Source organism: Massilia paldalensis (assembly GCF_044901715.1).
Classification (GTDB): Bacteria; Pseudomonadota; Gammaproteobacteria; order Burkholderiales; family Burkholderiaceae_D; genus Telluria; species Telluria paldalensis.
The window spans coordinates 1,653,512-1,710,510 of sequence record NZ_JBJCIU010000001.1 but is presented as its reverse complement, the minus strand read 5'-3'; the positions used below and the strand labels follow the sequence as shown (position 1 = coordinate 1,710,510).

Here is a 56,999-nt window from a genome sequence, read left to right as displayed (position 1 = left end):
GGACTGCGCCTGGCCTACGTCGTCGAGACCCATGCGCACGCCGACCACGTCACGTCGGCCGGCCGCCTGCGCCAGCTCACCGGCGCCAAGGCCGCCGTGCCGAGCGGCTGCGGCATTCCGCCGGCCGAGGTCCAGTTCCACGACGGCGACGTGCTGCGCTTCGGCGCCGGTGAAACCATCGATGTGATCCATACGCCCGGCCACACGGCGGGCAGCATGTGCTACCTGTGGCGGGGCAACCTGTTTTCAGGCGACACGCTGCTGATCGGCGGCTGCGGCCGCACCGACTTCCAGGGCGGCAGCGCCGAAGCGCTGTACGACAGCGTCACGCGCAAGCTGTTCGCGCTGCCGGACGGTACGCGGGTGTGGCCGGGCCACGACTACAAGGGCCAGTCGGTGACGACGATCGGATGGGAAAGACAGCACAACGCCCGGCTGGCGGGCAAGTCGCGCGAGGAATTTGTCGCCCTGATGGCGGAATTGAAGCTGCCGCAGCCGAAGATGATCGACGTGGCGGTGCCGGCGAACCGTAACCTGGGGTTGACTTACATGGCATCGTAAGCTGGAAAGTACGCGTCGTCGCCCCTGCGCAGGCAGGGGCCCAATCTTGCGTGAAGGCGGCAACGCGTACACTTGGGTCCCTACCTGCGCAGGGACGACGAGTGTATGCGTCAGCGTACTTCAGAAGCCTGGGCCGCCACCTCCGCCCGGCCCGCCGAATCCTCCCGGCGGCGGCCCCATGCCGCCCGGCGGCGGACGGAATCCCTCGCCGTCCGGCCCTTCGCGGCGGCTCGACGGCGCCCCGCCGAAGCGCCAGTTCAGGCCCACGTACAGGATGCGGCCGTCGGAACGGCGCAGCGAACGCTCCTTCAGCGTCGCCGAATCCGTGATTGTCTCGATCTTCGACGAGTCGAAGATGTCGGACACGCGCAGCGTCAGCGACAGCGCCGGCGTGAGGTTGCGGCGGTAGTTGAAGTCGGCCGTGACGCTGGGCTCGCGGTAGCCAGTACCCACCAGCGTCTTGCCCTGCGCATTGACCATCAGCTGCAGCTGGTCGGCCGCCGTCAGCTGGTAGTTGAAGCGGCCGCGCACGTTCACCGACGTCGCGTCGCGCTTCGTCTCGATGCCCGCGATGTCGATCTGCTGCTGCTGGGCGTAGAACACGTTGCCGCTGGCATTGACCGACAGCTTCGGCGACACCTTGCCGCTGAGCGTGAACTCCAGGCCGCCGGAGCGGTTGCTGCCGCCGTTTTCCGGCGTCGTCAGGATCACCGTATCGTTCACGGCGTACTGGCGGTAGCGGATCGTGTCGCTGTCGTTGCGGTAGTAGGCGCGCACGTTGGCGTCCAGGCCCGCGGCCTTGGTCTCGTAGCCCACCTCGAAGGAGTCCGTCTTCACGGGCTTCAGGTAGGGGTTGCCGCTCGACTCGTTCAGTTCGTCCTTGTACACGACGAAGGGGTTCAGGTCGTTCGGCATCGGGCGCCGGATGCGGCGCGCGTACGAGAAGCGCAGATTGGTCTTCTCGTCCAGCTTGTAGGTGGCGAACGCGCTGGGCATCCAGTTCAGGTAGCTGTTCTCGGCGCTCGTCTTCGTCGTCGCCTGGTCGATGTCGAGGTGCGTGTGCTCGGCGCGCAGGCCCACGAGGGCGCCCCAGCGCTCGTTCACCTTCCACTGGTACGAGCCGTACAGGGCCGTGTCGCGCTCGTCCACGCCGAACGCGTTCGTGCGGCGGCCGTCGACGCTCTGGGCGCCGCTGGCCAGGTCGACGTCGTAGTAGCGCGTGTCGGCATCGCTCTTGTTGTCGAAGACCTTCCAGCCCATCTTGACGATGGCGCCGCTGTCGAGCGGGCGCTCGTAGTCGCCCGTGTAGTCGACGATGCGGTTCGAGCCCGACACCTGCTGCAGGTTGCGGCTGTCCGCGGCTGCCGGCGGCACCACCACGTAGGTGTTCGCGTAGCGGGTGTCGTTGTCGTTGTCGCTGTCCGAGACGCGCAAGTCCATCTTGAACAGTTCGCCGAGCTTCTCGCCCTTGTGGTCCCAGCGCGCGCCCCACACGGCGTTGGTATTGTCGCCGCTGCGCCGGGTGTCGCGGAAGTAGTCGCTGTACGGCGCGCCGGTGGCATCGAACACGCCGTAGCGCGCCAGCGACTGCTGGTCATTGGTGCGCTTCATGAAGGCGGCGTTCGCTTCGAGCGTGTCGTCCTGGGTCAGGTTGTAGCTGACCTGGCCGCGCGCGCCGGCGCTGTCGTTCAAGCCCGTGCTGGTGGACGCCTGCGTGCTCCGCTGCGACGCGCCCGTGACGGGATCGATGCGCTCGCGCTCGTCCTCGAGCGTCTGGTTGCGGCCGTCGTGGCGCACGTTGACGCCGCCCTGGAAGCCCCAGCGCCCCGTGTTGTACGAGCCGTTCAGCGCCGAGTTGTAGCGCCCCGCCGTGCCCACGTTGGCGTTGGCGAAGCCGAAGCCGCCCGGCTTGCGGTTGCGCTTCATGACGAGGTTCAGGATCGGCCCGCCGCCGCCCTCGTTGCCGAATTCCGCGCCGGGGTTGTTGATCACTTCGACGGAATCGATGTCGTCGCCCGACATCGCCTGCAGCGCCGGCCCGCGGTTATCGCCCTGCAGCATGGCGGACGGCTTGCCGTCGACCAGGATCTGCACGTTGCTGCTGCCGCGCAGGCTGACGTTGCCGTCCATGTCGACGGACACCGACGGCACGTTGCCCAGTGCATCGGCGGCGCTGCCGTTCTGCGCATTGATGTCCTGCTTGACGTCGTAGACCTGGCGGTCGATGCGGTTGCTCGTCAGGCGGTTGCCGACCACGTTGACTTCCTGGATCTTGTCCGTCGGCTTCCCGGTCCCGGCCTTGGCGGGAGCGGGCGGCGCCGCCGTCGTCGTGTCCTGGACGGGAGCGGCCAACGCGCTCGTTTGCGCGAGCACGGGCCGGACGGCCGCCAGTTCGCATACGGCCAGGCCGACGGCGACACAAAGGATGCGGTGACGCGGCGAGGCTGCGCTGCCGCCGCGGGGGAACGTCGTGTTGCGGGTGGAGTTGCTGGTATGGGCCATGTCGTGACTGAGGACGGCATACTGCCGCGTCGTTATAAAACTGTCGGATTGTAGAACCTGGCCAGCCCGGCTACCCGTTTCCGCTATGTAAAGATAAGTAAAACCCGCAGAAATACGCCGCGCTGCAACGTTTGCCTTACAATCCGATCTTTCCTGATAGACAAATCGAGACAACCCAGCATGGCGTCCCCCGAACACCAACTGCACCGCGGCCTGAAGAGCCGGCACATCCAACTGATCGCCCTGGGCGGCGCGATCGGCACGGGCCTGTTCCTCGGCGTGGCCGAGAGCGTGCGCATCGCCGGCCCGTCGGTCGTGCTGGGCTATGCCATCGCCGGCCTCGTCGCCTTCCTCATCATGCGCCAGCTCAGCGAGATGATGGTAGACGAGCCCGTGGCCGGCTCCTTCGGCCACTTCGCGGACAAGTACTGCGGCCGCTTCGCCGGCTTCGTCTCGGGCTGGAACTACTGGGTGCTGTACGTCCTCGTCAGCATGGCCGAACTGTCCGCCGTGGGCGTCTACGTGCAGTACTGGTTCCCAGAGGTGCCGACCTGGGTGTCGGCGCTGGGCTGCTTCCTGCTCGCCAACGGCATCAGCATGATCCACGTGCGCGCGTTCGGCGAAAGCGAATTCTGGTTCTCGGTCGTGAAGGTAGCGGCCGTCGTCGCCATGATCGTGTACGGCATCTTCCTGCTGGCGACGGGCGGCGCCGGTCCCCAGGCCACGGTGGCCAACCTGTGGCAGCACGGCGGCTTCTTCGCCCACGGCATCACGGGCCTCGTCATGTCGATGGCCATCATCATGTTCTCGTTCGGCGGCCTGGAAGTCCTCGGCATCACGGCGGCGGAAGCGGACGATCCGGCCCGCTCGATCCCGCGCGCCACCAACCAGGCGCTGTGGCGCATCCTCGTGTTCTACGTCGGCGCGCTGGCCGTGCTGCTGTCGCTGTACCCGTGGAACCAGATCGTGCCGGGCGCCTCGCCCTTCGTGCTGATCTTCAAGGCGCTCGACGCCGGCATCGTCGCCCACGTGCTGAACCTCGTCGTGCTGACGGCCGCCCTGTCCGTCTACAACAGCTGCGTGTACTCGAACAGCCGCATGCTGTACGGCCTGGCCGTGCAGGGCCACGCGCCGCGCGCGCTGCTGAAGGTGACGGAACGCGGGGTCCCGCTCGCGTCGCTGGGCGTGTCGGCCGTCGCCACCGTGCTGTGCGTGGGCGTCAACTATGCGCTGCCCGGCAAGGCCGTGGGCATCCTGATGGGTCTCGCCGTCGCCGGCATGCTGATCAACTGGGCCATGATCAGCTGGAGCCACCTGCGCTTCCGCGCCGCCAAGCGCGCCGCCGGCCAGGCGACCGCATTCCCGAGCCCCTGGTACCCGTTCACGAACTGGCTGTGCCTCGTCTACCTGGCTGGCATCGTGGCCGTGATGTATCTGACGCCGGACCTGCGGCTGTCCGTGTGGATGATTCCGGCGTGGCTGCTGGCGCTTGGGATTGGCTATGTCGTTGCCGAGCGCCGGCGTGCCACCAGCGCCGCGCTACCCGCGCAGGCGGGAATCCAGGTGGAGCGGCCGAAGTCGTAGCACGGGACGCGCCGCAACACGTCCGACCACGGAAGCTGCCGGACGTGGTCCGCCAAAGGCATGCCGCAGGCCCACATCCATACAGTCTTTGCGCCCGTACCTGGGGTAGCGCGGTCATCGAGATGGACTCGATCCGGCCAGGACGGCGCTGCGCTGCCGGCCAAGTCGGCTTAACGGTTGCTCGTGCGCACCCTGTCCGCGATCTCGGCGACGCGCCTCCCGTAGATGCGCGCGGTGTCGAGATCGCCGGAAGACATCTCTTCCGGTGCAGCATCGGCGGGCGTCTGCGCCATGGCGCCGAGGAACGAGCCCATGCGATTGATGTCGTCGCGCCGGGAAGCCTTGGTGTTCGACGATTTCATGCCCATGCCCACCCAGATCCCCCGGTGCTGGGCTGCCAGCAGCGCAAAATACTGGAGCGTCGCCAGCTTGTCGCCATTGATGCTGGCGCTGTTCGTGAATCCACCGAAGACCTTGTCCTTCCACGCATCTTCAAACCATGGCTTCGACGACGCATCGGCGAATTTTTTGAATTGCCAGCTGGGCCCGCCCATATAAGTCGGCGACCCGACGATGATGTAGTGCGCGGCGGCGATATCGGCCCAGGCCTGGTCCGACAGATTGCCGTCGGCATCGATCTGCAGCAGCGTGGCGCGGGCGCCCTCGGCGACGGCATCCGCCATCCGTTTGGTGTGGCCGTAGCCCGAGTGGAAGACAACGACGCCTTGTGATGTGTTCGAATGCATGCTCATGTTAAAACCTTCAGGGTTGAATAGTCGTGCGTGACACGATGAGGGCGAAAAAGACCGTCAACGGGAACGCCGCGTGGAGCCACTCGCGGTGGAACACCAGGGTAAGGAAAGCCGCCGCCATGACGGCCGCACCCAGCGCGGCGCCGACCTTGGCGGTCGTGCGTCGCGCCTGCAAGAGCGCACTCGACAGTTCGAGGGTTCCAGTGACGTAATGAAACCAGCCGGGATATCCCCACCGCCGGTATTCCGCAAGCAGCGCTGCCGTACCGAGCATGTTGAGCAACCCTGCAAGGGCGAAGAAGGCGACCAGCACCCACTGCAACAGTCCACGCCAGGTGATGGATTTCCAGAGCGGCTTCCCGTAAGCGGAGATGCTCATGCCGACTCCGTTCGATGCGTTGCGGACGCGTGCGCACCGGGATGCGCCTGCACGCCCGCTGGATTCCCTAATTGCGCAGTCCGTTCGCCCATCCAGCCGGGGCAATCCGGCACGAGTCGGCCAATACTGTCCAGTCTGGACAGGTCGTAAGCGCCCAGACCGAAGCTCGCCGTGCCGATGCACCGCCCGGGCGGGAACTGATCCGTAATACCTGATTGTGTGTAGCACATTGTCGCCTCCAAAAGTGTGCGGAGCCGGCGTTGCCAACGCCGGAGACGCTCACTATGCCCGCCGCTACTTTTGCTATAAAGTATTCCAATCGAAACTCATTGTTATCCCGATCAATGACAATGCAACACCTCGCAACGCTGGAAATCTTCGTTCGCATCGCGGAAATGCGCAGCTTCACGCACGCAGCGGAGAGTCTGGGGATCCAGAAAGGGCGGGCGTCGAACGTCGTTCGCCAGCTGGAGGCACAGCTCGGGGTGCGCTTGCTGAACCGCTCGACCCGGACGGTTCAATTGACCGAAGACGGGCGCAACTTCTACACCCGCGCCAGCGCCCTGCTCGCGCAGGCAGAGGATCTGGGTTCGATGTTCACAGGACGCGATGCGCCGCTGAAGGGGCGTCTGCGCGTCGACCTGCCTACCGAATTCGCCCGCATCGCCGTCATCCCCGCGTTGCCGACGTTCCTGCAAAGCTACCCGGACATCGAGCTGGAACTGTCCTGCACGGACCGCCGTGTCGACCTGCTGCAGGAGGGGATCGATTGCGTGCTGCGCGTCGGCGGCATCGTCGACGAGACGCTGGTGGCGCGCCATCTCGGCGACCTGCCGATGGTCAACGCGGCGAGTCCCGCCTACCTGGAGCGGCACGGAACCCCGCGTGTGCTGGGCGACCTGCTGGCGCAGGGACATCGGATGGTGCACTACACGCCGACCTTGGGCAGCCGGCCATTCGGCTGGGAATATCCGGACGGGGACGGATTCGCCGCGCTTGCGCTGCCTGGCGCCGTGAGCGTCAACAATGTCCAGGCCTATCACGGCGCTGGGCTGTCGGGCCTGGGATTGGTCCAGGCCGGACTGCCCAGCCTGCGACCCTACCTCGCTAGCGGCGAACTGATCGAAATCCTGCCGGACTTGCGGCCGGCGCCGCTGCCGGTATCGGTCGTGGTGGCGCATCGGCAGAACCTGTCGCGCCGGGTGAGAACTTTCATTGACTGGCTAGAGCAGATCCTGCAGCCGGACCTGGAACATTAGGCGACGGAGCGTACCGTCCTCATTCAGACGAAGACGTCCGTTTCATCTCGGAAGGGGACGTAACGTACGCCTGCCCGCCGTAAAGACCACGGCGAACCGGATGGTCTGTTACGCGCATCTCATTTGGCGACGTCGATCGCCTTCCCCGTCTCGAAGAAGTGGCCACCGGCAACGTAGTGGATGCTGCGCTTCCCGCCCTCCTCCATCGTCCAGTGATGCCCGTCGAACACCGCCGGATCGGCCCACGCGGCGACCACCTCGCCCAGGAACAGGTCGTAGGCCTGCTGGATGTGCGGCTCCGGGATCACGCGGCATTCCAGCCACGCCAGACAGCCGTCGATCAGCGGCGCGCCCACCTTCTGGGGCGGCAGCGTGGCGATGCCGTGGGCGGCAAACTTGTCCAGGTCGCGTCCGGATTCGGAGCCGACGGCCACCGTCAGCGCGGCCAGCGCCGTCGACGGCACGTTCAGCACGAATTCCCCCGATCCCTCGACCAGGCCGCGCGTGAGCGTGTTCTTGTCGATAACCACGGCGACCTTGGGCGGATCGAAGTCGAGCGGCATCGACCAGGCGGCCGACATGACGTTGGCCTTGCCGGCGTGGGCGCTGCTGACCATCACCGTCGGGCCATGGTTGAGCAGGCGGTAGCAGGTGGCCAGGGGGACGGGGATCGGTTGCGTCGGCATTGCGGTTCCTTCGAGGGACGGACGTGAAGGCGCCATTATCGCCGCTTCTTGCGGAGCCGGTCGCCGCCGGCGACCGCCAACGGTTTCCAGGGGGAACCGGAACGCGTAAAGATTGGCATTTTTGCTACGCTGGCAGGCATGACAGCACTGACCATCTTCCCTCGCATCGCCCTGCTTCCCATCCTGTCCGCCCTGCTGCTGGCCGGCGTCCCGGCCGCCGCGGCGCCCGCGAACGCCGCCGCGCCCGTCACCGCGACGCTGACCATGCGCACGCCGGACAGCCTCGAAATCGCCTACGCGCTGCCGCCGGCCTGCAAGGCGCTGGCCTTCGTCAACGACGGCGTCAAGGCCCAGGCCGCCGTGCACCTGCGCAGCGACTGGACCCCGGCCGACGATTGCACGGCCGTCGACTTCCAGAGCGTACGCCCGACCCGTGCCAGCTGCCGCACACTGCGCCTGCGCGTCCCCGCGACGACGCGCGCGGCCGACACCCGCGTGTACGGCCAGGCGGAGCCATGGGCCCAGCCCATCGGCGGCGGACTGTATGCCCACACGTCCGCCTATGCCGTGCACGGCTGCGGCGCCGTCGACTGGCGGTTCGCGGCGCCCGGCGGCACGGTGATGGTCGACGGCACCGTCGCTCCGGAATCCGTCACGCGCAGCAGCAGCGCCGCCCATGGCGGCGGCCTGGCCGCCGTGCTGCTGCACCAGCCCTACCGCTCGGATGCCCCGCCGTTCCACGCGGAGGACGCCGTGCCGCCGGCCACGCGCGCCATGCTGGCCGCCACGCTGGACGAGTCGCTGGGCGCCCTGCGCGCGCTGCTGCCCGGCGTGCACCTGACGCCGGCCTACGTGCTGGCCGTGCCGGACGACGCGCCGGGCCTGCGCGCCGGCGTCGCCAACGGCACCGTGCTGCGCCTGCTGGTGCCCACGCAGGAACCGGCCGACCTGCGCGAGCAGGCGCGCGAGCTGATCGCCCACGAGACGGCGCACCTGGCGCAGCCGCCGCACTGGCCCGCGCCGCCGGGCGAGGACGCCGGCGCCCTGCGCGAGGGCGGCGCCGAATTCCTGCGCCTGGCCATCGCGCTGCGCCAGGGCTGGCTCACGCCGGACGCCTTCCGCGACGCGCTGGAAGCCGCCGTCAACGGCTGCGCCGCCGCCGCGGGCCGCCAGCCCTGGCGTGCCATCGAGGGCCGCGGCAAGGATCCTCTGGCGCGCCGCTGCGGCCTCGCGCTGCACGTGCTGGCCCTGTCGCATCCGGGTCCCACGCCCCCGCTGCAACGCCTGCAGGCGCTGTACGGCAAGGGCGGCGCCCAGGATCCCGCCGGCGCCGCCCGCGCGCTCGAATGCGGCGACGCGGCCGGCTGCACGCCGCAGCTGGTAACGGCGCTGCGCGGCGTCGCGCCCCTGCGCACGGTGCTGGAGGACGAGATGCGCCGGTCCGGCGCCGTGCTCACCGCCACGCCGGCCTGGGGCCCGCAGCTGACGGAAGCGATGACGCTGCACCACCTCGAATTGCTCGTGCGCGCCGACTGCCACGGCCGGGCCGGCATCTACCCGAACCGCAAGGCGCCGCGCATCGGGCCCGGCCTGCGCTGCGGCGTGCTGCGCGACGGCATGGTGCCGGCGACGGCCGAGGGCTTGCCGCTGTTCGCCGGCCCCGACGCCATCGCCGCATCGCGTGCCGCCTGCCGCACGCGCGGCGCGACCACGATCGGCATGCGCGACGGCGCGTCCGTGACGGTGCGCTGCGGCCAGGCCGCAGGGCTGGAGGAACGCGTGTTCGGCATCGACGCGGAGCGTGCGACGCAGCTCGTGCGCTGAGCGCACAGTGACACCAAAGCAGCAAAGAACGCGGGCATGCGCACCTTGCGCCCGGCCCGACCCACCATCCACACGAAAGGAACAGGAATGACCCGCTTCAACGACAAGACCGTCCTCGTCACCGGTGCCGCGTCCGGCATCGGCCTGGCCGCCGCGCGCCGCTTCCTCGACGAGGGCGCCCGCGTCGTCATGCTCGACATCGAGGATGACAAGCTCAAGGAAGCCGCCGCCGGCCTGCCGCAGGACCGCGTGCTCCTGCACGTGGGCGACACGGCCGACAAGGCCACGGCAGCCGCGGCCGTCAAGGCGGCCGTCGAGCGCTTCGGCGCCCTCCACATCCTCGTCAACAACGCCGGCGTGGCGTCCGAGGGCGACATCATGCAGACGAGCGAAGAAGATTTCGACCGTGTGCTGGCGGTCAACGTCGCCGGCTACTTCCACATGGCGAAGGCGGCGATGCCGGAACTCGTCAAGACGCGCGGCGCGATCGTCATGACCTCGTCCGTGTCCGGCCTCGGCGGTGACTGGAACATGTTCGCCTACAACACGTCGAAGGGCGCCGTCAGCAATATGGTGCGCGCGATGGCAATGGACGCGGCCAAGGATGGCGTGCGCGTCAACGCCGTCAATCCCAGCTTCACGAAGACGGGCATGACCGAGGACATGGTGGCCGACCCGGAACTGGTCGCCAAGTTCCGCGAACGCATGCCGCTCGGCGCGCCCGAGGACCCCGCTGGCGTGGCGGCCGCGATGGCCTTCCTGGCCAGCGACGACGCCCGCCTCATCACAGGCGTCAACCTGCCGGTGGATGCCGGGCTGATGGCCTCGAACGGCCAGCCGCCGCAGTAAGGGGCCTTCACGCCGCCGCCGCAGAGCGGGCGGCCGGGCTCAGTCGGTCACCCGTCCGCGCAGCGCCTTGGTGCGACCGCTTTTGGCCTTCGACTCCAGGCGCCGGCGCTGCGAGCCGAGCGTGGGCCGCGTCGCCCGCCGCGGCGCCATCACGACGCTGGCGCGGTCGACCAGCTCCTGCAGGCGCCGCAGCGCGTCGAGCTTGTTCTGTTCCAGGCTGCGCGACTGCTGGGCCTTGAGCACCACGACGCCCTCGCGCGTGATGCGCGCGTCGTCCAGTGCGCGCAGCCGGGCCTTCACGTGCGGCGGCAGCGAGGATGCCTCGATGTCGAACCGTGCGTGCACGGCACAGGACACCTTGTTCACGTTCTGGCCGCCCGGGCCCTGGGCGCGGATTGCCGTGAAGGTCACCTCGACGGGATCGATCGTCACGGGCATGGCTGGATGAGGGGGATGATTTCGCACATAATGTGCATTTTAACCCCGCGCAGCTTGCTCCCAGCACGCACGCAAACGACCATGAGCTACGACCTGGTGGTGTTCTCCCCCGACGCCGCGCCCGCCAAGCGCCCCGCCTTCCTCGACTGGTACGAGGCGCAGACGGACTGGCCCGAAGACCACGACTACGCCGACCCGGCCGTCGCCACGCCCGCGCTGCAGGCGTTCTACGCCGAACTGGCGGCCGCATTCCCGCCGGCCTCGGACGAGACCCCGGAGACGGGCACGGACTACACGATCGGCAGCGCGCTGATCTACATGACCTTCAACGACTGGGACAAGATCGACGAGGCCCACGGCGCCGTGTTCGAGCTGGCGGCGAAACACGCGCTCGGATTTTTCGATGTCAGCTCGGACCTGGCGGAGGCATGGCTGCCGGACCGCAAGGGCGGATTGCGCCTTGCGCATTCGGACTGAGACCGGACGACGCGCCGGCCACTTTACCGCATCGACTCGACACCCTCGAATCCCGCCAATGCCATGGCGGCGAACAATTCCTTTGCGCGTCCTTCCCTGGGCCAGCCCACGATGTTCGCCACGATGCGTCCATCCTTGAAAAAATAGAAAACGGGCGTCTCCCACTGCCGTTCAATGGGCCAGGCGGAGATGTCGTAGATCTGGCCGATCTGGATGGACGCATGGCCGTCATTCCAGTCCCGGAAAGCCTGCATGTCGGGTTCGCGCTGCTGCACTGCCACCCACTTGATGTGCCCTTGCAGCGCGTTGCGCAACGCGGGATTGCGCTCGATGAAATCCTGCGCGTATTGCGAGAAATGGCATAGCGGGTGCGTGACCACCAGGACGAAAGGTCCCGGCGGGACGTCGAACGGCACCGCTTCCACTCCATGCTCCGTCAGCTTCAGTTCCACACTCCTGCGTTCGTCCACGCCGGTCCTGAGCTCGTAATCCGCCTCGCGAATGCCGGTCAGGCGGGTGCGCTCCCGCCATGCCTTGGCGGGAGCGTAGGCGCGGGAAGCAACCAGGGCCAGGTAAGTGTCCCGCTGTTGACGCGCCGTCAGCAGATTCCGTCGCTGGAGCTCCGTCGCCAGCGCCAGCATGTCGAGCGCGTAGCGGCGATCGGAGGTATAGAAACTGGCGACGTCGGCGGCGCGGTACAGCAGCGCCAGGTCGCCGTCATCCTGCTCCTTGGCCGCGTCGGGAAAGCGCAGGTCGCTTCTTACCGCCGCGTACGCGGCAGCGAGCAAGGCCACCTTGTCGTTCGCCGGCACATCCAGGCGAGTCACGCGCTTTTCCTCGGCCATGAACGTGCCGACACGCTCCTCGTTCGGACTCGCGCTCACCGCACCGGCATGCAAGACCAGCAATACCACGCACATCGCACGGAATGACAACATGCACCTCCCCGTTCACGGTCGCCCTGTTCGAACCGAGCTCAAGTGTAGCGCATCCTGGCGCCCGGGCGACTGCGCCGGCGGCCTGCGATGCCCCCGGGTGGCGGCGGCCAGCCTCCACTACGCGGCCGGTCCTATCCCTTGCAGACGAATCCGTACGACGTCATCAGGCAGCCACGCCGGTCGCACTGGCGCTGGTCATAGCCGTGGGCACGGCATTGCATCAGCGTTTCTTCGCGCCGCTGGCGCGGCGTAGGCTCCGCGGTAACGGGCGCCGATGCGGGACGCCGGGGCTTGTCGGCCTGCGCCACCTGGCGCCGTTGCGCGCTGCGGCGGGCGGCTGCCGCCGCGGACCTGCGCTCGGCGCGCGCGGCCGCTTGCTGGGCTGCTTTCGTCTCGGCCTCGCGTGTGGCGGGAGGGGCTGCGGGCGGATCGGCCTCGCGCTTCGCGCCGCCGGCGGCGGGCGCGAGCGCGCCGGCACCGCCCGCGATCGCAGGTAGCGCGGCCTCGGTAGGCGCCGTGGACGTGGATGGGGTCGGCGCAGCGGCTTGCGGCGGTTCGGGCGCAGCCTGGGCAGCCACCACGGGCGCCGGCGCGGGTGCCGGCGCCTGCACGGTCGGCGGCGCTTCGACGGGCGCCGGCGTCAACACGAGCGCGGAAGGTGCCGGCTTCTGGCCCGGACTCGTCTGCGCGACGACGCCCAGCGCCCCGTCGACGCGGTTGTCTTCGTAGACCCACAGGGCGCCGGCGGCCACGACGGCCAGCAGCCCGCCCGCCATGCTCCACGTGGCGAGCCGGCGCTTCCACGCACTGCTCCATTGCACCCTTTCCTCGCGCTGGGCATCTTCGCGCAGGCGTTCGTTCAGCCAGTCCGGGATCGCGGATTCGGGCGCCGGGTCGCGCGCCGGCGGGATTGGCGGAACGGGGGGAACCGGCGGGACCGGGGGTGCGGGCGGGATCGGTGGCGCGGCGTCCCGCGGGGCGAAGGACGGCTCGGGCACCGCATGGCGCGGCGGCGGCACACGCGCCTCTCCGTAGCGCGGATCGAAGGCGCGCTGCATCGATGCGCCGGCAATCCCTTCGTGGAGCGCTTGCGCGGCAGGGGTGGCTTGCGCGCGCCGCCACACGGCCGCCGGCGGACGGGGCGCGGGCGCCGGTGACGATGCAGCTGCAGGTGCGGCTTCCAGCCCGGGGGCCAGCTCGGCTGCCAGCTCAGGTGCCCGGTCGGGTGCTGCGTCGGGTACGGAGATCGCTGCGGACGTGGGCACCACCGCAGGCGCGGGCGCAGCGGCCCGCGGGGCCTGCGCCGCCCGTTCGATCAGGGACGCGCCCTCGTCCGGCCTGGCGGCCGGGAGCGTCGGTGGCGGCTGCGGCCCGGACTTGGAGCCGCTCTCGTCGATGTCTTGTAACAGTTGGGTCTTCATGGTGCGGTGCGCGCTTCTGCCTTGCCCATCCGGCAGTGTAGCGAATCCCGCACAAGCGGGGAGCGCGGCTGACGCGGCGCAGCAATATCGCCGTGCCGTTACGGCCCCACGTTGACCTGCATCGACGTACCCTGCAGCACGGGGAGTTTTACCTCGAGCAATTTCGATTTCTCGTCCCACACATGCGCCAGCGCCTTGCCGCCCGCCTCCACGGCACGCGGTTTCGCCGCGACATTGTGCACCTTCAGCACGAAGCTGCGGGCCACGGGCTGCATCGCGGCCCCGGCTTGCGGCGTAAACGTGATATCCAGGCGGCCAGCGCCGGCCCTGGCACCGAAACGCACCAGTTCGTACTTGCCCGTCTCGTAGGCGCGCGCCGTTTCGCCGTCGTCGTCGTACAGCTGGCCTTCGGCCGCGGTCACCGCCGGATCGTGCCAGTAGTGCAGTTCCAGCTGGCGCGTGTTGTAGTCGCGGGTCGTCAGCACGGGCGTGGCCAGCGGCACGAAGGCGCCGCCGCGCACGAACGTCGGAATGTGCTCGCGCACCGTCGGCACCACTTCGATGATGCCACCGCGGTGCGGTGCGCCCGTGTAGAAGTCGTACCAGGCCGCTTCCGGATGGCCGGCGATCTTCGGGAAGTACATCTCCTTGCGCGTCGCGCCCGGTTCCGTCACGGGGGCGACGAGGAAGTCCGGGCCCCACAGGTAGGTGCCGGAGACGGCCGTGGTCGGGGCCATGTCGTTCTCCGGTTCCTCGAACATCACGGGACGCATCAGCGGCATCCCCGTGCGGCTGTTCTCGAAGGCCGTGGTGTAGTTATACGGCAGCATCGCGTAGCGCAGGCGGATCGCCTCGCGCGCCAGCGCCTTCACCTCGGGCGTGCGGAACACGGGCTCCGCCGGCACTTGCTCCTGCGCGTGGGGACGGAACACGGGCTGGAACACGCCGTACTGCAGCCAGCGCACGAACAGCTCGTCGTCCAGCACGGGGCCGGCAAAGCCGCCCAGGTCCGAGTGCATATAGGCCTGTCCCTGCATGCCCATCTGCAGCGAGATCTCCATCTGCGACTGCAGGCCGCCCCAGCCGCGGCTGACGTCGCCGCTCCACGGAATCATGCCGAAGCGCTGCGAGCCGGAGTAGCCGGAGCGCATCAGGATGAACGGGCGCTCGGCCGGGTAGTCCCTTGCATAGCCGTCCGCAATCAGGTGCGCCCATTCGTGGCCGTAGATATTGTGGACCTGGTCGGCCGTGGCCGTGCCGCGCGGCGTGGCGTGGCGCGCCTCGGCCGGATGCACTTCCGGCTCGCCCAGGTCGCCCCACCAGCCGGACACGCCGCCCGCCTTGAGCTCCTTGTAGATGTTCCAGAACCAGTCGCGCGCCTGGGGCTTGAACACGTCGACGAGGCCCGTGTTCCCGAAATAGAAGTCGTAGGCGAGCGGCTCGCCGTCCTTGCCGGTGGCGAGCACGCCGGCCTGCGACGCCTCCTGCCAGCGCTTGGACGTCGTCAGGATGAACGGTTCCGTGATCAGCACGGTCTTGACGCCCTTCTTCGCGAAGTCCGCCATCATCGCTTCCGCATGGGGGAAGCTGTCGCGGTCCCAGGCCAGGTTGCCCATCGTGCCCTTGACCGTCTTGCCGAACCAGTACAGGTCCAGGACGACGGCGTCCAGCGGGATCCCGTCCGCGGCGAAGCGGTCGACGACGGCGCGCGTCTCGGCTTCCGTGTGGTAGCCGAAGCGGCTGGCGAAGTTGCCGAACGCCCAGCGCGGCGGCAAGGGCTGGCGGCCCGTCAGGCGCGTGTAGCCGTCCATTACCTCGGCCCAGTCGTCGCCGGCCACCACCTGGTAGGTCTTCGGTCCGCCCATCACTTCGTAGCGCAGCGTGCCGTCGTGGCGGCTGTCCATGTCCAGCCAGCCCGCCTGCGGATTGTCGAAGTGGATCGCGTACTTGCGCGAGGACAGCGCCACCGGGATGCCGTAACCCATCTGCTCGGCGCGCGCGCCGAAGCCGTACGAGGCCTTGTTGTACAGGCGGAAGCGGTTGCCGCGGCGGTTCATGCCCACGGCGCGCGAACCGGCGCCGTACAGTACCTCGTCGTCGTTCAGCGCGAATTCCAGCGCTTCCAGCTTCTCCCCCTGCATCTCCGCCCGGCCATAGCCGCGTTTCTCGGCGACGAGCGGGCGGCCCTTGTACGCATAGGCGATGCGGAACGGCGCCTTGTCGATCGTGACCGTCATGCCGCCGGCCGCGAGTTCGACGCGGCGCGCATCGGCTTTCACCTGGACCGGCGCCGTGGCGGGCGCCAGCACGACGGCGTGCGAACCCGGCTGCGGCTGCTGCCCCTTCGGCACGAACGTCGTCTCGACGATGTTCGGCGCATACGAGGTGATCAGGTAGCGGCCGTCGCTGGCCGTCACCTCGATGCCGCCGGCGATCGGTTTCATCGAAACGAAGCGCCGGTCGGCGTTCTGGGCGTGGGCGAGCGGCGCGAAGGCGGCGGTGACGGCCAGGCACAGGGCCAGGCGGGCGTGGTGGGTTTTGGTCATGGTCTCGTCGTTGTCATTGTCGGCGGCGGCGCCGTCGGCGCGCCGTCGGATTATAAACGCATGAGGTAGTTAATTTACAAACAGCGTACCTCAACAGCCTGTCCAGGGCATCGGGTATTGTGTGAAGCTTGTAGTTTGACTACGTTGTCGATGGGGCCAAGGGCTTGGCACACTGGCGTCCGTGTGTTTCATTCCAGGCACTAAACACGCGAACGAACCGTTAGCGTGTCATCAACATTTAACGAAGGCTGCCTACTCTGGACTGCGCTGGCGGCTCCCGCGCCAGTCCCCACCAACGACATGGACCCCATCACATGCAACTGTTCGGTACCGCGTTTTTCCGCACGGAGGTGCAGGCATGAGCCGCCGCGACTTCCTCCGCACATTCGCCCAGGCAGGCGGCGCCAGCGCCGTCCTTGCTTCGTTCCCGCCCGCGATCCAACGCGCGCTCGCACTGCCGGCCAACCAGCGCACCCGCAGTCTCCAGGACGTCGAGCACATCGTCGTGCTGACGCAGGAGAACCGCAGCTTCGACCATTACTTCGGCACCCTGGAGGGCGTGCGCGGCTTCGGCGATCCGTTCCCCATTCCCGTGATGGACCGCCAGAACCTGTTCAGCCGCAAGACGGTCTTCGTGCAGCAGACCGTGGGCGGCGCCCCCGTGCCGGGCCGTCCGACCTGGCCGCAAAGCCGCGCCATTGCGCCGTTCCGCCTCAATACCGTGCAGGACTTCCCCGTCATGCGCGTGGCGGGCACGCCGCACGCCTGGCTGGACGCCCAGATGGCCTGGGACCACGGCCGCATGAACGACTGGTGCAACGTCAAGCAGAACCACGCGCTGGGCTACTACGCGGAAGGCGACGTGCCGTTCCAGTTCGCGCTCGCCCGCGCATTCACGATCTGCGACCACTACCACTGCGCCACGCAGACGGGCACCAACACGAACCGCCTGTTCCTGTTCAGCGGCCACAACGATCCGCTGGGCGCGGCCGGCGGCCCGTCGACCGACAACAGCCACGACGACTTCAACCCGGATCCGTCCACCGACTACCTGTGGACCACGTATCCGGAGCGGCTGCAGGCCGCGGGCGTCAGCTGGCAGGTCTACCAGAACATGGCGGACAACTTCACGGACAATTCCCTGGCCGGCTTCCGCCCCTTCCGCAACGCCTGGTACGGGCGCCCGGGTTATTCCCAGGCCCTGCGCGAGCGCGGCGTGAGCACGCGCGACCTCGACCTGCTCAAGGCCGACGTGCTGGCCAACCGCCTGCCGCAGGTGAGCTGGGTGGTGGCGACGGCCGAAGGGTCCGAGCACCCCGGGCCATCCAGCCCCGCCTCGGGCGCCGACTACATCGCCCGCGTGCTCGACGCCCTCACGGCTAATCCGGACAGCTGGAGCAAGACGGTCCTGCTCATCAACTTCGACGAGAACGACGGCTTCTTCGACCACATGCCGCCGCCGGCCGTCCCCTCGTACACGAGCTACAGCAGCGACCCGGCGCAGGCCAGGCTGGCCGGTGCCTCGACCGTCGACACGACGGGCGAATACCACCACATCCAGAACGGCGCCGATGCGCGCACGCTGCACCGGCCCTACGGCCTCGGTCCGCGCGTGCCGATGTACGTGATCTCGCCGTGGAGCCGCGGCGGCTGGGTCAATTCGCAGGTGTTCGACCACACGTCCGTCGTGCGCTTCATCGAGGCCCGCTTCGGCGTGAAGGAACCCCTGATCAGCCCGTGGCGGCGCGCCGTCAGCGGCAACCTGCTGTCGTGCTTCGACTTCGTCAATCCGCAGAACGGCGCCCTGCCGCCGCTGCCCGACACGGCGGCACGGCGCCAGCTCGCCCTCAGCCTGGGCAGCACCAAGGTGCCCGCGATCCCCTCGACGCTGGCCGCGCCCGTGCAGGCGGCCGGCGTGCGCCCGGCACGGGCCCTGCCCTATGAATTGCAGGTACAGGCGCAGGCGGCGGCCGGCCAGGTCGACCTCGTGTTCCAGAACGCGGGCGAGGCCGGTGCCGTGTTCCACGTGTACGACCGCCTCGCGCTCGACCAGATCCCGCGCCGCTACACGGTCGAAGCGGGCAAGCAGCTCGCTGGACGCTGGACCACGACGGCCGCCTACGATTTGTGGGTGCTGGGGCCGAACGGCTTCCATCGCCATATCGTGGGCGACGTGCGCCGCGCGGCCGACGCCCCGTGGCCGGAAATGAACCTGCAGGCAGACCGGCGCGCCGGCGAGCTGGTGGTCGAGCTGGTCAACAACGGCAACCAAGCCTGCGTGTTCCAGCTGACGTCGAACAAGTACACGAGCACCCGGATCCCCGACGTGCGCGTGCTGCCCCGCTCGCGCAGCACCGTGCGCCTGCCGCTGGCGGCGAGTTCCAACTGGTACGACGTCAGCCTGCGCGTGAGCGGCCTGCCGGGCTGGCTGCGGCGCTTCGCGGGCCACCTGGAAAACGGCCTGCCCTCGATCAGCGACCCGGCGATGCAGGGCCCGGCCCAGCTCGACCAGTACCGCGTCAATTAACCACGAAGGAAACGACCATGACACTACGATGCATCCTCGGCGCGGCGCTGCTTGCCGCCGCCTGCGGCAGCCAGGCGGCCGTCCTCTATGGCAGCAACCTCGTCGTCAACGGCGACGCCGAAGCCGGCACCGCCGGGTGGAACGGCTACGACGGCTACGGCATGATCCAGGCCGTCGACTACGGCAGCAACTGGGTGCTGCCGACGCAGCCGGGTCCGGCCGACCGCGGCCACGGCCTGTTCGCCGGTACGGGCCAGTACGCCGCGGCCTGGCAGACGTTCGATTTCGGCACCACGACGACGCAGGCGACGGCATTCTCCCTCAGCGGCTGGCTGGGCGGCTGGGCCGACCAAGGCGACAACGCCCTGTTCTACGTGCAGTTCCTCGACGAATCCGGCGTCGAGATCGGCGGCGCGGCACTGGGTCCCGTGACGCCGGAAGACCGCGACGGCCAGACGGGCCTCCTGTACCGGGCGTCGGAAGGCCTGATGCCGACGGGTACCCACGCCGTGTCGTTCTGGCTGTCGATGGAGCGGCTCGCCTCAACGGACAACGACGGCTACGCCGACAACCTGTCCTTCGTGCTGCAGGCGCCCGAGGGCGAAGTGCCGGAACCCGGCATCGCCGCCACGTTCGCGCTGGGCCTGGGCATGCTGGGCTGGGCGCGCCGGCGCGGAAAGGCGGCGGGTCGGGGACGCTGACGGCCGACGGGAGCCTCTGCGTGCGTGCGCCACCGGCGCCTGGTTAGCGATCGGGTATCATCGCTCGCACCAAGGCGCCGCCGGGCCACCGGCTGGCGGCGCTGCACCGCAGCCCACGAACCCCGGATGACACCATGCGAATCGCCACTTTCAACGTCAACAGCATCAATACCCGTCTCGGCGCCCTGCTCCAGTGGCTCGAGGAGACGCAACCGGACGTCGCCTGCCTGCAGGAGCTCAAGGCGCCGCAAGACAAATTCCCGGAAGCGGAGATCCGCGCCGCCGGCTACCACCCGATCTGGCACGGCCAGAAAAGCTGGAACGGCGTGGCGATCCTGGCGCGCGGCGTGGAGCCGAAGGAGCTGCAGCGCGGCCTGCCGGGCGACCCGAGCGACGAGCAAAGCCGCTACATCGAGGCGGAAGTGAACGGCGTGATCGTGGCCGGCCTGTATCTCCCGAACGGCAACCCGGCGCCCGGTCCCAAGTACGACTACAAGCTGGCCTGGATGGAGCGCCTGCGCCTGCGCGCCCAGGACTTCATCGACAGCGGCAAGCCCGTCGTCATCGCCGGCGACTTCAACGTGATTCCGACGCCGGACGACGTCTACAAGCCGGAACGCTGGGTCGACGACGCGCTGTTCCGGGTCGAGACGCGCGCGGCATGGGAACGCCTGCTCGAACAGGGCTGGACGGATTCGCTGCGCGCCACCCACCCGGGCGAGACCATCTACACCTTCTGGGATTACTTCCGCGACGCCTACGGGCGCAACGCCGGCCTGCGCATCGACCACCTGCTGCTCAGCCCCTCGCTCGCGCCGCACCTGAAGGCGGCCGGGGTCGACCGCGACGTACGCGGGCGCGAGAAGCCCAGCGACCACGCGCCGACCTGGGTCGAATTCGACTGGAAGAAGTGATCAGGCCGTAACCGGCGGCTGCAGGACGATGCCGACCATGCGCAGCGCGCTGTCGGTCACGCGTTCGATGTCCGGCTCGTAGCCATCCCCGATCCAGCGCAGCGCGATGTGGATCACGCCGCCCACGATGCCGGCCCGCAGCAGCGGGTCGGTGGGCATGTCCGGCGGCGCCACCTGGCCCGCCACCGCATCCGCGATCTGGCGCAGCGCATCGTCGAACGCCTTGTCCACGGCGCGGCTCACGCCGCGGATCTCCACCAGGAACACGCGCGCCGACTGCGGTTCGCGCTGCAGCGCCGCCAGGTAGGTATGCAGCATGGCGCGGGCCCGGACGATGCGGTCGTCGCCGGCCAAATCGGCCGCCTCCATGATCTGCGCCATCACGGAGTCCGTCACGTGATGGAAGCAGGCGATCAGCAGCTCCTCGCTGTTGGCGAAGGATTCGTAGAAATAGCGTTCCGTGAGGCCGGCGGCCTCGCAGACCGCCTTGACGGTCGCATGACGATAGCCGCGCTCGCCGTACACGGCGACGCCGGCGGCGATGAGCTGGCTGCGCCGCTGCGCGCGGCGCTCGTCCTGGGGTACGCCCCGGTAGGTCCGGGAAGGGGTTGATACAGAAGCCATATAGTATTTTCGCACAGAATCTTGTCATTCAATTTGTGACAATATACAGTGTCAAGTTCCAACAACGACAAGATTCCGAGACGCCATGCATTCCTCCCTTCCAGCCACGGAGGACGGCGGCACCGCCGCCGGCCTCCTCGACGTGCTGATCGTCGGCGCCGGCCTGTCCGGCATCGGCGCCGCCTGGCACCTGCAGCACCGTTGTCCCGGCAAGCGCTATGCGATCCTGGAGGCGCGCGCCGCGATGGGCGGCACCTGGGACCTGTTCCGCTATCCCGGCGTGCGCTCCGATTCCGACATGTACACGCTGGGCTACGCGTTCGCTCCCTGGACCGCCGGCAAGGCGATCGCCGACGGCCCCGCCATCCGTACGTACATCGAGGACACGGCGCGCCGCCACGGCATCGACCGGCAAATCCGCTACGGTCACAAGGTCGTCGCTGCGGCGTGGAGCAGTGCCGATGCCTGCTGGACCGTGCAGGTGGAGCATGCGGGCGCCACGGAGGAACTGCGCACGCGCTTCCTGTACCTGTGCAGCGGCTACTACAGCTACGACGAGGCCTACCGCCCGCGTTTTCCCGGCGAGGACGCCTTCCGCGGCCGCATCGTCCAGCCGCAGTTCTGGCCGGCGGACCTCGACTGGACGGGCCAGCGGGTCGTCGTGGTCGGCAGCGGTGCGACGGCCGTCACGCTGGTGCCGTCGATGGCGCCCCGCGCGGCCCACGTGACGATGCTGCAGCGCTCGCCGACCTACATCGTCAGCCGTCCCTCCGAATACGGCTTCGCCACCAGGCTGCGGCGCCGGCTGCCGGAGCGTGCCGCCTACGCGCTGACGCGCTGGCGCGTGATCGTCGAGAGCATGCTGATGTACCGCGTCGTGCGCGCCCGGCCGGAACTGGCGAAGCAGAAGATCGTCGCGATGGCGCGGCGCCAGCTGGGCCGCGGCTACGACGTCGGCACGCACTTCACGCCTGCATACAAGCCCTGGGACCAGCGCATCTGCGTGGCGCCGGACGGGGACCTGTTCCAGGCGATCCGCAGCGGCCGCGCCTCGGTCGCCACCGACCACATCGAACGCTTCGAGGCCGACGGCCTCGTGCTGCGCTCGGGCCGCAAGCTGCCCGCCGACCTCGTCGTGATGGCCACCGGCCTGCAGATCCGGCTGCTGGGCGGCATCGCCATCAGCGTCGACGGCGTCCCGTTCGATGCCAACCGGGCCATGTCGTACAAGGGGATGATGCTGAGCGGCCTGCCGAATTGCATCGTCACCTTCGGCTACACGAACGCGTCGTGGACGCTGAAGGCGGACTTGACGGCGGGCTGGGCCTGCCGCCTGCTGCGCCACATGGACAGCAAGGGCGCCGCCATCGCCGTCGTCCGGCGCGACCCAGCGGCGGAACCGGCGCCCTTCCTCGATTTCACGTCCGGCTACGTGCAGCGCGCCGCGCACCTGCTGCCGCAACAGGGCAAGCGCCGGCCCTGGCGCGTGCACCAGAACTTCCTGATGGACATGCTCACCATCCGCTTCGGCCGCCTCGCCGACGGCACCCTGCGCCTGGGCGCGAAAGGAACACTGCCTTGAACCTCACCAACCGCGTCGCCGTCGTCACCGGCGCCGGCGGCGGCATCGGCCGCGCCACGGCGCTCGCCCTGGCCCGCCGCGGCTGCCACCTGGCGCTGGCCGACATCGACGGCCAGGCCGCCGCCGCCACGGCGCACGAAGTGCACGCGCACGGCGTGCGCGCCAGCGTGCACCGGCTCGACGTCACCGACCGCGCCGCCGGCGCCGCTTTACCCACGAATGTACTGGACAGCCACGGACGCGTCGACCTGCTCGTCAACAATGCCGGCGTCGCGCTGGGCGGCACCTTCGAGCAGGTGGCCGAGCGCGACTTCGACTGGCTCATGGACGTCAATTTCGCCGCCCCCGTGCGCCTCGTGCGCGCGTTCCTGCCGCTGCTGCGCGCCAGCGACGACGCGCGCATCGTGAACGTCTCCAGCATCTTCGGCATCATCGCCCCGCCCGGCCAGGCGGCCTACGCGGCCAGCAAGTTCGCGCTGCGCGGCTTCTCGCACGCGCTGCGCCACGAGCTGGCCGGCAGCACGGTGGGCGTGACCGTCGTCCACCCGGGCGGCGTCGCCACGTCGATCGCCCGCAACGCGCGCGTGCCGGACGGCGCCCCGGCCGACGAAGTCGCGCGCGGCCGCAAGGCGATGCAGGCCATGCTGCGCATGCCGCCGGAGGAAGCAGGCGAACGCATCGTGCGCGGCATCGAACGGCGCCATGCGCGTATCCTGGTGGGCGGCGACGCGCGCGCCGCGGCCTGGCTCGAGCGCCTGGCGCCCGTCGGCTACTGGAACCTGTTGAAGAAAGCGATGAAGAGATGACCCTGGCTTCCCTCCTGGCGACCGCCGCCGCCGCGGTCCTGGCCTGTATCCTCGGGCTGTTCCTGTTCACCGTGGCCGTGCGCGCGAAGGTGATGGCCGTGCTGCCGCCGAAGGGGCGCTTCGTCGACGTGCCGGGGGCGCGCATCCACCTGCACGAAAGCGGACAGGGCGCGCCGATCCTGATGATCCACGGCCTGGCCGGCCAGCTCTCGCACTACACCTATGGCATCGCGGGGCGGCTCGACCGGGACTTCCGGGTGATCGCCGTCGACCGTCCCGGCTCCGGCCACTCCGCGCGCACGGCGGATGCCTGCGCCGGCCTGTCGGATCAAGCGGCGGCGCTGGCCGCGCTGATCGAGCGCCTCGGCCTGCGCCAGCCGCTCGTGGTCGGCCATTCGCTCGGCGGCGCCGTCGCGCTGACGCTGGCGCTGGAATACCCGCAGCACGTGGGCGGCCTCGCGCTGATCGCGCCGCTCACGCGCATGCAGGACGAGGTGCCGCCCGCGTTCGAGGGACTGACCGTACGCTCGCCGGCCGTGCGCCGCCTGCTCGCCTGGACCCTCGCCGTACCGTCCTCGATCCGCCGCGGCCGGGCGACGCTGGACCAGGTGTTCGGACCGGAAGCGCCGCCCGCCGACTTCGCCACCCGCGGCGGCGCTCTGCTGGGCCTGCGCCCGGAAGCCTTCCTGTCCGCCTCGCTCGACCTGCAGGCCTTGCCCGACTGCCTGCCGGCCCTGCAGGAGCGCTGGCGCGACCTGCGCCTGCCCGTCAGCGTGCTGTACGGGCGCGACGACCGCATCCTGTCGTGGCAGGCCAATGGACGCGACCTCGTCGCCCAGGTCCCGGGCGCGCGCCTGGACCTCGTCGACGGTGGCCACATGCTGCCGGTGACGAAGCCCGAGGCCTGCGCCGCCTTCATCCGGCGCGCGTACGCCGACCTCGTGGCCGCACGCACGGCGCAGGCGACGGGGACGGGCGACACGGGCAGCAGCACGGGGAGCGGCGCGCCCCGCTGATCGGCTATCATGGCGCCATGGACCATCTTTCCCTCGACCGCCTCCTGATCGCCGCCGGCGCCGTCTCCGCCTTCATCGGCGTGGCCCTGGGCGCCTTCGGGGCACACGGCCTGCGCAAGCGCCTGGGCACCGACATGCTGGCCGTATTCGAGGTCGGGGTGCGCTACCAGCTCTATCACGCGCTGGCACTGGTCGGCGGGGGCGCGGCCGCCGGCCGCCTGGCGCCCGGCGCGCTGCACGCGGCGGGCGTCCTGTTCGTCGTCGGCACCCTCGTGTTTTCCGGCTCGCTGTACATCCTCGCGATGACCGGCCGCAAATGGCTGGGCGCCGTCACGCCGCTGGGCGGGCTGGCGCTGCTGGCCGGCTGGGCGAGTCTGGCCTGGGCCGCCCTCGGCGCCTGATTTCCCGGCGCCTGTCCCTATCCTGCCGCCGCAGAAGCATTTTGCTGCGCCCCGCGCATCGCCTCCCCATCCCCCGCAGAAACGTTTTGACGCTCATCCGCGATCCCGCTACCATCGTGACGACAAAATGGAAACGTTGCCAAACACGATTCATACGAGGAGACTGGATGAGACACCTACTGCCCCGGCTGGCCCTGCCCGCCATATTGATGCTCGCCGCCATGGCAGCCCATGCAGGGGCGCATGCCCAGGCGCGACCCGGCGATGTCCAGCTAGCCGGCACGCCGGCCGCGGCGGCGGCTGCCAGCAGGATCGCGCCGCCGATCCAGAATATCCAGGGCCGCTCCCACGTGAGCCTGAACGGCCGCTGGAGCTACATCATCGACCCGTACGAGACGGGCTACTACGACTACCGGCGCATGCCGTTCGACGCTTCCGCCAGCGGCAAGGGCGGCTTCTACGACGACCGCAAGCCGAAGGACAAGACGGAATGGGCCGAGTACAGCTTCGACCTGGCGCCGACGCTGAAGATCCCGGGCGACTGGAACTCCCAGGCGGAACGCCTGCAGCTGTACGAAGGCACCGTCTGGATGCGCCAGGTGTTCGACGCCGAGCCCAAGGAGGGCAAGCACTACATGCTGTACTTCGGCGCCGTCAACTACGAAGCCCACGTCTACCTGAACGGCAAGAAGCTGGGCGTGCACCGCGGGGGCTTCACGCCGTTCCAGTTCGACGTGACGGGCCTGCTCGCCAAGGGCCGCAACGTGGTCGTCGTCAAGGCCGACAACACGCGCCACCAGGAAGCCATTCCCACGTTGAACACGGACTGGTGGAACTACGGCGGCATCACACGCGACGTGCTGCTGGCCGAGCTGCCGTCGACCTACATCGCCGACTACAAGGTGCAGCTGGCCAAGGGCGACCCGGGCCGCATCGCCGGCTACGTGCAGCTGGCCGGCGCGGCCCCGGCGCAGCAGGTCACCGTGACCATTCCCGAAGCGGGCATCCGCGCCACCGTCAGGACAGGCGCCGACGGCCGCGCCGCCATCGACCTCCCCGCGGGCAAGCTGCAGCGCTGGACACCGCAGCAGCCGAAGCTGTACGCCGTCGAGCTGTCCAGCGGCGGCGACACGGTGCGCGACCGCATCGGCTTTCGCACCATCGCCACGCGCGGCCACGAGATCCTCCTGAACGGCAAGCCCGTGTTCCTGCGCGGCGTCGCGCTGCACGACGAGAATCCCCTGATCCCGGGGCGGCTGCGCGGCGCCGGCGACATGCGCATGCTGCTGCAGTGGGCCAAGGAACTGAACTGCAACTACGTGCGCCTGGCCCACTACCCGCACAGCGAGGAGATGCTGCGCCTGGCCGACGAGATGGGGCTGATGGTGTGGGCCGAGGTGCCCGTCTACTGGACCATCTCGTGGGACAATCCGGACACGTATGCCAACGCCAGCGCCCAGTTGACGGACCTGATCGTGCGCGACAAGAACCGCGCCAGCGTCGTCATCTGGTCGGTGGGGAACGAGACGCCCATCGGCGCGCCGCGCAACGCCTTCATGGGCAAGCTGGCGCGCACGGCCCGCGCCCTGGACGACACCCGCCTCGTCGCGGCCGCGCTGGAAATCCACCGCAGCGGCGCCGACATCACCGTCGACGATCCGCTCGCGCAGGAACTGGACCTGATCAGCTTCAACGAGTACGCGGGCTGGTACTGGTCGAGCAACGCCGACATGCTGAACTACCGCTTCGACATCAAGGCCGACAAGCCCGTCGTGATCACGGAATTCGGCGCGGACGCGCTGGCCGGCTACCACGCCGATGCCGACACCCGCTTCAGCGAGGAGTACCAGGACGCGCTGTACCGCAACCAGTTCAGGATGTTCGCCGCGATCCCCTCGCTGCGCGGCATCACGCCGTGGGTACTGGCCGACTTCCGCTCGCCGCGGCGCCCGCACCCCTATTTCCAGGACTTCTGGAACCGCAAGGGGCTGGTGTCGGAGACGGGGAAGAAGAAAATGGCGTACTGGACGCTGAAGGAGTACTACGACGGGATCCAGAAGAAATACGAAAAGTAAGCCTCCGCCACACCGTCGCCCCTGCGAAGGCAGGGGCCCAATCCCAGCAAGCGAGCCGGCTGCGCAAAAAACTTGGATCCCCGCCTGCGCGGGGACGACGCACTAACTCATGCACTTGCAACGGCGGGAGTCACGCAGCGCTGGCCAGCACCTCCATCAACGCCCTCAGGTTGTACGGCTTGCGCAGCACCACCGCGTCCGGCCAGTTGTTCACTTCGCCCTTCCCCGTCGCGAACACGATGCGGATCCCCGGCGCCATCGACCGGGCCTGGGCCGCCAGCAGGTCGCCCGACATGCCGGGCAGCTGGACGTCCGTGATCAGGACGTCGGCCCGGTCCGAGATCAGCCCGACGGCCTGCTCGGCGTCCACCGCCTCCAGCACGTCGTGGCCCAGGTGGCGCAGCAGCATCGCCGTGCTGTCGCGGATCTCGTCCTCGTCCTCGACCAGGACGATGCGCAGCCGGCCCTTGGCGCCGTCCGGCGGGACGGGCGGCGGCGACTCCGCACGGCTGCGCTGGCGCTGCTGGGAAAGCACCTGGCGGATGCGGCGCGCCAGGCTTTCGCGCGTGTACGGCTTGCCGAGCAGTTCCACGCCCGGATCGAGGCGGCCGCCGTGCACGATGGCGTTTTCCGTGTAGCCCGAGGTGAACAGCACGGCCAGGTTGGGCAGGCGCTCGCGCGCCATGCGCGCCAGTTCGGGACTGCGCAGCAGGCCCGGCATGACGACGTCCGTGAACAGCACGTCGATCTGCACGCCCGATTCCACGACGGCGAGCGCGCTGGCCGCGTCGGACGCCTTCAGCACCCGGTAGCCCAGCTCCGTCAGCATCTCCACGACGGTGGTGCGCACCGCCTCGTCGTCCTCGGCCACCAGGATCGTCTCGGTGCCGCCGACGGCCGGCTGCTGGGGCTCGACCGGGCCCAGGGCATCCTCGGCCGCCGTCGTGCGCGGCAGGTAGATCTTGACCGTCGTCCCCTGTCCCGGCTCGCTGTAGATCTTGACGTGGCCGCCGGACTGCTTGACGAAGCCGTACACCATCGACAGGCCCAGGCCCGTGCCCTTGCCTTCTTCCTTGGTCGAGAAGAAGGGCTCGAACGCCTGGCGCAGCACGTCCGGCTCCATGCCCGTGCCCGTGTCCGTCACGGCCAGCAGCACGTACTGTCCCGGCGCCACGTCCGCATGGTTGCGGCAATACATATCGTCGAGCAGCGCATTGCTCGCCTCGATGGTGAGCTTGCCGGCGCCGCCCATCGCGTCGCGCGCGTTGACGGCGAGGTTCAGCACCGCGTTCTCGACCTGGGCCACGTCGATCGCCGTGTTCCACAGGCCGCCGGAGATCACCAGCTCCACCTCGATCTCCTCGCCCAGCGCGCGCCGCAGCATGTCTTCCATGCCCGTGACGACGCGGCTGACCTTGACCACCTTGGGCTCCAGCGGCTGGCGCCGGCCGAACGCGAGCAGGTAGCTGGCGAGCTTGGCGCCCTTCTCGACGGCCAGGCGGGCGTTGGCGATCCAGCGCGGCACCTCCGCGCCGGCCGGGTCCATCTCGAGCAGCTGCAGGTTGCCGGAAATGATCTGCAGCAGGTTGTTGAAGTCGTGGGCGACGCCGCCCGTGAGCTTGCCGATGGTCTCCATCTTCTGCGACTGCTGCAGCGCCAGCTCGGTGCGGCGGATCTGCTCGGCCTGTTCGCGGTCGGCCGTGATGTCCCTTCCGATCGCGTGGATGAAGCCGCTGTCCGGCGACGCGCTCCACGACAGCAGGCACCAGCTGCCGTCCTTGCGCCGGTAGCGGTTCTCGAACTTGTAGACGTAGTGCCCGGCGCGCAGCGACGCGAGCTGGGCGGCCGTGGCGGCCTGGTCGTCCGGATGCACGAGGCCCAGCATGCCCTTGCCGACGATGTCGTGCTCGGCCCAGCCCAGGATCGAGGCGAAGGCCGGGCTCACGGCCTCGACGACGCCGTCGAAGTCGGCCACCAGCATCACGTCGCGCGACAGCTTCCACATGCGGTCGCGCTCCGCCGTGCGCCGCGCCACCTGGGCTTCGAGGTCGGCGTTGAGCAGCGCCAGCGTTTCGCTGGCCACCTTGTGGTCCTCGATGTCCGTGTGCGTGCCGACCCAGCGCAGCGTGACGCCATCCTCGCCGCGCAGCGGCACGGCGCGTGCCAGGTGCCAGCGGTAGCGCCCGTCCTTGGCGCGCAGGCGCAATTCGTTCTCGTAGTGGCCGCCGCCCGCGATCGCCGTGGCCCAGCGCGTCTGCGTGGCGTGGCGGTCGTCCGGGTGCACGATGGCGGTCCAGCCGATCCCGCGCAGCGCCCCGTGATCGAGGCCGCTGTACGTGACCGCGTGCTCGTTGAACCAGTCGAGGTTGCCGTCCGGGTCCGCCGTCCAGACCTGGTGCGGCATCGCCTGGGCGAAGATGCGGAACTTCTCCTCGCTCTCGCGCAGGTCCGCCTGCGCGCGCACGCGCTCGGTGACGTCCTGGCCCTGCACGAACACGCCGAACACGGCGCCGTCCTCGCCCCGCAGCGGCTGGTTGACGAAGTCCAGGTAGGCCTGGCGGCGCACGCCGTCCGCGCCGGCCAGCCAGACCTCGCGTCCCGCCGCCGCCACGCTGGCGCCGCTCAGGTAGGCCTGGTCCAGCAGCGCCACCAGGCCCTGCGGCACGGCCTCGGGCACCGCCTGGCGCACCGGCTTGCCGATCACGTCGCGCCCGCCCATTAGTTCCAGGTAGGCGGGATTGGCGCCATCGAACACGTGGTCCGGGCCCGTCAGGATGGCCATGAAGCCGGGCGCCTGCTCGAACAGCGCCTGCAGCCGCGCGCGCTCGCCCGCCAGCCGGCGTTCGGCCCGGACCTTGCCCGTCGTCTCGATGACGACGGCCAGCACGCCGGCGACGCGGCCCGCCTCGTCGACGACGGGCGAGTAGCCGAGGTCGAACCAGGCCTGTTCCGGCCGGCCGTTGCGCTGCAGCGTGAATTCCTCGTCGTGGTAGTCGAGCGCGCCGCCGGCCAGCACGGTGCGCAGCACGCGGTCGTTGAAGTCGGCGATCTCCGGCCATTCCTCGCGCACCTTACCGCCCAGGCTGCCCGGATGGCGGCCGCCGGCAAGCAGCGCGTAGCCGGCGTTGTAGATCATGACGCCGTCCTCGCCCCACATCGTCACCATCGGCAACGGGGAGCGCAGGATCAGCTCGACGGTCGTGCGCACGATCGCCGGCCAGCCCGCGATGGGTCCGAGGCTGGTCTTGCTCCAATCGAAGTCGTCGATGATCTGTCCGACCGCACCGCCACCGGTGCCGAATGCCCTGACCGGAGCTGCCTGTGTCAACATCTTGTCAATCTGCCCATTTTCTTGTGAGGTGGAAATTGTAATCCTGTTTGGCGCAAACGCGCATACGATTCATCTAGCGTACATACGCCCGCCGATCCTCTTGCCCGAATCGACCATGTCGCGCTGCGCTGCGTGCTACCGTCGTCGCCTGCACCGGCGCGCCGGGCGGCCTCACGAAGGCATGCCCATGCTGCACGGCAGCAGAAAAATAGTTGGGCAGGGCTGCCGTGCGCTCACTTGCCGCAACTAATATGTTCTCTCCCGCACATTTCTTACAAAGGAAGCGCGCCATGAGCCAGAGCACCCCTCTGTCGCTGCACGTCCCGGAGCCCACCGGCCGCCCCGGTTGCAAGACCGATTTTTCGTATCTCGACATCACCCCCGCCGGCGCCGTCCCGCGTCCCGCCGTCGACGTCCGCTACCAGGACACGGCGGCGCTGGCCGCGAGCCTGATCCGGGTGCTGGACGACGACGGCAACGCCGTCGGTCCCTGGAACCCGCAACTGGACCGCGACACGCTGCGCTTCGGCCTGCGCACGATGATGAAGACACGCATCTTCGACGCCCGCATGGTCATCGCCCAGCGCCAGAAGAAGCTGTCCTTCTACATGACCTGCCTGGGCGAGGAAGCGATCGGCACGGCGCACGCGCTCGCGCTCAAGCAGGGCGATATGTGTTTCCCCACCTACCGCCAGCAAAGCCTGCTGATGGCGCGCGACTACCCGCTCGTCGACATGGTCTGCCAGTTGCTGTCCAACGAAGCGGATCCGCTCAAGGGCCGCCAGCTGCCCGTCATGTACTCGGTCAAGAAGGACGGCTTCTTCACGATCTCCGGCAACCTGGCGACGCAGATCCCGCAGGCGGTCGGCTGGGCCATGGCGTCCGCCATCAAGGGCGACACGAAAATCGCCTCCGGCTGGATCGGCGACGGCGCCACCGCCGAAAGCGACTTCCACACGGGCCTCACGTTCGCCCACGTGTACCGCGCGCCCGTGATCCTGAACGTCGTCAACAACCAGTGGGCGATCTCCACTTTCCAGGCCATCGCCGGCGGCGAGAGCGTCAGCTTCGCGGCACGGGGCGTCGGCGCCGGCATTGCCTCGCTGCGCGTGGACGGCAACGACTTCCTGGCCGTCTACGCCGCCTCCTGCTGGGCCGCCGAACGGGCGCGCGGCAACCTCGGTCCCACGCTCATCGAGTGGGTGACCTACCGCGCCGGCCCGCACTCCACCTCGGACGATCCCTCGCGCTACCGCCCGGCCGACGAATGGAGCCAGTTCCCGCTGGGCGACCCGATCGGCCGGCTGCGGCGCCACCTGACCCTGCTGGGCTGGTGGTCGGACGCCGAGCACGAGGCCGTGCAGGCGGAACTGGAAGCGGAAGTGCTGGCGGCGCAGAAGGAAGCCGAGCGCCACGGCACCCTGATCGACGGCCGCGTGCCGAGCGCCGCATCGATGTTCGAGGACGTCTACAAGGACATGCCCGAACACCTGCGCCGGCAGCGCCAGCAACTGGGAGTATGACGTGATGCGAGACATCGACAATCCGGCAAAGAACGGCGCCGCGCACGACGAGGCGGCGGCGGAAACGCGCGACAAGGCCACGCCCATGACCATGATCCAGGCCCTGCGCTCGGCCATGGACGTCATGCTGGGCCGCGACGGCGACGTCGTGGTGTACGGCCAGGACGTGGGCTATTTCGGCGGCGTGTTCCGCGTCACCGACGGCCTGCAGGCCAAGTACGGCAAGCAGCGCGTGTTCGACGCGCCGATCTCGGAAGGCGGCATCGTGGGCACGGCGGTCGGCATGGCCGCCTATGGCCTGCGCCCCGTCGTCGAGATCCAGTTCGCCGACTACTTCTACCCGGCTACCGACCAGATCGTGTCGGAGGCGGCGCGCCTGCGCTACCGCTCGGCCGGCGACTTCACGGCGCCGCTGACGATCCGCATGCCCTGCGGCGGCGGCATCTATGGCGGACAGACCCACAGCCAGAGCCCGGAAGCCTTCTTCACCCACGTGTGCGGCCTGCGCACGGTGATGCCGTCCAATCCCTACGACGCCAAGGGCCTGCTGATCGCGTCGATCGAGAACGACGACCCCGTGATCTTCCTGGAGCCCAAGCGCCTGTACAACGGCCCGTTCGACGGCCACCACGACCGCCCCGTCGTCTCCTGGGCCAAGCACCCGCTCGGCGCCGTCCCCGAAGGCCACTACACGGTCCCCCTCGACAAGGCCGCCGTGTTCCGTCCCGGCGCCGACCTGACGGTGCTCGCCTACGGCACCATGGTGTGGGTGTCGGAAGCGGCCGCGAAGGAAACGGGCATCGACGCCGAGATCATCGACCTGCGCACGCTGTGGCCCCTCGACCTGGACACCATCGTCGCGTCCGTTAAAAAGACGGGCCGCTGCGTGATCGTGCACGAGGCCACCCGCACGAGCGGCTTCGGCGCCGAACTCGCGGCGCTCGTGCAGGAACACTGCTTCTACCAGCTGGAAGCGCCCATCGAGCGCGTCACCGGCTGGGACACCCCGTATCCGCACGCCCAGGAGTGGGCGTATTTCCCCGGTCCGGACCGGGTCGGTGCGGCGTTCAAGCGTGCGATGGAAGGATAGATAATGGGCGATTACGTGATCAAGATGCCGGACCTGGGCGAAGGCATCGCCGAAGTGGAAGTGGTGGCCTGGCGCGTGCAGCCGGGCGACACCGTCAAGGAAGACCAGGTGCTGGCGGACGTCATGACGGACAAGGCGACCGTCGAGATTCCCTCTCCCGTGCACGGCACCGTGCTGGGCCTGGGCGGCCAGGTCGGGCAGGCGCTGGCCGTGGGCGCGGAACTGATCCGCCTGCAGGTGGAAGGCGCCGGGAACGCGGGCAGCGCCGCGCCGGCCGCCGCGCCCGTGGCGCAGCCGCCAGCAGGAGCGGCGGCCGACGAGCCGGCGGACCTGCCGCACGGCTTCGTGCCGGAGCCGGCGCGCGTGGCCGAGGCGGCCGCCAGCGTGGCGCAGCGCCAGCCCGTCGCGGCGGCACCGTCCCAAGCTGCACCGTCCCAAGCTGCACCGTCCCAAGCAGCGCCGGCCCGCGCGCCAGCCGCCGCGCCGGGTCGGCCGCAGGCGCGCGCCGCCGGCGACAAGCCGCAGGCCGCGCCCGCCGTGCGCAAGCGCGCATGGGACCTGGGCATCGAACTGCAGTACGTGGCCGGCAGCGGCCCGGCCGGCCGCATCACGCATGCCGACCTCGATGCGCACCTGGCCGGCCGCGGCGCCCACGCCGGCGGCGCCGACAGCCGCTACGTGCAGCGGGATGGCGAGGAAGCCGTCCCCGTGATCGGCCTGCGCCGCAAGATCGCCGAGAAGATGCAGCTGGCCAAGCGCCAGATCCCGCACTTCACCTACGTCGAGGAAGTCGACGTCACGGAGCTGGAGGCGCTGCGCAAGCAGCTCAATGACCGCTACGGCGAGGAACGGGGCCGCATCACGCTGCTGCCCCTGCTGATGCGCGCCGTCGTGCTGGCCGTGCGCCGCTACCCGGAGGTGAATGCCCGCTATGACGACGGCAGCGAGGCTGGGGGCGCCGGTGCGGGCTCAGGTGCGGGCGCAGGTGCGGGCATCGTCACCCGCTACGAAGCCGTCCACATCGGCGTGGCGACGCAGACCGGCGCCGGGCTGATGGTGCCCGTGGTGCGCAACAGCGAGGCGCGCGATCCGTGGTCGAACGCCGCGGAAATCGCCCGGCTGGCCCAGGCCGCCCGCGACGGCAAGTGCGCCCGCGACGAGCTGTCCGGCTCCACGATCACCATCACGAGCCTGGGCGCGCTGGGCGGCATCGTCAGCACGCCCGTCATCAACCGTCCGGAAGTGGCCATCGTGGGCGTCAACCGCATCGTCGAGCGGCCCGTCGTGCGCGACGGCGGCATGGTGGCGCGCAAGATGATGAACCTGTCGTCCTCGTTCGACCACCGCGTCATCGACGGCATGGTGGCGGCCGAATTCATCCAGACGATCCGCGGCTACCTCGAAGCCCCGACCCTGCTGTTCGTGGAGTGAGCCGATGACGACCACAAGCGAAACGACCACCCTGCTCATCATCGGCGGCGGCCCCGGCGGCTACGTGGCCGCCATCCGCGCCGGCCAGGTGGGCATCCCGACCGTGCTCGTGGAAGGGGCAAGGCCGGGCGGCACCTGCCTGAACATCGGCTGCATCCCGTCCAAGGCCCTGATCCACGCGGCGGATGAATTCCACGCGGCCCGCAGCCATGCGGGTGATGCCTCGCCGCTGGGCATCCGGGCGGGCGAACCGACGATCGACATCGGCCGCACCGTGCAGTGGAAGGATGGCATCGTGGGCAAGCTCACGGGCGGCGTCGCCACGCTGCTGAAGAAGAACGGCGCGAAGCTGGTCCATGGCCACGCGCGGATCGTCGACGGCAAGACGGTCGACGTCGACACGGGCGACGGTGTGCTGCGCATCCGCTGCGAGCACCTACTGCTGGCCACGGGATCGCGCGCCGTCGAGCTGCCGTTCATGCCGTTCGGCGGCAACGTGATCTCGTCGACGGAAGCCCTGTCGCCCGACGGCATTCCGCAGCACCTGGTCGTCGTCGGCGCCGGCTACATCGGCCTGGAACTCGGCACGGCCTACCGCAAGCTGGGTGCGCGCGTCTCCATCGTCGAAGCGGCCGGAAGGGTCCTGCCCGCCTACGACGAGGAGCTGGCGCGGCCCGTCGCGGCCAGCCTGAAGCGCCTGGGCGTCGACATTCACCTGGAGGCGAGCGTGCTGGGACTGGCGGAGGACGGGCGCGGCGTCCGCCTGCGCGACGGCGGCGGGAAGGAAGCCGTGCTGGAAGCGGACCGCGTGCTGGTGGCCGTGGGACGCCGTCCGCACACGGAAGGCTACGGGCTGGAGAGCCTGCTGCTGGACATGAACGGCCGCGCCGTGCGCATCGACAACCAGTGCCGCACGTCGATGCGCAACGTCTGGGCCATCGGGGACCTGACGGGGGAGCCGATGCTGGCGCACCGCGCGATGGCCCAGGGCGAGATGGTGGCCGAGATCATCGCCGGCAAGCGCCGCCACTTCGCGCCCGCGGCGATCCCCGCCGTCTGCTTCACGGATCCGGAAGTGGTCGTCGTCGGGCACACGCCGGCCGACGCGGCGCGGCTGGGCCTGGACGTCGTCACGGCCAGCTTCCCGTTCGCCGCCAACGGGCGCGCGATGACGATCGAGGGGACGGACGGCTTCGTCCGCGTGGTGGCGCGGGAGGACAACCACGTCGTCGTCGGCTGGCAGGCCGTCGGCAAGGGCGTCTCGGAGCTATCGACGGCCTTCGTGCAATCGATCGAGATGGGCGCCCAGCTGGAAGACATCGGCGGGACGATCCACGCCCACCCCACGCTGGGCGAGGCCGTCCAGGAGGCGGCGCTCAAGGCACTGGGCCACGCCCTGCATATCTGACGGCGCCGGCGAGCGTGCAAAGACACGGGCGAGAATGCGTCACCCCGACGCATCCCCGCCCGTGCTGCGCGCCAGTCCGCTGGCGCGCCCCCGATCCCCGCGAGGGGCGTAGTACTAGCCGCTCCGGCTCACGCCATCATGGCTTGTCGTCGGACTGGCGGCTGCCGGCATTGCCCGTGCTCAGGCTGCCGATGCCGCCCATGCCCGTCTGGATCTCGCCCGCTTCCTCGCCGACGTAGCCGTCGCCGCGGTCCGCGTCGCTGCCGTCCGACAGCAGGTCGTCCGTACGGCCGCCCTGCGCATTGCCGCCCGGGTCCGATTGCGTATTGACGCCGCCGCCGGCAGCGCCGTCGCGCGCGGCCGCGCGTTCGCCGGACATGCTGCCGACGTCGTTCACGCCACCGGTCCCGCCGGCGCCCAGCGTGCCGATCGATGTGCTGCCGTCCTTGGTCACCTGGTCGTAGTTGCGGCCCTTGGCATCCTGGCCTTCGCTTTGCATGGACATCGTGTTCTCCTCGTCAATCTTGATGGTTTCATCATACGCCCCTGGGGCCGCGCGACCATCGGCACGCGCCCGGCTGGCTTGTAGGAGTTGTCGGGCGCAAGATGTCTTGGAGAAAGCTGGTTCTCCGGCAGAAGCGTGGCAGGCGTCGATATGCTATAAGTGCAAGAACGCAACACTGCAATATTGGAAACCCGCATGACGACTGCCCCCATCCTCGTGATCTATGCCCACCCCGCGCCCCAGCGCTCGCCCGCCAACCGGCGCCTCGCCGCCGCCGCGCGCGCCACGCCCGGCGTGCAGGTTCAGGACCTGTACGAGCTGTATCCCGACTTCGACATCGACGGCGAGCGTGAACGCGCCCTGCTGTCCGCCGCCCACCTCGTCGTCTTCCTCCACCCGTTCCGCTGGTACGGCATGCCGTCGCTGATGAAGGAGTGGATGGAACAGGTGCTGCAGCCCGGCTGGGCCTACGGCAAGGGCGAATGCGCGCTGCGCGGCAAGGGCTACTGGCTGGTGACGACCACGGGCAGCGGCCCGGACGCCTACCGGCCCGGCGGCCTGCACGGCCGCCCGTTCGCGGATTTCCTGGCCCCGTTCGAGCAGACGGCCGCGCTGTGCGGCATGGACTGGATCGAGCCACTGGTGCTGCACGGCGCCGCCAGGGCGGACGAAGCGACCATCGAGGCGCACGCGGCCGAGTTCCGGCGCCGCCTGGCCGGCTACGCGGGCCTGGCGCTGGCCGCGTCCACGCCCTACACCGGGGAGGCGTGAACATGGAACATAACCTGCTGTTCAACGCGATGGTCTACCTGGCCGCAGCCGTGCTCGTGGTGCCGCTGGCCAAGCGCCTGGCGCTGGGCGCCGTGCTGGGCTACCTGCTGGCCGGCATCCTGATCGGCCCCTACGGCTTCCGCCTTATCGGCGAGGTCGAGGACGCGCTGCACTTCGCCGAGTTCGGCGTCGTGCTGCTGCTGTTCCTGATCGGCCTGGAGCTGGAGCCCAGCAAGCTGTGGTCGCTGCGCCGCCCGATCTTCGGCTGGGGCGGCGCGCAGGTGCTGGGCGTGGCGGCCGCCCTGTGCGGCGCCGCCATCCTGGCTGGCATCGACTGGAAGGTCGCGCTGATCGCCGGCCTGGGCCTGTCGCTGTCGTCCACCGCGATCGCCCTCGCCTCGCTGGAGGAACGCAACCTCATGCCCACGCCGGCCGGCCAGGCCGGCTTTTCGATCCTGCTGTTCCAGGACATCGCCGCCATCCCGATGATCGCCATCGTGCCCCTGCTCGGCGTTCCCGAGGAAGCGGGCGGCGGCGGCAACGCCTGGCAGGCCGTGCTGAAAGTGGTCGTGGTGCTGGCGGGCCTGATCGTGGCCGGCCGCTTCCTTGTGCGTCCGCTGCTGCGCGTGATCGCCAAGACGGACACGCGCGAGATCTTCACGGCGTTCGCCCTCCTGATGGTGATCGCGATCTCGCTGCTGATGCAATGGATCGGCGTGTCGATGGCCCTGGGCGCCTTCATGGCCGGCGTGCTGCTGGCCGACTCCGAATACCGGCACGCGCTGGAATCGGACGTGGAACCGTTCAAGGGCCTGCTGCTCGGGCTGTTCTTCATCGCCGTCGGCATGTCCGTCGACTTCGCCGTGTTCCTGGCGCAGCCGCTGCTGATCCTGGGCCTCGTGGCCGCCTTCCAGGTGATCAAGATCGCCATCCTGTACGCGCTCAGCCGGATACTGGGCATGGCGCGCGGCCAGCACCTGCAGTTCGCGCTGCTGCTGTCGCAGGGCGGCGAATTCGCGTTCGTCGTGTTCGGCGCGGCCGCGACCGCGCGCGTGTTTTCCAGCGACGTCGCCTCGATCCTCGTCGTCGTGGTGGCGCTGTCGATGGTCGTCACGCCGCTGACGCTGATGCTGTACGACCGCATCCAGGCCTGGCGCCAGGGCGGCGCCGGCGGACGCAAGGCCAGCAAGAAGAAGGCGGACGCCATCGAGCCGAACGAGGACCATGTGATCATCGCCGGCTTCGGCCGCTTCGGCCAGATCGTCGGCCGCTTCCTGCACGCGAACGACGTGCGCCTGACCGTGCTGGACCACGACCCCGACCAGATCGAGGTGCTGCGCCACTTCGGCTTCAAGGTGTTCTACGGCGACGCCACCCGCGCCGACCTGCTGCGCGCGGCGGGCGCCGCCAAGGCCCGCGCCGTCGTCGTCGCCATCGACGACATCGACGACAGCCTGGCCCTCGTCGACACGGTGAAGCGCGACTACCCGGATCTGCCGATCTTCGCGCGCGCCCGCAACGTCACGCATTACTACCAGTTGATGGACCTGGGCGTCACGATGATCGAGCGCGAGACCTACGAGTCGGCGCTCAAGCTGGGCCGCACGGTGATGACGGAAGGCCTGGGCCAGAGCGCCTACCGCACGCGCAACGCGGCCAACCGCTTCCGCCGCCACAACAAGCAGAGCCTGGAAGCCGTGTATCCGTACTACAAGGACCGCGAGACCTTCGTCTCCCTGAGCAAGCAGGCGCGCGAGGAGCTGGAAGAAATGATCGCGCGCGACCGGCGCGCGGCCGAGGAGGAAAAGACGCACTACTGGGACTGACGGAAGGCCATGTCACGTCGTCCCTGCGCAGGCAGGGACCCAAGTTCATCGGCTGCCGCGATGCATGCAAGATTGGGTCCCCGCCTGCGCGGGGACGACGTCAGGTGGCGGGCGCCTGCTGCTCCGTCCACGTCGGCCCCTGCGTCACGGGCCTGCCGTCGACCCAGTCCAGCCGGTCGATGCACATGCGCCGCGCCGTCTGCGCCGGGTCCCAGGCGTGGTACACGATCCAGGTCTCGCTGCCGTCCGGCGACACGGTGAAAGAATTGTGGCCGGGACCGAGCAGCTGGCCGCCATGCGGCGTGCGCATCAACAGCGCCTGCTCGCCGCCTTCCGGCCGGCGCCATGGCCCCATCGGATGGTCGGCGACGACCCAGCTGACGCCGTAGTTGTCGCGCTCCCAGGCGCCGCCGCTGTAGAAGCAGTAGTACTTGCCGTCGTGGACCTGCACGGCCGGCCCCTCCACCGTGTGCCAGTGGAAGACCTTGCCGTACATCTCCCGTCCCTTCCGGAACACGTGCCAGTCGTGGTGCGGTCGCACGACGGTGGCGGCCTCGCCGGCCAGCGTCGTCATGTCCGTCAGGCGGTCGACGACAATCCCCGTGCCCACGCGCTGGTCGCCGTCCGGCTCCACGAAGTCCACGCAATAGAACAGGTACCACTGGCCGTCGGCGTCGCGGAACGGGTGCGCGTCGATGGAGAACGGGTGGTAGGGCACCAGCAGCTTGCCGGCGTCGACGAAGGGGCCGGCCGGATGGCCGGCCACGGCCACGCGCAGGCGATGGTCCGTGCCTTCCGACGCCGCGCCGCCGGACGAGTAGTACAGGTAGAACCTGCCGTCGTGGGCGGCCACTTCCGGCGCCCAGAACTGCGGTGCCGGGAACTGCGTAGGGCCTGTAGGCGCGAGCGCATGGCCGATCGCTTCCCAGTGCACGAGGTCGATCGACCGCAGCACGGGAATCTCCCCGCCCTGCGGGTTGCCCGGCGCCGTGCCGTAGGCATAGTAGACGCCCTCGTGGCGCAGCACGAAGGGGTCGGCGAATACCTCGGGGTACACCGGGTTCGCGTACATGGCCATGCGGCGCTCCTTACAGCGAGAACCGCAGGCCGAGGCCGTAGGTCGTCGGGTTGTAGCGGATGTCGCGCGGGCGGATCTCGCTGCCCAGGTAGCTCTCGTACTTCTCCTTCGTGATGTTGATGGCGTCGAACTGGATCGACATGTGCTTGTTGATCTCGTACGACAGGCTCAGGTCGACGAAGGTCGCCGGCTTGACGATGCGGTCCTGGCCGAAGCGCGGCTCCGCGATCTGCTCGACGTACTCGCCCCGGTGGTTCGCCGTCAGGCGGCCCGTGATGCCGTTACCCTCGTACAGCAGCGCCACGTTGTAGTTCTGCTTGGCGACGCCCGTCAGCGCCGTCTTGCGGTACTCGCTGCGCGTGGGCGACAGCAGCGTCTCGTTCTCGCCATCGATCCACGTGTAGTTGGCCTGGATGCCGAAGTTGCTCCAGACGCCCGGCAGGAAATCGAAGAACTTCTGCGCGCCCAGTTCCACGCCCTTCAGCTTGCCCTTGCCCGAGTTCTGCGGCCGCGTCACGCGGTAGGTCTGGCCATCGATGACTTCCTGGCTTTCCATGTTCTGCAGATAGCCGTCGATGTCGCGGTGGAACAGGGCCACCTGCGCGTAACCGTTCTTCTGGAAGTAGTACTCCAGCGTGGCGTCGCTGTTCACGGACTTGGTCGGGCGCAGGTCCGGGTTGCCGGACGAACCCGTGCCGGGCGCGTTGACGGTCGACGGCACGAGCGACAGCGCCGGATTCAGCGAAGCGAAATCGGGACGGTTGATGGTCTTGCCGACCGACAGGTGCGACTGCAGGTTCTCGCGCCAGCCGATGACGGCGGCGGCGCTGGGCAGCACGTTGTTCTCGCTGGTGCTGCGGTCGATCGGGCTGATGACGTCGCCGATGCGGCTGCTGCCCTTCAGGTCGCGGCTCGTATGCACGATGCGGGCGCCGGCCGTGCCGGACAGGTCGACGTCGCCCGCCTTGGTCTTCCAGCGCGCGGCCGCGTACAGCGTGCTCGTGGTCTCCTTCTGGTCGAAGCTGCGCAGCGGGTCCTCCGCCACGCGGCCGGGAGCGGCGCCATACACGCTGCGCACGCTGTCGGCCTGGTCGATCAGGTAGTCGCGCGAGGGCGTGAGCCACTGGCCGCCGAGACGGTCGACGCCGGGCACCAGCGACTCGAAGCCGGCGCCGAAGGCGGCGACGGGGTTCGGCCGCACGGCGCCAGTGAAATCGCTGTGCCCTTCGGCGCCGTGGTAGCTGGCGTTACGCTGGGACAGGCGCAGCCCCGCGTCGATGCCGCTGAAGAAGCCGTCGCCCAGGCGGTACGAGGCGTCGCCGCGCCACTGCGTCTGCTCGCCCTTCTGCACGCCCCAGTTCTGCACCATCCCGCGCAGCACGAACTGGCTCGGGTCGCGCAGCGGATTGGCGCTGCCCGGCGTGGTGATCGCGTTGTAGCCGCCGTGGCCGTCGGCGCCGTAGGTATAGCCGTTGACGCTGGCGCCGGGCACCTGCTGGTCGACGATCATCGTGTCGTTGATGAAGGTGGACTTGGTCCAGGCCACGTTCGACGACAGTTTCCACGGCCCCTCGCGGTATTGCAGGCCCAGGTTGAAGAAGTGCGAGACCGTGTGTTCCTTCACGCCCCAGCTGCTGGTGGCGACGTAGGGATCGTAGCTGTACGCGCCCGGATCGTACTGCGCGGCCGGCGCATAGGCCGACGTGATCGGGCAGATCCGGCCCTCCGGCGTGTTGCAATAGTCGCCGTCCGGCGCCAGCACGGCGTTGGTCAGGCGCGGCGCCCACGTCGTGTTGGCGATCATGTAGTCGACTTCGCTGCGGCCGCGGTAGCCCGTGCCCAGGTATTGCGCCGTCAGTTCCAGGTTCGGCTTCACCTTCCACTGGAAAGCGCCGTGGATGCTGCCGCGGTCGCGGTCGCCGGCGTTGTAGATGCCGCCGATGTTCGGGAACTCGCCCAGGCGGTCGCCCGCGCGCAGCGGCGCCACCGGATCGCCGTCGTTCAGGCGCACGGCCGTGCCGTCCGGGCTCACGGAGAAGATGCGGTCGGGCCGGTCGACCCACTGCACCGGATAGCCCCAGTGCTCGCGGTTGAACGCCACGTCGACCAGGGCGCCCATCTCGCCCATGCCCGTGTTCCAGCGGTTGCTCAGCGAGAAGCCGCCGCCGGGATTGTTCTTGGTATCCGTATTGTCCGAGCCGTTGACCTTCTGGCGCCGGTTTTCCACGTAGCCGGTGGCGTTGAAGCCCTTCAGGTCGAACGGCGCGCGCAGGCGCACGTCGATGCCGCCGGCGATGCCGCCTTCCTGCTGGTTCGGCGTCGCCGTCTTGTAGACGTCGAAGCCCCCGATCGCCTGCACGGGCAGGTCCTGGTACGCGAGACGGCGCCCGGTGCCCGTGAAGATCTCCATGCCGTTCACGGTGGTGACGACGTCCGGCAGGCCGCGGATGATGACGGAACTCGTCTCGCCGCGGTCGCGCCCCACCTGCACGCCGGCGATGCGCTGCAGCGCGTCGCCCGCGGCGCGGTCGGGGAACTTGCCGATGTCCTCCGCGTTGATCGAGTCCACGACCTGGATCGAATCGCGCTTGATCGCTTCTGCCGTGCGGATGCTGCTGCGCAGGCCCGTCACCGTCACCTGCTGCAGCTGCTGCGGCTGGGTCGGGGCGGCGGGCGTGGCCGGCGCGGGCGCGCCCGCGGTTTGTGCCGGCGCCTGGGCAGGCGCGGCAGTCGCAGGGTTGTCGGGATTCTGGGCCTGGGCCGGCGCGGCGTCCTGCGCGCTTGCGGCGCCCGCCTGGGCGCACAGGAGGATGGCGGCCACGTGCAGTGGCCGGAGCTGGAAAGCGGTCATGAGGGGTCTCTCCCGATTCTCGGCGGCCTGGACGTCGGCCGCATCTGTTAAATTGCTTATCAGGAAATTAACAGAAAGCAGAATACGGCGTCGTACGCTTGCGACAGTTGCGGCATGCACGCAACATGAAGCCGCAGCGCACCCTCAGGCCGCCGTGCCGACCGTGGCGGCAGCGGACGGGCAGGCGCGCCCGTCGGCGTCGAACAGGTAGGCACGCGCCGCGTCGAAGCGCAGCAGCACGCGCGCGCCGACGGCCGGCAGCGCGGTGCCGGCGGCCAGCTTGGCGGCCACCATGTCCTCGGCACCCGGCACCTGCACGTAGGCGAGCGTGACGTCGCCCAGGTACTCGACGAGGTTCAGCGTGCCGGCGATCGCCCCCTCCTCGCCCGCATCGTCCGCCTGCGCGGCGGGGATCAGGTGTTCGGGCCGCACGCCCAACGTGAAGGCGCCGCCGGCGCCGGGCGGCACGGCCGCGTCGACGCGCAGCACGGCGCCGCCGGGCAGGCGCACGCGCGCGCCCGTGCCGTCGCGGCTGGGTTCAGCCGACACCAGTTCCACCGGCAGGAAGTTCATCTTCGGCGTCCCCAGGAAGCCCGCCACGAACAGGTTCGCGGGCCGCTCGTACAGGTCCAGCGGCGTGCCGACCTGCTCGATCCTGCCGCCGTTGAACACGACGATGCGCTGGCCCAGCGTCATGGCCTCGACCTGGTCGTGCGTCACGTAGATCATCGTCGCATTCAGTTCGCGATGCAGGCGCGCGAGCTCGACGCGGGTCTGGGCGCGCAGCGCGGCGTCCAGGTTCGACAAGGGCTCGTCGAACAGGAACACGGCGGGCTTCCTGACGATGGCGCGGCCGATCGCCACGCGCTGGCGCTGGCCGCCCGACAGGTCCTTGGGACGGCGCGCCAGCAGGTGGCCGATCTGCAGGATGTCGGCGGCGCGCTGCACGCGCTCGGCGATGTCCGCCTTGGGCACCTTGGCCAGCTTCAGCGCGAAGCCCATGTTCTCCGCCACGGTCATGTGCGGATACAGCGCATAGCTCTGGAATACCATCGCGATGCGGCGCCGCGCGGGTTCCACGGTGTTGCTGACGACGCCGTCCAGTTCCAGCGTGCCGGCCGTGATGTCCTCCAGCCCCGCGATCATGCGCAGCAGGGTGGACTTGCCGCAGCCGGACGGGCCGACGAAGACGACGAACTGGCCGTCCTCGATGTCGAGGTCGACGCCCTTGATGACGGCGTGGTCGCCGTAGTGCTTGCGTATGTCCCTGAGCCTTACCGATGCCATCCCGTCTCCATGTTCATTTGAGGCCGCCCGCGGCCAGGAAGCCCTGCGTCACCCGGCGCTGGAACACGACGTAGGCCAGCGCCACGGGCAGCGCGCCCAGCAGCGCCCCCGCCATCAGCTGGGCATAGCGCACGCCGAATGCGTCGTAGGTCTGCGTCAGGCCCAGCGGAATCGTCATCATCTCGTTCGACGTGACGACGATGAACGGCCACAGGAAGTTGTTCCAGGCGCCGATGAAGGTCACGATCGCCATCGCCCACACGATGTTCCCGGACAGCGGCAGGTAGACGCTCCACAGCACGCGCAAGGGGCCGGCGCCGTCCAGCGTGGCGGCCTCGCGGTAGTCGGCGGGAATCCCGTCGAAGAACTGCTTGAACACGTAGATGACGACGGGCGCGACGACCTGCGGCAGCACGATGCCGGCATAGGTATTGATCAGGCCCAGCGCGTTCATCGTGCGGAACAGCGGCACGAGCAGCGCCTCGAACGGCAGCAGGAAACCCAGCATGGCGATGCCGAACACGAGGCCGCGGCCGCGGAATCGCAGCTGCGAGAACGCGTAGGCGGCCATCAGGCTGATCGCCATCGTCACCACGGTGACGAGGAAGGCGACGAAAAAGCTGTTGAACAGCCACAACACAAGGTTGCCGGCGGCGAGCGTCTCGCGGAACGGGTCCAGCGTCCAGTCCTGCGGCAGCCAGTGGAAGGTCGCCGATACCGTCTCCGGCTCCGGCCGCAGCGCCGTGCTCAGGGCCCACAGCAGCGGCGCCGCCCACAGCGCCGCCAGCGCGAGCGCGCAGGCCGCCCCGACGGCGGTCCAGGCCAGGCCGCGGCGGGCGCTCACGCGCTCCTCCCCGCCAGCCAGCGCACGGCGGCGGCCTGCAACAGGGACAGCAGCACGACGATCGCGACGAAGGCCATGGCGATGGCCGCCGCATACCCGGCGTCGCTCTGCGTAAACGCCGTCTCGTACATATAGTGCAGCGTGACGCGGGTCGTGTTGAACGGGCCGCCCGTGGTCAGGATGTAGGTCTGGCCGAACACCTTCAGCGAGGCGATCATCTGCAGCACCAGCGCCGTGGCCACCACGGGCCGCAGCGCCGGCCAGGTGATGGCGCGGAACAGCGTGAAGCCGCTGGCGCCGTCCAGGGACGCCGCCTCGTACAGTTCCTTCGGAATGTTGCGCAGGCCCGCCAGGAACAGCAACATGTTGAAGCCCACCGTCCACCACACGGTGCTGATGGCGACGACGGGCAGCGCCCAGTACGGATCGGCGAGCCAGGCGCGGTCCGTGCCCAGCACGTGGTTGACGACGCCGGACGAGGGCTGCAGCATCCAGCTCGCGATCAGCGTCATGACGGAAATCGGCAGCACGAACGGCAGGAAGAACACGCCCTGCAGCAGGCCCTGCACGCGCACGAAGCGGTCGACCAGCAGCGCCATCAGGAGGCCGATGGCGCACAGCGGGATCACCGTCAGCAGCGCGAAATAGAAGGTATTGCCGACCGAATCCCAGAACGCGGGATCGTTCAGCAGCGTGTGGTAATTGGCCAGGCCGACGAAGGCGCTGGTCCGCGTCAGGCTGCTCTCCGTCAGGCTGAGCCACAGGGTCTGCAGCGCCGGCAGGGCGAAGAACAGCGTGAACGCGAGCAGGAACGGCGCCAGCAGCAGCCAGGCGGGCAGCGTGTCGGTCTTGCGGTCGGGGAGCGGGGTATCCGGTGTCATCGTCGTCCTCGGCACGGCTTCAATACAGCGGCGGGCGCTTCTTGACGAGGCGCGCGGCCTCGTCCTCGAAGCGGCGCACGGCCTGCTCGGGCGTCATGTAGCCGTACAGCGCGGCCGGCAGGAACTTCGAGGCGATCGCCTCCAGGGGGCCGGCGGCGCCCATGTACCAGCCGTCCGGGTCGTACACGACGTCGTGGGCGGCCTGCGCGTACATCGCATTGGGCATCAGGGCTCTTGCCGCCGGCGATTCCTCCACCGGGCGGTAGGCGGGGATATGCCCGCCCTCGGCCCAGGCCAGCGAATGCTTGCTGACGTAGGCGACGAAGCGCAGCACGGCCGCCACCTTGGCGGGCGACGGCGGCTTGTCCGCGTTCGCGGGGATGGCGAAGGCGTGGGAATCGGCCCAGGCGCTCGCATTCGCGTACATGCGCGGCAGCGGCGCGATGCCGTAGTCGAAGCCCAGCGTGCCGCTGCGCGTCGCGCGCACCATTTCCGGCACTTCCCACACGCCGTTCAGCATGAACACGGCGTTTCCGCCCATGAACTGGCTGGTCGACGCGGGGTAGTCGAGGCCCACCTGGGCGTAGCCACTGGTGAACCAGGTCGCCACCCGTGCCAGCGTCGCCGGCCCCGCCGCGCCGTAGGCGAAGCGGCCGCCCTCGATGACGGGCACGTTCTGCTGCGCCAGCATCGACAGCCACAGGCGCCAGATCGCATAGGAACTCTGGCTGCTTTCCATGGTGAGGCCGCGCCGGCCCGTGCGCTCGGTGGCGACGCGGAAGGCGTCCGTAAGCGCATCGATGCCCTCGATGGGCTTGAGGCGGCCCTGCCCGTCGAGCAGCCCGGCCTTGCCGGCGAGCGTCTTGTTGTAGTACAGGACCAGCGGGTGCATGTCGAGCGGGATCGCCCACAGCCTGCCCTCGTAGTGCGACTTCGTCCACTGGCGCGGCAGGTAGTCCGCGCCCTGCACGCCCGCCGCGTTCACCTCGGCGGCGGAAATGGGCCGCAGCACGCCGCCGCCGGCCAGGTTGACGATGCGCGACAGGTGCACGGTCGCGACGTCCGGACCGGCGCCCGCCACCGAGGCGGTGATCAGCTTCGTATAGAACGGTTCGCCCCACTTGAGCGTCGTACTGACGACGCGCACGTCGCGCTGGCTGGCGTTGAAGTCGCGGACGAGCGCCTGCATGCGCGCGCCGTCGCCGCCGGACAGCAAGGTCCACATGCGGACTTCGACCTGGGCCCGCGCCGCCGATGACGTTAAAGCCAGTACGGCTGCGAGCATGCCCACCAGCGCGGCGGCGAGGCCTCTGCTTCCTCGTGCCACGATCTCCCCTTTTTCTTTTCTCCGGCGGCCTGCGCCCCCGTGCGGCGGGAGATCGTGGTGGCGTCAAGCCACCTTGCGTCTCCCGCGTACTCCTGAACCGCCGCGCGCACGCCGCTCGACGCCCCCGGGCGCCGCGGGCGGATTGGCCGGCGGATGCTCGTCGGGGCCCCCATGCTGCGGCACGTGGCGCTCACCCGGATAGGTTATCACTTCTGCCGTTTCCCCGACGCGCGTCCACTCGAGGGGGAAATCGGTGCCGCGCCGCGCGAGCCAGCGCTGGGCGTGGCCGAGGGGATCGAGGTGCCAGTCGTGGCGCCCCGCGTCCGGCCCGCGCGTGGCTGCCGCGAGCGCGTCGACGGGCGCCTTCGGCACGCGGTATTCGGTGAGCAGGCCGTTCTTCTCGAGGAAGGTATCGGTCAGCTGGGTATAGCAGAAGCCGGACAGCGGGCGGCAGCGGTGGATGGCCGCCATCAGCTCCTGGTAGCGCGCCAGCAGTTCCTTGCCGTCGCGCGCGACGGAATATCCCCAGCCGGGACCGTCCTCGGCTTTCATCATCGCGATACCGCCGAACTCGGAGAGGAACACGGGCTTGCCCGCGCCCGTGAAGCCGTCGATGACGATGCGGCGCCCGTCCGGCTGCACGTGGGTCAGCGTGTGGTCGACGGCCTCGCGGTTGCCGTAGCGTTCCAGCAGCACCTGGGTATCCTGGGCGTAGTCGTGCACGCACACCACGTCGCCGCACGGCGACTCCCAGCCGTCGTTGCCGATCACGGGACGGGTGCCGTCCAGCGCGCGCGTCGTGTAGTACAGCGCCCGCACGAAGTCGACCTGGCGCCGGTCGTTCATCAGTTCCGGCACGCCCCAGGATTCGTTGGTCGGCACCCAGGCCACGATGCACGGGTGCGAGATGTCACGCTCGACGAGTTCCTTCCACTCCTCCAGCACGCCGTGCACGGTCTGGCTGGAGAAGCCGTAGGCCGACGGCATCTCGCCCCACACGCACAGGCCCAGCACGTCGCACCAGTACAGCCAGCGCGGGTCCTCGGACTTCTGGTGCTTGCGCACGCCGTTGAAGCCGAGGCGCTTGATGAGCAGCACGTCGTGGCGCAGCTGCTCGCTGGAGGCCACCATCAGGCTGTCCGGCCAGTAGCCCTGGTCGAGCACCATGCGCAGGTAGTAGGGCCGGCTGTTGAGCATGAAGCGGTCGCCCTGCACGCCCACGGTACGCAGCGCCGTGTAGCTGCGCACGTCGTCGACCAGTTCCCCGTCCAGGGAGCGGATCTCGATCTCGGCGTCGATCAGCTGCGGGCTTTCCGGGCTCCACAGCCACAGGGCGCGGGCGTCGTCGATACCCGGGTCCGGCAGCTGGAAGATGCGCGACAGGCGCGGACCCGTCAGCAGGCAGCGGTCGTTGACGAGCACGCGGTCGCCCAGCTTGAGCGTGACGTTGGCCATGCCGCCTTCCGGCACGTGGGCGATGTCGGCATCCAGGCGGATCTGCCAGGCGGCGACGTCGGCGGTCCAGCGCAATTGCGCCACGTGGGCGCGCGGCAGCTTCTCGATCCAGACCGTGCGCCAGATGCCGCTCGTGCGCGGGTACCAGATCTTGTGCGGGTCGCGCTCCCAGTCCATCTTGCCGCGCGGCTTGTGCATGTCCTGCGGGTCGTCATCGGCCTGCACAGCGATCTCCACGGCCGAGCCGTCGAGGAAGCGCGTGACGTCCACGGAGAACGGGCTGTGGCCGCCGCGGTGCTCGATCGCGAACCGCCCGTTGACCCAGACCCGGGCCCGGTAGTTGACGGCGCCGAAGTGCAGCACGAGGCGTTCGCCCGCGGCCGGCACCATGGCCGGATCGAGCTGGATCGCCCGGCGGTACCAGACGCGCCGGCGGTAGCCGGTGTCGTGCACGCCGCTGGCGCGCGCCTCGGGTGGATAGGGAACGATGATGGTCCGGTCGAACGTCACCTCGGACGGATCGACGAGCCGGGCATCGTCGTCGAGCATGGCCTGCCACGGGCCATCCAGGCTGCGCCAGGCGGCGCGCCGTAGTTGTGGGCGGGGGTATTCCACGGTGTGACTCCTCGGCGCCGGAACGGCGCTTCCTTGTTTTCACTTACTCTAGGGAGGCCGGCGCGCGGACGCAAGCGCTTTCCCATGCAGAATCGTAACTGCAAGTAACCGAGGGCCAATCGTGTCGTCGACGCGACATCCGGCGCGCCGCCCGCCCCTCAGCGCGCCAGCCGGTAGACGGCCACGCGCGAGAACGTCGCCGTCCATCCCGCGCCGCCCATCGCCACGAGGCCCAGCCGCACGTCCGGGCCGAGCTTGTGGTTCCAGGTGGCGCCGCCCGTCCAGCGCCGTCCGTCCTGGCTGGAGAACGCCGTGTAGCGCTCCTCGCCGGGGCCGCGCCGCACGTCCAGCCGCAGCCAGGTCTTCGTGCCGGGCGTGCCCGCCACCGTGTTGCCGTAGCGCGGATAGCCCGGTTCGACGGGCGCCAGCTCCTTCCCGAACTCGACCTGGCGCAGGCCGCCGCGCGCCAGCTCCACCAGCTTGACGTAGTTGTCGTCGTCGCGCATCACCACGATGCCGGCCTGCACGGGCCGCGCGCAGCAGTCGTCCGGCGCGTCCAGGGCCATCTCCACCTCGATGCGCAGGTCGCCTTCCGGCAGCGCCGTGCGCAGCACGCCGGCGCTGTTCGTGTCCACGTACAGGTCGCCATCCTGCGTGGCCAGCGCCAGGCCCGCCGCGCCCAGCGACCAGGCGCCCCTGGCGGGCGGACGCAGCCAGCGCCAGCGCGGGTCCAGCCGCGGGCCGCGCAGCGAGTCGGCCCAGATCGGCGCCCCCGTGGCGGCGAGCACCTCTTCCGCCTTCGGGTGCTCCTCGGCCGCCAGCGTCCCCGGCGCCACCGCCGGCGCGCGCTGCTCCGTGTCCGTGGGCGCCTGCCCGCCGCCGGCCAGCGGCCAGCCGTCGACCCAGTCGATACGGTCGAGCAGCGCCAGCCGCTTGGTCAGCTTGTCGGGGGCGCTGAAATATGGCGCGCCGACGTCCACCGCGTGGTAGATCGTCCACCACTGGCCGGCCAGGTCGGGGAATACGGTATTGTGGCCGCCGCCCACCCAGCGGTTGCCATTCTGGACCAGCACGGGCGTGCCGCCCGCGCGGCGCGCCGCCATGTCGTAGCCGAGGCGGTCGCGGAACGGGCCCGTGGGGCTGCGCGCGCGGCCGACGTACACGACGTAGCCGGTCAGCGGGCCGGCGCAGCAATCCGTGGCCGAGGCGAACAGGTACCACCAGCCGCCGTGGCGGATCACCTCGGCCCCTTCGTAGCGTTGGTCGGCCCCGACCCGCACGGGCTTGCCCTGGGCGCGCATGCCGCGCGCGTCCAGCCGCACCACCCAGATCCCGCCGCCGTAGCTGCCGTAGTACAGCCAGTGGCGGCCGGCGTCGTCGGTGACGACTTTCGGGTCATAGGTCCAGTCGAAGTTGCAGCCGGGGCCGGCACGGCGCGGCCCGACGACGGGACGCGTCTCGGCCTGCCACGGTCCCGTGGGCGACGCCGACGTGGCCACGCCGATGGCGCTGTCGCGCTCGCAGCCCCGCTCCGGGCTGTGGGCGTCGGCCACGTCCGTCACCGTGAAGTACAGGTGGTAGCGGCCGTTCATGAAGACCGGCTCGGGCGCCCACAGGCCGGAATCGCCGGCGGCGAGGCCGGCCGGCCGCTCCTCGAACGCGTCCGCCACGAAGGCCCAGTGCACCAGGTCGGTCGAGCGGTAGATCGGCATCATGCGGAAGTGCCACCGGCCCGCCTCGCCCGGACGCGGGCGCTCGCGCTTGCTGACCGGGTCGCTGGTGCAATACAGGTACCAGGTCGGCGAAGCCGCGTTCGGGTCGCGCAGGACGGCGGGATCGGCGCAGTTCTCCGCCGCTTCGCCGCTCGCGAGGCGTATGGACAGCGGGTTGCGGTAGGTCGTCGTGGGCGCAGGGGCGGCAGGGGCCGCGCCGGCGGCAGGGGCCGCGCCGGCGGCAGGGGCCGCGCCGGCGGCAGGGGCCGCGCCGGCGGCAGCGGCAGCGGCGGCGGCGGCGGTGGAAGGCGCAGGCTGCGGCGACTGCCCGGCCGCCGGCGCGAACGCCGTGACCAGGGCAAGCGCCGCCAGCCCCGCGAGGGGGAATCGTGGCATGTCGTCTCCTGTCGTGCTGTTTTTTGGCCCGAGCTTACTACTGCCCGGCCCGTCGTGCAGCACGTCAGGAAATGCGCGTCAATGCCCCGCCGTCCTCGAAAACAGGTTCATCACGAGCACGCCCGCCAGGATCAGCCCGATGCCGGCCAGCGCGCCCGCATCGAGCTTCTGGCCGAACAGCAGCCAGCCGGACACCGTCACCAGCACGATGCCCACGCCGGACCAGACGGCGTAGGTGACGCCGAGCGGGATCGTGCGCAACGTCAGCGACAGGAAGTAGAACGCCAGACCGTAGCCGACCACGACGAGAATTGATGGGAACGGGCGGCTGAAGCCCTCGCTGGCCTTGAGGGCGGTAGTGGCGATCGTCTCGGAGACGATGGCGATCGCCAGGCATAACCAATTGTTCATGATGACTCCTTTGCGTGGATGATGAACAACGCGCCGCCCGGATGTCAACGCCGGCCGCGCCCCCTCCCCGGCGCAAGCCGCCCCGCTCTGCTATCATGACGGGCTTCATGGCTTCGATTTCCACTGATCCGACGATGTTGATGGGTTCGCAATGGCGCCGCCTGGCGGCCACCGCCGTCCTGCTGGCGGCCGGGGCACACATGCCCGCATCGGCACGCGATGTCGCGCTGCGCCCCTGGCCAGCCGCGCAGGCCACGCCGCCGCTCGATGTCGTCGACCTCGATGGCAAACCTTTCGACCTCGCCCGCCTGCGCGGCAAGGTCGTCGTGGTGAACTTCTGGGCCACGTGGTGCGGTCCCTGCGTGGCGGAGATCCCCGTGCTGGGCAAGCTGGCCGCGCGCGATGGCATCGCCGTCGTCGGCGTCAATTACAAGGAAGGCATGCCGGCGATCCGCGCGTTCACGGACGGCCACCCGATGCCGTATCCCGTGCTGCGCGACCGCGGCGGCGACGCCTTCAAGCGCTGGAGCCCGGGCGTGATGCCGACCACGGTCGTGCTCGACCGCCAGGGCCGCGCGCGCTGGCGCACGGTGGGGGAGATCCCCGCCGACGACACGGCCCTGGGCCGTGCCATCGACGCGCTGCTGGGGGAGCGGGACGGCGCGCAACCCCATCAAGCGCAACCCCATCAAGAATAACCAACGACACTAGGAAGACTGCAATGCAAGACACCAACACGACCACCATGCGCCGTTCGCTGCTGAAAGCCGCCGGCGGCGCCCTGCTCGCCGGCGCCCTGCCGCGCACCCTGCTGGCACAGGAGCAGCGCCAGTTCGCGCCCAAGCCGGGAGACTGGAAGGGCTACGAGGTGGTCACCAAGGTGAACCTGCAGAATCCGACGGGCGCCTCCACCGTCTGGGTGCCGCTGCCCGCCATCGATACCGAATGGCAGCGCACGCTGTCCAACAACTGGACCGGCAACGCCAAATCGATGAAGGTCGCCACCGACGAGCGCTACGGCGCCAAGTACCTGGTCGCCCAGTTCGACGCCGGCGTCGTGCCCGCGCTCGAGGTGGTCTCGCGCATCCAGACCCACGACCGCGCCGAGGACTGGAAGCACGGCAAGGCCGCCACCGCCACGAAGGAAGACCTGGCCCTGTGGCTGCGCCCGACCGACCTGATGCCGCTGGACGGCATCGTGCTCAAGACGGCCAACCAGATCGTGGCCGGCGCCCGCAGCGACGAGGACAAGGCCCAGCGCATCTACGACTGGATCATCCTGAACACCTTCCGCGAGCCGAAGGTCAAGGGTTGCGGCATCGGCGACATCAAGACGATGCTGGAAACGGCGAACCTGAGCGGCAAGTGCGCCGACCTGAACGGCCTGTTCGTGGGCCTGTGCCGCGCCGTCGGCCTGCCGGCGCGCGACGTCTACGGCGTGCGCATCGCGCCGAGCGCCTTCCCGTACAAGGAACTGGGCGGCAAGCCGGCCGCCCTGCAGGGCGCCCAGCACTGCCGCGCCGAAGTCTGGCTCAAGCAGCACGGCTGGGTCGCCATGGATCCGGCGGACGTCACCAAGGTGATGCGCCAGGAAACGAGCGAATGGATCAAGGACGCCGACAACCCGATCGTCGCCCCGGTGCGCAAGGCGCTGTTCGGCGGCTGGGAAGGCAACTGGATGGGCTACAACTTCGGCCACGACGTGCGCCTGAAGGACTCGCAGACCATCAAGCAGGTCGGCTTCCTGATGTACCCGCAGGCCGAGAGCAACGGCGAGCCGTACGACTCGCTGAACCCGGACGCGTTCAAGTACGTCATCACCTCGCGTGCCCTCTGATTCCGAGCCCATGACGAACCCGATCACCCAGTCCGTCGACAGCGGCACCGAGCGCAAGCTCGGGCGCCTGCTCGCGTTCGGCGTGCTGGCCACGCTGCTGGCCTCGACCTGCTGCGTGCTGCCGCTGGTACTGGTCCTGGTCGGGATCACGGGGGCCTGGATGGTGCACCTGCAGGCCCTCGCCCCCGTCACGCCCTACGCGATCGCGCTGGCCGTCGGCGCCCTGGCCTGGGCCGGCTGGCTCGTGTTCCGCCCCCAGCGCTTCTGCACGCTCGCCGACGGCAGCTGCGCCACGACGCGTCCGCTCATGCGCCGCGTCTTCGTCGCATGCGCCGTGTTCGCCGCCCTGCTGCTGGGCTTCCCGCTCATCGCCCCGCTGTTCTACTGACTTACTGGAATGACCATGAACGCCACCCGACTCCTCGCCGCCACCGCCACCCTGTTCGCCCTCGCCGTCCCGCAGTTCGCGTCGGCCAAGCAGCAGACCGTGGAACTGAACGTGCCGACCATGGACTGCGCGACCTGCCCGATCACGATCAAGGCGGCGCTGTCCAAGGTGCCCGGCGTATCGAAGGTCAAGGTGAGCTACGAGAAGCGCGAAGCCGTGATCGTCTACGACGACGCCAAGGCCAATGTGGCCGACCTGAAGAAGGCGACGGAGGACGTCGGGTATCCAGCGATGCTCAAGACGAGCCGCTGAGGGCCCGCACCACCTGCCTCGTCGTCCCGGCGCAGGCCGGGACCCAATGTAGTGCCGCAGCCGGCCCGCATTTGACTTGCGCCCCGGCCTGCGCCGGGGCGACGGTGTTGCTGTCGACCCGGCTGCCCCGGTCGCCGACCTACTCCACCCCGAACCAGCTGTACTCCCACGCCCACGGCATGTCCGTCTGGCCCAGCGCCAGGTGCACCAGTTCCGGATACAGCTTTTCCGCCCGCACGTCGTTCGACAGCAGGATCACGCAGCGCTGCCCCGTCTCCTGGCAGAACACGAGGTTGGCCGTCCAGTCGTCGTGGCCGCCCTTGAAGAAGGCGGTGCCGTTGCGGTCTTCGAACGTGACCACGCCGAGACCAGCCGCCAGCTTCTGCGGCCAGTCCGTCTCGCCGGCGCCCAGCGTGGGGAACTGGCGGGTCGACGTGATCGGCAGCCAGGCCGTCGTCATGGCGGCGCGCGTGTCCGGGCGCAGGCCGTCGCCGCGCATGATGGCGGCCCACAGCTTCGCCTGGTCGGCGATCGTCGTGTCCATCGAACCGGCCGCGCGCGGACGGAAGCGGCGGTCGTGGGCCTGCACGGTGCCGTCGAAGGCGTAGCCGTCGGCCACGTTCTCGGCGAATTCCGGGCGCCACGTCATGCTCGTGCGCTTCATGCCCAGGCGGTCGAACACGCGACGCTGCATTTCCTCCGCGATGTCCAGGCCCAGGCCCTGCTCAACGATCAGCTGCAGGATATAGAACCCCTCGCCGGAATAGGCGTAGCGCGAGCCCGGATCGAAGTGGATGCGCAGGCGCTCGTCCGGCTCCAGCCAGCGGAAATTGGCGAAGCCGCCCGCGTGCAGCATCAGCATGCGCGGCGTGATCGTCTTCCAGCGCGGGTCGCCGGCCAGGTCGGAAAAGTCGAACGGTTTCTCGCGGTAGCTGGGCAACGGTTGCGGCAATAATCTGGTGACGGGCGCGTCGAGGTCGAGCAGGCCCTCGTCGGCCATCTGCAGCAGCATGTAGACGAAGGCCGTCTTGGTCAGGGAGGCCCCGTACATGACCGTGTCCGGCGTCAGCGGCGCGGCGATGGCCGCGTTGCGCATGCCGAAGGCCCGCACCTTGCCGACCTTGCCGTTCTCGACGGTCGCGATGGCCAGGCCCTGCACCTGCTCGCGCTTCATGACCCGCAGGACCTCGCCGTCGTCGAGCGTGCGCGCGGGCCGCAGCGGCGGCGTGCATCCCGCCAGCTGCGTTGCCGCCACTACCGCCGCCATGGCCGCCACCACCCCCGCCCGAATCCTCATTGCCGCCTCCGTGTGCCCGGCGCCGCCACCATGGGGCGCCACAGCCCGCCATGATGCCATGGAGCGCACGAGGACGCCTACGGTCAGCTCAACCGGAACGCGGGTGCGCGCGCACCCAGCGCATGAGCTCCAGGAAGGTGCCCGTCCAGTATTCCTTGCGGTGGGCAGCCAGCCATTCCACCAGCTCGCGGTGCGCCGCGTCCGACGTCTGCAGGTAGTCGCCGCCCACGCCGTGGAAGGTGAAATTGACCATGGTGCCGCGCGCGCCGGCCCGCTCGACGATGGCGATCAGCTCCTTCCCGCTCAGGCCTTCCGGCGCCAGCACGGGCACCGCCAGCGGGTCCAGCGCGGCCATGGACGGGATCACGCCGTCGCCGCCGCCCACCTTGATGCCCACGAACTCGCCGGCGATGCCCGGCAGGTAGTCGTGGCCCGCCGCCAGACGATCGCCGCACGGCACCGTGTAGGTGCGCTCCGTCTTGCCGTCGATGGCGGTCAGCATCGTGTTGGCCACGATGACCTGGTCGCGCATCTGGGCCGCGCTCGTCGTGTCGAGGTCGCGCTCCCGCTGTACCCAGGCGTGGCCCGGAGCGCTGCCGGAACACTGGTGGAACAGCGAGTGGTTGCCCAGTTCATGGCCGCGCGCGGCGGCCGCACGCCATGCGGCCATGCGCGTGCGGACGGACGGGTTCGACAACTGCAGGTAGAAACTGCCTTTCAGGCCGACGCGATCGAGTGCGGGGATCGCGTGGTCGAGCTGGGAATCGAGGGCGTCGTCGTAGGACAGGCTGACGGCCGCGCGTACGCCCGCCGGCCAGTGGAAGCCCTCGTCGGCGGGCACGGACCGCGCCGCGGCAAGCAGCAGGACGGCCAGCAGGCAGGCGCGGGGCATCAAGGTTCGCATGGTTCTCCTCCTTCGTTCGAACGCCCCATTTTTGGAAACGCTTCCAGGACGTTTCCAAAAATATAGCATTGTCATTTTTCGCGCGTCAAACGCACGGAAAACGTGCCGAGAGGATTGTACCGGCCCACTGCGCCCGGGGAGTGTTGCGCGCACCCCGCGCTTTGCGCACCAAAACCAGGCAAGCATGAGTATTCAGTTGACAACTGATTTTCTTGAACATAAGATTCCCTCGACATTGTATGGAAACGTTTCCAGAGGCTTAACGGATCGTATGGAAGCCTCGGAAATCGTGCCGTCAACGACGCCCGCGCCGCGGCCGGCGCAGACAGGAGGACCACGGGGGCGGGCATGCCCCGAGCAGTACCGACGCGGTGAACAACAAGTAAAGAAGAAACAGGAGACCCCAATGCATCATCCCAAGTCGAACCCCAAACGCATCAGCCTGGCCGTGGCAAGCGCCTGCGCCGCCTTCGTCATCCCCGCCTACGCGCAGGACACGGGCAACAACAGCCCGTCCGACACCGTCGTGCCGACCGGCGCCGTGCAGCAGGTCGTCGTCAGCGGCATCCGCCAATCGATGGCCTCGTCGCTGAACCTGAAACGCAATTCCGACGGCATCGTCGACGGCATCGTGGCCGAGGACATCGGCAAGTTCCC

General features: G+C 69.4%; 47 protein-coding genes (2 of these 47 running past the window's edge). 25 read left to right on the top strand and 22 right to left on the bottom strand.

What is annotated here, in order from left to right; translation table 11 throughout:
• Positions 1–561 carry the 3' portion of an MBL fold metallo-hydrolase gene (locus tag ACI1V7_RS07495; protein ID WP_404531556.1) on the top strand. Its footprint begins 144 nt before the window's first position, so 561 of the gene's 705 nt are visible here — the last part of the coding sequence; its start codon lies beyond the left edge, outside the window; the stop codon is at positions 559–561.
• 120 nt (positions 562–681) lie between these two features.
• Here the strand turns inward: ACI1V7_RS07495 and ACI1V7_RS07490 are convergent, their stop codons facing one another.
• Positions 682–3,063 carry a TonB-dependent receptor domain-containing protein gene (locus ACI1V7_RS07490; protein WP_404531122.1) on the bottom strand — a complete coding sequence of 794 codons (2,382 nt, stop codon included), beginning with the start codon at positions 3,061–3,063 and terminating at the stop codon, positions 682–684.
• Between the two features lie 180 nt (positions 3,064–3,243).
• Between ACI1V7_RS07490 and ACI1V7_RS07485 the strand changes: the two genes are divergently transcribed.
• Positions 3,244–4,647, top strand: a complete 1,404-nt coding sequence (locus ACI1V7_RS07485; protein WP_404531121.1) for an amino acid permease — start codon at positions 3,244–3,246, stop codon at positions 4,645–4,647.
• A gap of 170 nt (positions 4,648–4,817) precedes the next feature.
• On the opposite strand, the gene ACI1V7_RS07480 is transcribed toward ACI1V7_RS07485, so the two are convergent.
• Positions 4,818–5,399 (bottom strand): flavodoxin family protein, encoded by a 582-nt coding sequence (locus tag ACI1V7_RS07480; protein WP_404531120.1) that lies wholly within the window; start codon positions 5,397–5,399, stop codon positions 4,818–4,820.
• A 10-nt stretch (positions 5,400–5,409) separates the two neighbouring features.
• Positions 5,410–5,778 (bottom strand): DoxX family protein, encoded by a 369-nt coding sequence (locus tag ACI1V7_RS07475; protein ID WP_404531119.1) that lies wholly within the window; start codon positions 5,776–5,778, stop codon positions 5,410–5,412.
• A 350-nt stretch (positions 5,779–6,128) separates the two neighbouring features.
• On the opposite strand from ACI1V7_RS07475, the gene ACI1V7_RS07470 reads away from it, so the two are divergent.
• Positions 6,129–7,037, top strand: coding sequence for a LysR family transcriptional regulator (locus ACI1V7_RS07470; protein WP_404531118.1), 909 nt, complete (start codon positions 6,129–6,131; stop codon positions 7,035–7,037).
• 119 nt (positions 7,038–7,156) lie between these two features.
• Here ACI1V7_RS07470 and ACI1V7_RS07465 read toward each other — a convergent pair whose 3' ends face one another.
• Positions 7,157–7,723 (bottom strand): flavin reductase family protein, encoded by a 567-nt coding sequence (locus tag ACI1V7_RS07465; RefSeq protein ID WP_404531117.1) that lies wholly within the window; start codon positions 7,721–7,723, stop codon positions 7,157–7,159.
• A gap of 138 nt (positions 7,724–7,861) precedes the next feature.
• Between ACI1V7_RS07465 and ACI1V7_RS07460 the strand changes: the two genes are divergently transcribed.
• Together ACI1V7_RS07460 and budC are read left to right on the top strand one after the other, a co-directional pair.
• A complete protein-coding gene (locus ACI1V7_RS07460) occupies positions 7,862–9,547 on the top strand; it encodes a hypothetical protein (RefSeq protein WP_404531116.1) in 1,686 nt (561 codons plus the stop codon).
• 87 nt (positions 9,548–9,634) lie between these two features.
• Complete coding sequence (budC, locus tag ACI1V7_RS07455; RefSeq protein WP_404531115.1) at positions 9,635–10,396, top strand: meso-2,3-butanediol dehydrogenase; 762 nt, start codon at positions 9,635–9,637, stop codon at positions 10,394–10,396.
• A 39-nt stretch (positions 10,397–10,435) separates the two neighbouring features.
• On the opposite strand, the gene arfB is transcribed toward budC, so the two are convergent.
• Positions 10,436–10,834 (bottom strand): alternative ribosome rescue aminoacyl-tRNA hydrolase ArfB, encoded by a 399-nt coding sequence (gene arfB, locus ACI1V7_RS07450; RefSeq protein WP_404531114.1) that lies wholly within the window; start codon positions 10,832–10,834, stop codon positions 10,436–10,438.
• Positions 10,835–10,915: 81 nt separating this feature from the next.
• On the opposite strand from arfB, the gene ACI1V7_RS07445 reads away from it, so the two are divergent.
• Positions 10,916–11,311 (top strand): hypothetical protein, encoded by a 396-nt coding sequence (locus tag ACI1V7_RS07445; protein WP_404531113.1) that lies wholly within the window; start codon positions 10,916–10,918, stop codon positions 11,309–11,311.
• Positions 11,312–11,334: 23 nt separating this feature from the next.
• Here ACI1V7_RS07445 and ACI1V7_RS07440 read toward each other — a convergent pair whose 3' ends face one another.
• The 3 genes from ACI1V7_RS07440 to ACI1V7_RS07430 all read right to left on the bottom strand — a co-directional run bounded on the left by ACI1V7_RS07440 (position 11,335) and on the right by ACI1V7_RS07430 (position 16,216).
• Entirely contained in the window at positions 11,335–12,249 is a 915-nt protein-coding gene (locus tag ACI1V7_RS07440) for a hypothetical protein (RefSeq protein ID WP_404531112.1), read from the bottom strand.
• Positions 12,250–12,380: 131 nt separating this feature from the next.
• On the bottom strand, positions 12,381–13,670 hold the full coding sequence (locus ACI1V7_RS07435) for a hypothetical protein (RefSeq protein WP_404531111.1): 1,290 nt from the start codon (positions 13,668–13,670) through the stop codon (positions 12,381–12,383).
• A gap of 98 nt (positions 13,671–13,768) precedes the next feature.
• The gene (locus ACI1V7_RS07430; protein WP_404531110.1) at positions 13,769–16,216 is read right to left on the bottom strand and encodes a glycoside hydrolase family 31 protein; all 2,448 of its coding nucleotides are present in this window, start codon (positions 16,214–16,216) and stop codon (positions 13,769–13,771) included.
• 358 nt (positions 16,217–16,574) lie between these two features.
• Between ACI1V7_RS07430 and ACI1V7_RS07425 the strand changes: the two genes are divergently transcribed.
• The 3 genes from ACI1V7_RS07425 to xth all read left to right on the top strand — a co-directional run bounded on the left by ACI1V7_RS07425 (position 16,575) and on the right by xth (position 20,358).
• Positions 16,575–18,743 carry a phosphocholine-specific phospholipase C gene (locus tag ACI1V7_RS07425; RefSeq protein WP_404531109.1) on the top strand — a complete coding sequence of 723 codons (2,169 nt, stop codon included), beginning with the start codon at positions 16,575–16,577 and terminating at the stop codon, positions 18,741–18,743.
• A gap of 17 nt (positions 18,744–18,760) precedes the next feature.
• Positions 18,761–19,444 (top strand): PEP-CTERM sorting domain-containing protein, encoded by a 684-nt coding sequence (locus ACI1V7_RS07420; protein WP_404531108.1) that lies wholly within the window; start codon positions 18,761–18,763, stop codon positions 19,442–19,444.
• Between the two features lie 134 nt (positions 19,445–19,578).
• Positions 19,579–20,358: an exodeoxyribonuclease III gene (gene xth / locus ACI1V7_RS07415; protein WP_404531107.1), complete on the top strand. Its 780-nt coding sequence runs from the start codon at positions 19,579–19,581 to the stop codon at positions 20,356–20,358.
• Here xth and ACI1V7_RS07410 read toward each other — a convergent pair whose 3' ends face one another.
• The gene (locus ACI1V7_RS07410) at positions 20,359–20,982 is read right to left on the bottom strand and encodes a TetR/AcrR family transcriptional regulator (RefSeq protein WP_404531106.1); all 624 of its coding nucleotides are present in this window, start codon (positions 20,980–20,982) and stop codon (positions 20,359–20,361) included.
• A gap of 85 nt (positions 20,983–21,067) precedes the next feature.
• Here ACI1V7_RS07410 and ACI1V7_RS07405 point away from each other — a divergent pair, with 85 nt between their 5' ends.
• From ACI1V7_RS07405 to ACI1V7_RS07385, 5 genes are all read left to right on the top strand, one after another.
• Entirely contained in the window at positions 21,068–22,564 is a 1,497-nt protein-coding gene (locus ACI1V7_RS07405) for a flavin-containing monooxygenase (RefSeq protein ID WP_404531105.1), read from the top strand.
• Complete coding sequence (locus tag ACI1V7_RS07400; RefSeq protein WP_404531104.1) at positions 22,561–23,370, top strand: SDR family NAD(P)-dependent oxidoreductase; 810 nt, start codon at positions 22,561–22,563, stop codon at positions 23,368–23,370. The genes ACI1V7_RS07405 and ACI1V7_RS07400 overlap by 4 nt, the downstream gene beginning before the upstream one ends.
• Positions 23,367–24,386 carry an alpha/beta fold hydrolase gene (locus ACI1V7_RS07395; RefSeq protein WP_404531103.1) on the top strand — a complete coding sequence of 340 codons (1,020 nt, stop codon included), beginning with the start codon at positions 23,367–23,369 and terminating at the stop codon, positions 24,384–24,386. The genes ACI1V7_RS07400 and ACI1V7_RS07395 overlap by 4 nt, the downstream gene beginning before the upstream one ends.
• Before the next feature lie 17 nt (positions 24,387–24,403).
• The gene (locus ACI1V7_RS07390) at positions 24,404–24,787 is read left to right on the top strand and encodes a DUF423 domain-containing protein (protein ID WP_404531102.1); all 384 of its coding nucleotides are present in this window, start codon (positions 24,404–24,406) and stop codon (positions 24,785–24,787) included.
• 167 nt (positions 24,788–24,954) lie between these two features.
• Positions 24,955–26,862: a glycoside hydrolase family 2 protein gene (locus ACI1V7_RS07385; RefSeq protein ID WP_404531101.1), complete on the top strand. Its 1,908-nt coding sequence runs from the start codon at positions 24,955–24,957 to the stop codon at positions 26,860–26,862.
• Positions 26,863–26,992: 130 nt separating this feature from the next.
• On the opposite strand, the gene ACI1V7_RS07380 is transcribed toward ACI1V7_RS07385, so the two are convergent.
• The gene (locus ACI1V7_RS07380) at positions 26,993–30,193 is read right to left on the bottom strand and encodes a hybrid sensor histidine kinase/response regulator (RefSeq protein WP_404531100.1); all 3,201 of its coding nucleotides are present in this window, start codon (positions 30,191–30,193) and stop codon (positions 26,993–26,995) included.
• A 290-nt stretch (positions 30,194–30,483) separates the two neighbouring features.
• On the opposite strand from ACI1V7_RS07380, the gene ACI1V7_RS07375 reads away from it, so the two are divergent.
• The 4 genes from ACI1V7_RS07375 (at position 30,484) to lpdA (ending at position 35,645) form a co-directional block, all read left to right on the top strand.
• Positions 30,484–31,716 (top strand): 3-methyl-2-oxobutanoate dehydrogenase (2-methylpropanoyl-transferring) subunit alpha, encoded by a 1,233-nt coding sequence (locus ACI1V7_RS07375; RefSeq protein WP_404531099.1) that lies wholly within the window; start codon positions 30,484–30,486, stop codon positions 31,714–31,716.
• A gap of 85 nt (positions 31,717–31,801) precedes the next feature.
• Positions 31,802–32,806 (top strand): alpha-ketoacid dehydrogenase subunit beta, encoded by a 1,005-nt coding sequence (locus ACI1V7_RS07370; protein ID WP_404531555.1) that lies wholly within the window; start codon positions 31,802–31,804, stop codon positions 32,804–32,806.
• A 3-nt stretch (positions 32,807–32,809) separates the two neighbouring features.
• The gene (locus ACI1V7_RS07365) at positions 32,810–34,237 is read left to right on the top strand and encodes a dihydrolipoamide acetyltransferase family protein (protein WP_404531098.1); all 1,428 of its coding nucleotides are present in this window, start codon (positions 32,810–32,812) and stop codon (positions 34,235–34,237) included.
• Positions 34,238–34,241: 4 nt separating this feature from the next.
• Positions 34,242–35,645: a dihydrolipoyl dehydrogenase gene (gene lpdA, locus ACI1V7_RS07360; RefSeq protein ID WP_404531097.1), complete on the top strand. Its 1,404-nt coding sequence runs from the start codon at positions 34,242–34,244 to the stop codon at positions 35,643–35,645.
• A 136-nt stretch (positions 35,646–35,781) separates the two neighbouring features.
• On the opposite strand, the gene ACI1V7_RS07355 is transcribed toward lpdA, so the two are convergent.
• A complete protein-coding gene (locus tag ACI1V7_RS07355; protein ID WP_404531096.1) occupies positions 35,782–36,150 on the bottom strand; it encodes a hypothetical protein in 369 nt (122 codons plus the stop codon).
• A gap of 195 nt (positions 36,151–36,345) precedes the next feature.
• Between ACI1V7_RS07355 and kefF the strand changes: the two genes are divergently transcribed.
• Together kefF and kefC are read left to right on the top strand one after the other, a co-directional pair.
• Complete coding sequence (gene kefF, locus ACI1V7_RS07350; RefSeq protein WP_404531095.1) at positions 36,346–36,921, top strand: glutathione-regulated potassium-efflux system oxidoreductase KefF; 576 nt, start codon at positions 36,346–36,348, stop codon at positions 36,919–36,921.
• Between the two features lie 2 nt (positions 36,922–36,923).
• Entirely contained in the window at positions 36,924–38,747 is a 1,824-nt protein-coding gene (gene kefC, locus ACI1V7_RS07345; protein WP_404531094.1) for a glutathione-regulated potassium-efflux system protein KefC, read from the top strand.
• Positions 38,748–38,847: 100 nt separating this feature from the next.
• On the opposite strand, the gene ACI1V7_RS07340 is transcribed toward kefC, so the two are convergent.
• The 9 genes from ACI1V7_RS07340 to ACI1V7_RS07300 all read right to left on the bottom strand — a co-directional run bounded on the left by ACI1V7_RS07340 (position 38,848) and on the right by ACI1V7_RS07300 (position 51,604).
• Positions 38,848–39,825, bottom strand: coding sequence for a glycoside hydrolase family 43 protein (locus ACI1V7_RS07340; RefSeq protein WP_404531093.1), 978 nt, complete (start codon positions 39,823–39,825; stop codon positions 38,848–38,850).
• Positions 39,826–39,835: 10 nt separating this feature from the next.
• On the bottom strand, positions 39,836–42,676 hold the full coding sequence (locus tag ACI1V7_RS07335) for a TonB-dependent receptor (RefSeq protein ID WP_404531092.1): 2,841 nt from the start codon (positions 42,674–42,676) through the stop codon (positions 39,836–39,838).
• A gap of 144 nt (positions 42,677–42,820) precedes the next feature.
• Positions 42,821–43,963: an ABC transporter ATP-binding protein gene (locus tag ACI1V7_RS07330; protein ID WP_404531091.1), complete on the bottom strand. Its 1,143-nt coding sequence runs from the start codon at positions 43,961–43,963 to the stop codon at positions 42,821–42,823.
• 13 nt (positions 43,964–43,976) lie between these two features.
• Entirely contained in the window at positions 43,977–44,807 is an 831-nt protein-coding gene (locus tag ACI1V7_RS07325; RefSeq protein ID WP_404531090.1) for a carbohydrate ABC transporter permease, read from the bottom strand.
• Positions 44,804–45,688, bottom strand: coding sequence for a carbohydrate ABC transporter permease (locus ACI1V7_RS07320; RefSeq protein WP_404531089.1), 885 nt, complete (start codon positions 45,686–45,688; stop codon positions 44,804–44,806). Before ACI1V7_RS07320 ends, ACI1V7_RS07325 begins: the two co-directional genes overlap by 4 nt.
• A gap of 19 nt (positions 45,689–45,707) precedes the next feature.
• A complete protein-coding gene (locus ACI1V7_RS07315; protein WP_404531088.1) occupies positions 45,708–47,015 on the bottom strand; it encodes an extracellular solute-binding protein in 1,308 nt (435 codons plus the stop codon).
• Between the two features lie 63 nt (positions 47,016–47,078).
• Positions 47,079–49,085 (bottom strand): glycoside hydrolase family 2 TIM barrel-domain containing protein, encoded by a 2,007-nt coding sequence (locus ACI1V7_RS07310; RefSeq protein ID WP_404531087.1) that lies wholly within the window; start codon positions 49,083–49,085, stop codon positions 47,079–47,081.
• A 158-nt stretch (positions 49,086–49,243) separates the two neighbouring features.
• Positions 49,244–51,193, bottom strand: a complete 1,950-nt coding sequence (locus ACI1V7_RS07305) for a glycoside hydrolase family 43 protein (RefSeq protein ID WP_404531086.1) — start codon at positions 51,191–51,193, stop codon at positions 49,244–49,246.
• A gap of 78 nt (positions 51,194–51,271) precedes the next feature.
• Entirely contained in the window at positions 51,272–51,604 is a 333-nt protein-coding gene (locus ACI1V7_RS07300) for a DMT family transporter (protein WP_404531085.1), read from the bottom strand.
• Positions 51,605–51,711: 107 nt separating this feature from the next.
• Between ACI1V7_RS07300 and ACI1V7_RS07295 the strand changes: the two genes are divergently transcribed.
• The 4 genes from ACI1V7_RS07295 to merP are packed head-to-tail and all read left to right on the top strand — an operon-like array spanning position 51,712 to position 54,141.
• The gene (locus ACI1V7_RS07295) at positions 51,712–52,302 is read left to right on the top strand and encodes a TlpA family protein disulfide reductase (protein WP_404531084.1); all 591 of its coding nucleotides are present in this window, start codon (positions 51,712–51,714) and stop codon (positions 52,300–52,302) included.
• Between the two features lie 23 nt (positions 52,303–52,325).
• Positions 52,326–53,441 carry a transglutaminase-like domain-containing protein gene (locus ACI1V7_RS07290; RefSeq protein ID WP_404531083.1) on the top strand — a complete coding sequence of 372 codons (1,116 nt, stop codon included), beginning with the start codon at positions 52,326–52,328 and terminating at the stop codon, positions 53,439–53,441.
• A 10-nt stretch (positions 53,442–53,451) separates the two neighbouring features.
• Complete coding sequence (locus ACI1V7_RS07285) at positions 53,452–53,829, top strand: mercuric transporter MerT family protein (RefSeq protein WP_404531082.1); 378 nt, start codon at positions 53,452–53,454, stop codon at positions 53,827–53,829.
• A 15-nt stretch (positions 53,830–53,844) separates the two neighbouring features.
• The gene (merP, locus tag ACI1V7_RS07280) at positions 53,845–54,141 is read left to right on the top strand and encodes a mercury resistance system periplasmic binding protein MerP (RefSeq protein ID WP_404531081.1); all 297 of its coding nucleotides are present in this window, start codon (positions 53,845–53,847) and stop codon (positions 54,139–54,141) included.
• Positions 54,142–54,280: 139 nt separating this feature from the next.
• On the opposite strand, the gene ACI1V7_RS07275 is transcribed toward merP, so the two are convergent.
• The gene (locus ACI1V7_RS07275) at positions 54,281–55,438 is read right to left on the bottom strand and encodes a serine hydrolase domain-containing protein (RefSeq protein WP_404531080.1); all 1,158 of its coding nucleotides are present in this window, start codon (positions 55,436–55,438) and stop codon (positions 54,281–54,283) included.
• Between the two features lie 88 nt (positions 55,439–55,526).
• Positions 55,527–56,342 carry a polysaccharide deacetylase family protein gene (locus tag ACI1V7_RS07270; RefSeq protein WP_404531079.1) on the bottom strand — a complete coding sequence of 272 codons (816 nt, stop codon included), beginning with the start codon at positions 56,340–56,342 and terminating at the stop codon, positions 55,527–55,529.
• 406 nt (positions 56,343–56,748) lie between these two features.
• Between ACI1V7_RS07270 and ACI1V7_RS07265 the strand changes: the two genes are divergently transcribed.
• Positions 56,749–56,999, top strand: partial view of a TonB-dependent receptor gene (locus ACI1V7_RS07265; RefSeq protein ID WP_404531078.1) — the start only. It continues 2,710 nt past the right edge of the window; the window shows 251 of its 2,961 coding nt (coding positions 1–251); its start codon is at positions 56,749–56,751; the stop codon falls past the right edge of the window.

Bases quoted from the DNA above. Each gene is read 5' to 3' on its own strand.
- ACI1V7_RS07490 (WP_404531122.1), bottom strand. From the start codon at position 3,063: ATGGCCCATACCAGCAACTCCACCCGCAACACGACGTTCCCCCGCGGC.
- ACI1V7_RS07485 (WP_404531121.1), top strand. From the start codon at position 3,244: ATGGCGTCCCCCGAACACCAACTGCACCGCGGCCTGAAGAGCCGGCAC.
- ACI1V7_RS07480 (WP_404531120.1), bottom strand. From the start codon at position 5,399: ATGAGCATGCATTCGAACACATCACAAGGCGTCGTTGTCTTCCACTCG.
- ACI1V7_RS07475 (WP_404531119.1), bottom strand. From the start codon at position 5,778: ATGAGCATCTCCGCTTACGGGAAGCCGCTCTGGAAATCCATCACCTGG.
- ACI1V7_RS07470 (WP_404531118.1), top strand. From the start codon at position 6,129: ATGCAACACCTCGCAACGCTGGAAATCTTCGTTCGCATCGCGGAAATG.
- ACI1V7_RS07465 (WP_404531117.1), bottom strand. From the start codon at position 7,723: ATGCCGACGCAACCGATCCCCGTCCCCCTGGCCACCTGCTACCGCCTG.
- ACI1V7_RS07460 (WP_404531116.1), top strand. From the start codon at position 7,862: ATGACAGCACTGACCATCTTCCCTCGCATCGCCCTGCTTCCCATCCTG.
- budC (WP_404531115.1), top strand. From the start codon at position 9,635: ATGACCCGCTTCAACGACAAGACCGTCCTCGTCACCGGTGCCGCGTCC.
- arfB (WP_404531114.1), bottom strand. From the start codon at position 10,834: ATGCCCGTGACGATCGATCCCGTCGAGGTGACCTTCACGGCAATCCGC.
- ACI1V7_RS07445 (WP_404531113.1), top strand. From the start codon at position 10,916: ATGAGCTACGACCTGGTGGTGTTCTCCCCCGACGCCGCGCCCGCCAAG.
- ACI1V7_RS07440 (WP_404531112.1), bottom strand. From the start codon at position 12,249: ATGTTGTCATTCCGTGCGATGTGCGTGGTATTGCTGGTCTTGCATGCC.
- ACI1V7_RS07435 (WP_404531111.1), bottom strand. From the start codon at position 13,670: ATGAAGACCCAACTGTTACAAGACATCGACGAGAGCGGCTCCAAGTCC.
- ACI1V7_RS07430 (WP_404531110.1), bottom strand. From the start codon at position 16,216: ATGACCAAAACCCACCACGCCCGCCTGGCCCTGTGCCTGGCCGTCACC.
- ACI1V7_RS07425 (WP_404531109.1), top strand. From the start codon at position 16,575: ATGAGCCGCCGCGACTTCCTCCGCACATTCGCCCAGGCAGGCGGCGCC.
- ACI1V7_RS07420 (WP_404531108.1), top strand. From the start codon at position 18,761: ATGACACTACGATGCATCCTCGGCGCGGCGCTGCTTGCCGCCGCCTGC.
- xth (WP_404531107.1), top strand. From the start codon at position 19,579: ATGCGAATCGCCACTTTCAACGTCAACAGCATCAATACCCGTCTCGGC.
- ACI1V7_RS07410 (WP_404531106.1), bottom strand. From the start codon at position 20,982: ATGGCTTCTGTATCAACCCCTTCCCGGACCTACCGGGGCGTACCCCAG.
- ACI1V7_RS07405 (WP_404531105.1), top strand. From the start codon at position 21,068: ATGCATTCCTCCCTTCCAGCCACGGAGGACGGCGGCACCGCCGCCGGC.
- ACI1V7_RS07395 (WP_404531103.1), top strand. From the start codon at position 23,367: ATGACCCTGGCTTCCCTCCTGGCGACCGCCGCCGCCGCGGTCCTGGCC.
- ACI1V7_RS07390 (WP_404531102.1), top strand. From the start codon at position 24,404: ATGGACCATCTTTCCCTCGACCGCCTCCTGATCGCCGCCGGCGCCGTC.
- ACI1V7_RS07385 (WP_404531101.1), top strand. From the start codon at position 24,955: ATGAGACACCTACTGCCCCGGCTGGCCCTGCCCGCCATATTGATGCTC.
- ACI1V7_RS07380 (WP_404531100.1), bottom strand. From the start codon at position 30,193: ATGTTGACACAGGCAGCTCCGGTCAGGGCATTCGGCACCGGTGGCGGT.
- ACI1V7_RS07375 (WP_404531099.1), top strand. From the start codon at position 30,484: ATGAGCCAGAGCACCCCTCTGTCGCTGCACGTCCCGGAGCCCACCGGC.
- ACI1V7_RS07370 (WP_404531555.1), top strand. From the start codon at position 31,802: ATGACCATGATCCAGGCCCTGCGCTCGGCCATGGACGTCATGCTGGGC.
- ACI1V7_RS07365 (WP_404531098.1), top strand. From the start codon at position 32,810: ATGGGCGATTACGTGATCAAGATGCCGGACCTGGGCGAAGGCATCGCC.
- lpdA (WP_404531097.1), top strand. From the start codon at position 34,242: ATGACGACCACAAGCGAAACGACCACCCTGCTCATCATCGGCGGCGGC.
- ACI1V7_RS07355 (WP_404531096.1), bottom strand. From the start codon at position 36,150: ATGTCCATGCAAAGCGAAGGCCAGGATGCCAAGGGCCGCAACTACGAC.
- kefF (WP_404531095.1), top strand. From the start codon at position 36,346: ATGACGACTGCCCCCATCCTCGTGATCTATGCCCACCCCGCGCCCCAG.
- kefC (WP_404531094.1), top strand. From the start codon at position 36,924: ATGGAACATAACCTGCTGTTCAACGCGATGGTCTACCTGGCCGCAGCC.
- ACI1V7_RS07340 (WP_404531093.1), bottom strand. From the start codon at position 39,825: ATGGCCATGTACGCGAACCCGGTGTACCCCGAGGTATTCGCCGACCCC.
- ACI1V7_RS07335 (WP_404531092.1), bottom strand. From the start codon at position 42,676: ATGACCGCTTTCCAGCTCCGGCCACTGCACGTGGCCGCCATCCTCCTG.
- ACI1V7_RS07330 (WP_404531091.1), bottom strand. From the start codon at position 43,963: ATGGCATCGGTAAGGCTCAGGGACATACGCAAGCACTACGGCGACCAC.
- ACI1V7_RS07320 (WP_404531089.1), bottom strand. From the start codon at position 45,688: ATGACACCGGATACCCCGCTCCCCGACCGCAAGACCGACACGCTGCCC.
- ACI1V7_RS07305 (WP_404531086.1), bottom strand. From the start codon at position 51,193: ATGCCACGATTCCCCCTCGCGGGGCTGGCGGCGCTTGCCCTGGTCACG.
- ACI1V7_RS07300 (WP_404531085.1), bottom strand. From the start codon at position 51,604: ATGAACAATTGGTTATGCCTGGCGATCGCCATCGTCTCCGAGACGATC.
- ACI1V7_RS07295 (WP_404531084.1), top strand. From the start codon at position 51,712: ATGGCTTCGATTTCCACTGATCCGACGATGTTGATGGGTTCGCAATGG.
- ACI1V7_RS07290 (WP_404531083.1), top strand. From the start codon at position 52,326: ATGCAAGACACCAACACGACCACCATGCGCCGTTCGCTGCTGAAAGCC.
- ACI1V7_RS07285 (WP_404531082.1), top strand. From the start codon at position 53,452: ATGACGAACCCGATCACCCAGTCCGTCGACAGCGGCACCGAGCGCAAG.
- merP (WP_404531081.1), top strand. From the start codon at position 53,845: ATGAACGCCACCCGACTCCTCGCCGCCACCGCCACCCTGTTCGCCCTC.
- ACI1V7_RS07275 (WP_404531080.1), bottom strand. From the start codon at position 55,438: ATGAGGATTCGGGCGGGGGTGGTGGCGGCCATGGCGGCGGTAGTGGCG.
- ACI1V7_RS07270 (WP_404531079.1), bottom strand. From the start codon at position 56,342: ATGCGAACCTTGATGCCCCGCGCCTGCCTGCTGGCCGTCCTGCTGCTT.